The organism is Thermicanus aegyptius DSM 12793 (assembly GCF_000510645.1).
GTDB classification, from domain to species: Bacteria; Bacillota; Bacilli; order Thermicanales; family Thermicanaceae; genus Thermicanus; species Thermicanus aegyptius.
On record NZ_KI783301.1, the window covers coordinates 2,589,152 to 2,646,822 of the forward strand.

54 protein-coding genes (2 of these 54 running past the window's edge) are annotated in these 57,671 nt (G+C 47.0%); 23 read left to right on the top strand and 31 right to left on the bottom strand.

Annotated features, from left to right (window positions below; genetic code table 11):
- The 7 genes from THEAE_RS0113710 to THEAE_RS0113740 all read right to left on the bottom strand — a co-directional run.
- Positions 1-953 carry the 5' portion of an ABC transporter substrate-binding protein gene (locus tag THEAE_RS0113710; protein WP_028987865.1) on the bottom strand. The gene continues 274 nt to the left of window position 1, outside the view, so only the first 953 of its 1,227 coding nucleotides appear in the window; the start codon lies at positions 951-953; the stop codon falls past the left edge of the window.
- A gap of 327 nt (positions 954-1,280) precedes the next feature.
- A complete protein-coding gene (locus tag THEAE_RS0113715) occupies positions 1,281-3,338 on the bottom strand; it encodes a methyl-accepting chemotaxis protein (RefSeq protein WP_028987866.1) in 2,058 nt (685 codons plus the stop codon).
- A gap of 293 nt (positions 3,339-3,631) precedes the next feature.
- Entirely contained in the window at positions 3,632-4,318 is a 687-nt protein-coding gene (locus THEAE_RS22170; protein ID WP_051430863.1) for a hypothetical protein, read from the bottom strand.
- 192 nt (positions 4,319-4,510) lie between these two features.
- Positions 4,511-5,545, bottom strand: coding sequence for a hypothetical protein (locus tag THEAE_RS0113725; protein ID WP_005583595.1), 1,035 nt, complete (start codon positions 5,543-5,545; stop codon positions 4,511-4,513).
- 140 nt (positions 5,546-5,685) lie between these two features.
- On the bottom strand, positions 5,686-6,345 hold the full coding sequence (locus THEAE_RS22175) for a YiiX/YebB-like N1pC/P60 family cysteine hydrolase (RefSeq protein WP_052330020.1): 660 nt from the start codon (positions 6,343-6,345) through the stop codon (positions 5,686-5,688).
- 242 nt (positions 6,346-6,587) lie between these two features.
- Positions 6,588-7,481 (bottom strand): LuxR family transcriptional regulator, encoded by an 894-nt coding sequence (locus tag THEAE_RS0113735; protein ID WP_084213563.1) that lies wholly within the window; start codon positions 7,479-7,481, stop codon positions 6,588-6,590.
- A 391-nt stretch (positions 7,482-7,872) separates the two neighbouring features.
- A complete protein-coding gene (locus THEAE_RS0113740; RefSeq protein WP_028987869.1) occupies positions 7,873-8,082 on the bottom strand; it encodes a hypothetical protein in 210 nt (69 codons plus the stop codon).
- 584 nt (positions 8,083-8,666) lie between these two features.
- Here THEAE_RS0113740 and THEAE_RS0113745 point away from each other — a divergent pair.
- On the top strand, positions 8,667-9,041 hold the full coding sequence (locus THEAE_RS0113745; RefSeq protein WP_028987870.1) for a YmaF family protein: 375 nt from the start codon (positions 8,667-8,669) through the stop codon (positions 9,039-9,041).
- 130 nt (positions 9,042-9,171) lie between these two features.
- Here THEAE_RS0113745 and THEAE_RS22180 read toward each other — a convergent pair whose 3' ends face one another.
- The 3 genes from THEAE_RS22180 to THEAE_RS0113765 all read right to left on the bottom strand — a co-directional run bounded on the left by THEAE_RS22180 (position 9,172) and on the right by THEAE_RS0113765 (position 13,268).
- A complete protein-coding gene (locus tag THEAE_RS22180; protein WP_052330022.1) occupies positions 9,172-10,284 on the bottom strand; it encodes a M15 family metallopeptidase in 1,113 nt (370 codons plus the stop codon).
- Positions 10,285-10,389: 105 nt separating this feature from the next.
- Positions 10,390-11,625: an MFS transporter gene (locus THEAE_RS0113760; RefSeq protein WP_169729994.1), complete on the bottom strand. Its 1,236-nt coding sequence runs from the start codon at positions 11,623-11,625 to the stop codon at positions 10,390-10,392.
- A gap of 125 nt (positions 11,626-11,750) precedes the next feature.
- Complete coding sequence (locus THEAE_RS0113765; RefSeq protein WP_245605627.1) at positions 11,751-13,268, bottom strand: methyl-accepting chemotaxis protein; 1,518 nt, start codon at positions 13,266-13,268, stop codon at positions 11,751-11,753.
- Positions 13,269-13,457: 189 nt separating this feature from the next.
- On the opposite strand from THEAE_RS0113765, the gene THEAE_RS0113770 reads away from it, so the two are divergent.
- The gene (locus THEAE_RS0113770; RefSeq protein WP_028987873.1) at positions 13,458-14,435 is read left to right on the top strand and encodes an aldo/keto reductase; all 978 of its coding nucleotides are present in this window, start codon (positions 13,458-13,460) and stop codon (positions 14,433-14,435) included.
- Here THEAE_RS0113770 and THEAE_RS0113775 read toward each other — a convergent pair.
- The 5 genes from THEAE_RS0113775 to THEAE_RS0113800 all read right to left on the bottom strand — a co-directional run bounded on the left by THEAE_RS0113775 (position 14,402) and on the right by THEAE_RS0113800 (position 19,234).
- The gene (locus THEAE_RS0113775; protein WP_028987874.1) at positions 14,402-15,235 is read right to left on the bottom strand and encodes an arginase family protein; all 834 of its coding nucleotides are present in this window, start codon (positions 15,233-15,235) and stop codon (positions 14,402-14,404) included. The two genes, THEAE_RS0113770 and THEAE_RS0113775, sit on opposite strands and share 34 nt — an antisense overlap.
- A 390-nt stretch (positions 15,236-15,625) precedes the next feature.
- Entirely contained in the window at positions 15,626-16,636 is a 1,011-nt protein-coding gene (locus THEAE_RS21045; RefSeq protein WP_052330024.1) for a sugar phosphate nucleotidyltransferase, read from the bottom strand.
- Positions 16,633-17,631: a GDP-mannose 4,6-dehydratase gene (locus tag THEAE_RS21050; protein WP_039944469.1), complete on the bottom strand. Its 999-nt coding sequence runs from the start codon at positions 17,629-17,631 to the stop codon at positions 16,633-16,635. The genes THEAE_RS21045 and THEAE_RS21050 overlap by 4 nt, the downstream gene beginning before the upstream one ends.
- Before the next feature lie 45 nt (positions 17,632-17,676).
- Positions 17,677-18,462, bottom strand: coding sequence for a class I SAM-dependent methyltransferase (locus THEAE_RS0113795; RefSeq protein WP_028987875.1), 786 nt, complete (start codon positions 18,460-18,462; stop codon positions 17,677-17,679).
- Between the two features lie 13 nt (positions 18,463-18,475).
- The gene (locus THEAE_RS0113800) at positions 18,476-19,234 is read right to left on the bottom strand and encodes an FkbM family methyltransferase (RefSeq protein ID WP_028987876.1); all 759 of its coding nucleotides are present in this window, start codon (positions 19,232-19,234) and stop codon (positions 18,476-18,478) included.
- 176 nt (positions 19,235-19,410) lie between these two features.
- Here THEAE_RS0113800 and THEAE_RS0113805 point away from each other — a divergent pair, with 176 nt between their 5' ends.
- Together THEAE_RS0113805 and THEAE_RS0113810 are read left to right on the top strand one after the other, a co-directional pair.
- Positions 19,411-19,740, top strand: a complete 330-nt coding sequence (locus THEAE_RS0113805; protein ID WP_028987877.1) for an alpha-helical endospore appendage domain-containing protein — start codon at positions 19,411-19,413, stop codon at positions 19,738-19,740.
- Complete coding sequence (locus THEAE_RS0113810) at positions 19,710-20,240, top strand: hypothetical protein (protein ID WP_156920634.1); 531 nt, start codon at positions 19,710-19,712, stop codon at positions 20,238-20,240. Before THEAE_RS0113805 ends, THEAE_RS0113810 begins: the two co-directional genes overlap by 31 nt.
- 41 nt (positions 20,241-20,281) lie before the next feature.
- Here the strand turns inward: THEAE_RS0113810 and THEAE_RS0113815 are convergent, their stop codons facing one another.
- Together THEAE_RS0113815 and THEAE_RS0113820 are read right to left on the bottom strand one after the other, a co-directional pair.
- Entirely contained in the window at positions 20,282-20,623 is a 342-nt protein-coding gene (locus THEAE_RS0113815) for an alpha-helical endospore appendage domain-containing protein (protein ID WP_028987879.1), read from the bottom strand.
- A 107-nt stretch (positions 20,624-20,730) separates the two neighbouring features.
- Complete coding sequence (locus THEAE_RS0113820; RefSeq protein WP_028987880.1) at positions 20,731-21,852, bottom strand: glycosyltransferase; 1,122 nt, start codon at positions 21,850-21,852, stop codon at positions 20,731-20,733.
- Positions 21,853-21,990: 138 nt separating this feature from the next.
- On the opposite strand from THEAE_RS0113820, the gene THEAE_RS22670 reads away from it, so the two are divergent.
- The 11 genes from THEAE_RS22670 to THEAE_RS0113875 all read left to right on the top strand — a co-directional run bounded on the left by THEAE_RS22670 (position 21,991) and on the right by THEAE_RS0113875 (position 35,960).
- A complete protein-coding gene (locus THEAE_RS22670) occupies positions 21,991-25,266 on the top strand; it encodes a glycosyltransferase family 4 protein (RefSeq protein ID WP_084213566.1) in 3,276 nt (1,091 codons plus the stop codon).
- A gap of 10 nt (positions 25,267-25,276) precedes the next feature.
- Entirely contained in the window at positions 25,277-26,074 is a 798-nt protein-coding gene (locus THEAE_RS22185) for an FkbM family methyltransferase (protein ID WP_052330026.1), read from the top strand.
- Positions 26,075-26,338: 264 nt separating this feature from the next.
- Positions 26,339-28,063 carry a phosphomethylpyrimidine synthase ThiC gene (thiC, locus tag THEAE_RS0113835; RefSeq protein WP_245605562.1) on the top strand — a complete coding sequence of 575 codons (1,725 nt, stop codon included), beginning with the start codon at positions 26,339-26,341 and terminating at the stop codon, positions 28,061-28,063.
- A gap of 339 nt (positions 28,064-28,402) precedes the next feature.
- Positions 28,403-29,128: an HAD family hydrolase gene (locus THEAE_RS21060; protein ID WP_245605563.1), complete on the top strand. Its 726-nt coding sequence runs from the start codon at positions 28,403-28,405 to the stop codon at positions 29,126-29,128.
- Positions 29,118-29,975, top strand: coding sequence for a MurR/RpiR family transcriptional regulator (locus THEAE_RS0113845; RefSeq protein ID WP_028987883.1), 858 nt, complete (start codon positions 29,118-29,120; stop codon positions 29,973-29,975). Before THEAE_RS21060 ends, THEAE_RS0113845 begins: the two co-directional genes overlap by 11 nt.
- Positions 29,976-29,992: 17 nt before the next feature.
- Positions 29,993-31,567: an ABC transporter substrate-binding protein gene (locus tag THEAE_RS0113850; RefSeq protein WP_028987884.1), complete on the top strand. Its 1,575-nt coding sequence runs from the start codon at positions 29,993-29,995 to the stop codon at positions 31,565-31,567.
- A 39-nt stretch (positions 31,568-31,606) separates the two neighbouring features.
- A complete protein-coding gene (locus THEAE_RS0113855; RefSeq protein ID WP_052330029.1) occupies positions 31,607-32,572 on the top strand; it encodes an ABC transporter permease in 966 nt (321 codons plus the stop codon).
- On the top strand, positions 32,569-33,354 hold the full coding sequence (locus tag THEAE_RS0113860) for an ABC transporter permease (RefSeq protein WP_028987886.1): 786 nt from the start codon (positions 32,569-32,571) through the stop codon (positions 33,352-33,354). The genes THEAE_RS0113855 and THEAE_RS0113860 overlap by 4 nt, the downstream gene beginning before the upstream one ends.
- A gap of 11 nt (positions 33,355-33,365) precedes the next feature.
- Complete coding sequence (locus tag THEAE_RS21065; RefSeq protein WP_052330031.1) at positions 33,366-34,394, top strand: ABC transporter ATP-binding protein; 1,029 nt, start codon at positions 33,366-33,368, stop codon at positions 34,392-34,394.
- A 2-nt stretch (positions 34,395-34,396) separates the two neighbouring features.
- The gene (locus tag THEAE_RS21070; protein WP_039945242.1) at positions 34,397-35,209 is read left to right on the top strand and encodes an ABC transporter ATP-binding protein; all 813 of its coding nucleotides are present in this window, start codon (positions 34,397-34,399) and stop codon (positions 35,207-35,209) included.
- A 4-nt stretch (positions 35,210-35,213) separates the two neighbouring features.
- The gene (locus THEAE_RS0113875) at positions 35,214-35,960 is read left to right on the top strand and encodes an MBL fold metallo-hydrolase (protein ID WP_342665760.1); all 747 of its coding nucleotides are present in this window, start codon (positions 35,214-35,216) and stop codon (positions 35,958-35,960) included.
- Positions 35,961-36,120: 160 nt separating this feature from the next.
- Here THEAE_RS0113875 and THEAE_RS23715 read toward each other — a convergent pair whose 3' ends face one another.
- Positions 36,121-36,249, bottom strand: coding sequence for a hypothetical protein (locus THEAE_RS23715; protein WP_281169579.1), 129 nt, complete (start codon positions 36,247-36,249; stop codon positions 36,121-36,123).
- A 40-nt stretch (positions 36,250-36,289) separates the two neighbouring features.
- Positions 36,290-36,907, bottom strand: a complete 618-nt coding sequence (locus tag THEAE_RS0113885) for an NAD(P)/FAD-dependent oxidoreductase (protein WP_028987888.1) — start codon at positions 36,905-36,907, stop codon at positions 36,290-36,292.
- 341 nt (positions 36,908-37,248) lie between these two features.
- Between THEAE_RS0113885 and THEAE_RS0113890 the strand changes: the two genes are divergently transcribed.
- The 3 genes from THEAE_RS0113890 to THEAE_RS0113900 are packed head-to-tail and all read left to right on the top strand — an operon-like array spanning position 37,249 to position 39,826.
- Positions 37,249-37,866 (top strand): hypothetical protein, encoded by a 618-nt coding sequence (locus THEAE_RS0113890; protein WP_028987889.1) that lies wholly within the window; start codon positions 37,249-37,251, stop codon positions 37,864-37,866.
- A 47-nt stretch (positions 37,867-37,913) separates the two neighbouring features.
- A complete protein-coding gene (locus THEAE_RS0113895) occupies positions 37,914-38,609 on the top strand; it encodes a response regulator transcription factor (protein WP_028987890.1) in 696 nt (231 codons plus the stop codon).
- Positions 38,606-39,826 (top strand): sensor histidine kinase, encoded by a 1,221-nt coding sequence (locus THEAE_RS0113900; RefSeq protein ID WP_028987891.1) that lies wholly within the window; start codon positions 38,606-38,608, stop codon positions 39,824-39,826. Before THEAE_RS0113895 ends, THEAE_RS0113900 begins: the two co-directional genes overlap by 4 nt.
- On the opposite strand, the gene THEAE_RS0113905 is transcribed toward THEAE_RS0113900, so the two are convergent.
- From THEAE_RS0113905 to THEAE_RS0113930, 6 genes are all read right to left on the bottom strand, one after another.
- Positions 39,796-40,572, bottom strand: coding sequence for a prolipoprotein diacylglyceryl transferase (locus THEAE_RS0113905; RefSeq protein WP_028987892.1), 777 nt, complete (start codon positions 40,570-40,572; stop codon positions 39,796-39,798). The two genes, THEAE_RS0113900 and THEAE_RS0113905, sit on opposite strands and share 31 nt — an antisense overlap.
- Positions 40,573-40,584: 12 nt before the next feature.
- Positions 40,585-41,097: a TlpA family protein disulfide reductase gene (locus THEAE_RS21075; protein WP_039944470.1), complete on the bottom strand. Its 513-nt coding sequence runs from the start codon at positions 41,095-41,097 to the stop codon at positions 40,585-40,587.
- 15 nt (positions 41,098-41,112) lie between these two features.
- Positions 41,113-41,856, bottom strand: a complete 744-nt coding sequence (locus THEAE_RS0113915) for an urease accessory protein UreH domain-containing protein (RefSeq protein ID WP_028987893.1) — start codon at positions 41,854-41,856, stop codon at positions 41,113-41,115.
- A gap of 143 nt (positions 41,857-41,999) precedes the next feature.
- Positions 42,000-42,860: a M56 family metallopeptidase gene (locus THEAE_RS0113920; RefSeq protein WP_028987894.1), complete on the bottom strand. Its 861-nt coding sequence runs from the start codon at positions 42,858-42,860 to the stop codon at positions 42,000-42,002.
- Positions 42,857-43,288 carry a BlaI/MecI/CopY family transcriptional regulator gene (locus THEAE_RS0113925; protein ID WP_028987895.1) on the bottom strand — a complete coding sequence of 144 codons (432 nt, stop codon included), beginning with the start codon at positions 43,286-43,288 and terminating at the stop codon, positions 42,857-42,859. The genes THEAE_RS0113920 and THEAE_RS0113925 overlap by 4 nt, the downstream gene beginning before the upstream one ends.
- Positions 43,289-43,641: 353 nt before the next feature.
- Positions 43,642-46,365: an MBL fold metallo-hydrolase gene (locus THEAE_RS0113930; RefSeq protein WP_028987896.1), complete on the bottom strand. Its 2,724-nt coding sequence runs from the start codon at positions 46,363-46,365 to the stop codon at positions 43,642-43,644.
- Between the two features lie 211 nt (positions 46,366-46,576).
- Here THEAE_RS0113930 and THEAE_RS23580 point away from each other — a divergent pair, with 211 nt between their 5' ends.
- Positions 46,577-46,750, top strand: a complete 174-nt coding sequence (locus THEAE_RS23580) for a hypothetical protein (RefSeq protein WP_245605564.1) — start codon at positions 46,577-46,579, stop codon at positions 46,748-46,750.
- Between the two features lie 562 nt (positions 46,751-47,312).
- Here THEAE_RS23580 and THEAE_RS23585 read toward each other — a convergent pair.
- The 4 genes from THEAE_RS23585 to THEAE_RS23720 form a co-directional block, all read right to left on the bottom strand.
- Positions 47,313-47,567 carry a hypothetical protein gene (locus THEAE_RS23585; protein WP_028987898.1) on the bottom strand — a complete coding sequence of 85 codons (255 nt, stop codon included), beginning with the start codon at positions 47,565-47,567 and terminating at the stop codon, positions 47,313-47,315.
- A 460-nt stretch (positions 47,568-48,027) separates the two neighbouring features.
- Positions 48,028-48,180 (bottom strand): hypothetical protein, encoded by a 153-nt coding sequence (locus tag THEAE_RS23085; protein WP_156920636.1) that lies wholly within the window; start codon positions 48,178-48,180, stop codon positions 48,028-48,030.
- Complete coding sequence (locus tag THEAE_RS0113960; RefSeq protein ID WP_028987899.1) at positions 48,181-48,672, bottom strand: type II toxin-antitoxin system VapC family toxin; 492 nt, start codon at positions 48,670-48,672, stop codon at positions 48,181-48,183.
- A gap of 394 nt (positions 48,673-49,066) precedes the next feature.
- Positions 49,067-49,198, bottom strand: a complete 132-nt coding sequence (locus tag THEAE_RS23720; RefSeq protein ID WP_281169581.1) for a hypothetical protein — start codon at positions 49,196-49,198, stop codon at positions 49,067-49,069.
- 351 nt (positions 49,199-49,549) lie between these two features.
- On the opposite strand from THEAE_RS23720, the gene THEAE_RS0113970 reads away from it, so the two are divergent.
- Both THEAE_RS0113970 and THEAE_RS0113975 read left to right on the top strand, forming a co-directional pair.
- Positions 49,550-50,527: a tyrosine-type recombinase/integrase gene (locus tag THEAE_RS0113970; RefSeq protein WP_028987900.1), complete on the top strand. Its 978-nt coding sequence runs from the start codon at positions 49,550-49,552 to the stop codon at positions 50,525-50,527.
- Position 50,528: 1 nt separating this feature from the next.
- On the top strand, positions 50,529-51,518 hold the full coding sequence (locus tag THEAE_RS0113975) for a tyrosine-type recombinase/integrase (RefSeq protein ID WP_028987901.1): 990 nt from the start codon (positions 50,529-50,531) through the stop codon (positions 51,516-51,518).
- Positions 51,519-51,610: 92 nt separating this feature from the next.
- Here THEAE_RS0113975 and THEAE_RS0113980 read toward each other — a convergent pair whose 3' ends face one another.
- Together THEAE_RS0113980 and THEAE_RS0113985 are read right to left on the bottom strand one after the other, a co-directional pair.
- Positions 51,611-53,533 (bottom strand): UvrD-helicase domain-containing protein, encoded by a 1,923-nt coding sequence (locus THEAE_RS0113980; RefSeq protein ID WP_028987902.1) that lies wholly within the window; start codon positions 53,531-53,533, stop codon positions 51,611-51,613.
- 9 nt (positions 53,534-53,542) lie between these two features.
- Positions 53,543-55,528, bottom strand: coding sequence for an ATP-dependent nuclease (locus tag THEAE_RS0113985; RefSeq protein WP_028987903.1), 1,986 nt, complete (start codon positions 55,526-55,528; stop codon positions 53,543-53,545).
- 249 nt (positions 55,529-55,777) lie between these two features.
- On the opposite strand from THEAE_RS0113985, the gene istA reads away from it, so the two are divergent.
- The gene (gene istA, locus THEAE_RS0113990; protein WP_028987904.1) at positions 55,778-57,016 is read left to right on the top strand and encodes an IS21 family transposase; all 1,239 of its coding nucleotides are present in this window, start codon (positions 55,778-55,780) and stop codon (positions 57,014-57,016) included.
- A protein-coding gene (gene istB / locus THEAE_RS0113995; RefSeq protein WP_028987905.1) for an IS21-like element helper ATPase IstB crosses the window boundary here: on the top strand, positions 57,013-57,671 show its 5' portion. 127 nt of this gene lie beyond the right edge of the window; the window shows 659 of its 786 coding nt (coding positions 1-659); the start codon lies at positions 57,013-57,015; its stop codon lies off the right edge, out of view. The genes istA and istB overlap by 4 nt, the downstream gene beginning before the upstream one ends.

Consider the following 57,671-nt stretch of genomic DNA (forward strand, 5'->3'; position numbering starts at 1 on the left):
TTCTGAATCTCAGGATCGGGGTCTTTGGAGGAGTAGTGATTGGTCAGGAAGACGTTGTTTAAAGCATCTGCTCCCGCCAACTCAACCATCTTCGGCGAATCTAAGCCGTCACCGCCCATGATGGGTGCCATAAGGCCGAGCTCCCGAGCCTGTTTTACGATGAGACCCACTTCTTCATAATAGCCGGGGACGTAAACGAATTCAGGATTTGTTCCTTTAATCCGGGTTAAAGTGGAACGGAAATCCGTATCCTTGGCCACAAAGGCTTCTTCCGAGACGATCTGTCCTCCATTTTTGGTGAAGGTCTCTTTAAACGAAGCGGCTAGACCTTTCGAGTAATCGCTGGCACTGTCGATGTAGATCGCGGCGGTTTTTACCTTTAAATCATTTAATGCGAAACGGGCAGCCACATCCCCTTGGAAAGGATCGATGAAGCAGGTACGGAACATATACTCGTTCACGCTTCCGTCCTGATTCACCGTGACCGAATCGGCCGTTCCCGTCGGAGTGATGACCGGGATCTTGTTGTCGTTCGACAACTGGATCATCGCCTTGGTATTTCCGGAGGTAGCCGCTCCAATGATGGCCACCACTTTATCTTGGGACATTAATTTAATCGCTGCATTGGTGGATTCGGCCGCATCCGATTTATTGTCTACCTTAACCACCTCAAGCTGCTGGCCATTAATTCCTCCGGCCTTATTGATCTCCTCTACGGCCAAGTCAATTCCTTCGGCAATGGATTGTCCATAAGATGAAACCCCACCGGATAGCTCGAGATTGGCGCCGATCTTTATCGTGCCTGCCTGTGCTCCGCCGTTTCCTCCAGGTGCGGTGTTTCCTTCGGTCTGGTTCCCGCCATTTGTCGTCCCTGTGGTCGAAGTGCCGCAACCGGCCAGGACTCCAAAGGCGAGAATCGCTAGGAGTACCAAAATCGATACTTTTCTCATCATGACCCCCCCAAGTAAGTATTTTTAATCTTTCGATTAAAAGAAATTAACTAAGAGATATATTAAACTATTTTTTATTATTCGTCCAGTATTTTTTATTCACCTTTTTCAGAAAAGGAGGATTTAACAATTATCCCAATTTTATTCGTGATGATTTTTATTATTTTCTTTTCCAGCTTCCGATGTCATTGATTCTCTTTCAAAAAAAAAATGAGGAGACCTTGCCCTGGTCTCCCCAACTTCTCTTTCTCTCCTAAAAAATAATTTTTCTTTTATCATCCTTTATTTATGATCAAAATAAATGAATGGCTCAGTGAATTAGATCAAACGTCACACCCTAAAAAGGGAGAGATTCGATTGCATGTCGCGGGATAAGCTTTCCAGCTTTTCAGACATTTTCACCAAGGTTTCGCTTACCTCCCGCTGATTTTGACTGATGGAAGCCACCTCTTCCGAAGAGGCGGAAGACTCCTCGGAGAACGACCCCACATTCTCCATGGCGATGATGAGGGCCTTCTGTGATTCCTTCAAGCGATCCAACGAACCCGTCACCTCGGTCAATTGTCCGGTAAGCTGCTCCATCTTCTCCTTGACCCGCATGAAAAGGAGATCCGCTCCCTTCACGGTAGAGATCTGTTCTTGAAAAAGCGGCGCGGCTTTCCCCATAACGTCCATCGTTTCATGAATATCCTTCTCTATGGTCGAAGTGATCTCTCCCACCACATCGATGGATTGCCGTGATTGCTCGGCCAAACGCCGGATTTCATCCGCCACCACCGCGAAACCTTTGCCCGCTTCTCCGGCTCGAGCCGCTTCGATGGAAGCATTTAAGGATAAGATGTTGGTCTGTTTTGTGATGCCTTGCAAGATATCCAGGATTTCTCTGATCGAACCCATGCTCTGTCCAAGCTGGCCAATCTTTTCCACCATCTTCTTGGTCATCTCTTCGGTATGGGTGGTTTTTACCCTCAGTTCTTCCATAAAAGCGGTTCCTCTACGGCTCGCCTCTTCCACTTCACCAACCGCTGTGCCCATCATTTGATTCGCCTTTTCTACCTCCTCCATCTTTAACCGCATCTCTTGGGTGAGCCGGGTTCCCTGTTCCGCTTCCATGGCGAGCTGCATCGCCCCTTTGGCGATTTCCTCCGTGGCTCGCGCCATCTCCTGCGCCGATGCGGCGGTCGCCTTTGAAGTCTGTAATAACTCTTCCGCACTTTTCATCAGCGAAGAGGCACCGATATGGGATCCCTGGATCAAGCCCGAGATTTTTTCCATCATATGGTTAAAGCTTCGACCAACTTCCCCGATTTCATCCTTACCTCGTACTTTGATCCGTACGGTGAGATTCCCTTCCTCCGCCTCCCGCATCAATCCCTTCAATCGGTTTAGCGGATTCCCAACCATCCTCATAACCCACAATCCCAAGAGAATCGCAATAAGCATCGCGCCGAGCGCCATGAGGATCGTCATGTAGCGAATCTGTTCCGAATCCCGAACCAACTCCGCGAGGGGCACGGCCGTCGCCACCATCCATCCCGATTCTTCCATCGTTTTAAAGATGACCAATTTGCCTGAGCGGGAAAAACTTACGGATTGGGGAATCGCCTGTTCCCTCTCCTTTGCCGTGATGGGGATTTCAAAGGCCTGGCCAATCTGACTCTCCTCCTTAGCGCGGATCAAGCGATTCTCCCCATCGAGCACGACGACCGGCCGATCATTCCCCATGGAGAGACCGCCCAGCGTTTTGTCCAATACTTCTTTGTCAATTTCCAAGAGGAGGAGACCGGCTTTCTTTCCCGTCGTGATGTCCACCAGAAGGCGGCCAATGGCAAATGCAGGCTTATCGGAAGCATAGTAACCCTTCTCACGGGTGGGGAGGTAAACCGGCCTGCCGTTCGCCTCCACCACCTGTTGGAACCACTTTTCCTGTTCTGGATTTTCATTGAGCTTAATTCCCGTGTAGTTATTCCCTGTAAGCCCTTTCCCGGAAGTTAGAGGAAGAATGGAAATATTCCGGATCCCCGCTTTCAATATTGCCATGTTAGCAATTTTCTTTTCAATTTGATTTTGTAGCATATAGTGATCGTATCCGGTAATTTCCGGGTCATAAAAATCCCGCAACCATCGCATAAAGTTAGTATCGGAGAATAATTCCATGGTCACATCTTGGTAAGATTTGATCTCTGTTTCGACTTTATCGGCAGCCAACTGGATGGTTTGCTTGGCGGTTTCGGCCACTTTCCTCGCAATCGCTTCGGAGGATTGAATATAGGAGAAGTACCCGATCCCTCCTACCATGAGCGAGATCGAGATAAAGTAGATAAAAAAGAGCTTTCCTCCTACCGAATGTAAGGGGTTTCCTATTTTCCGCAGAGAAAACGTTCTCATACCACCACTCCTTTTCGTATCGTCCTTTCCCGTTACGGCAAATCCTTGCGACTCGCGATCATTTATTTCGAATCGCAAGCGATTTGGAAAGGCGTTCTTCATCCCTTTCACAAATTACATGATTCGACATCGATCTCGTAAATCCTTCTTGGGCCTCTTACTTTGAAATATAAGTTAATATTGAAATCTCTAATTAAACTAAATAAACTAAATAAATATCGAATACAAACCCCTATCCTGACGAACACGGATAGGGGTCACGGAAAATAGGTCATGCTTTTTGGAAGAAATGTCTAGTTTGTCCAGGCGGCAAAACAGATCCCGGTGACACGGTAAGCGGTACCGTCTCCGGTCTTATAGCCCCACCAATACCAGGGGTCTTCCCAAACCTCGAAATCATATAGATCTTTCCACGGATGCGCTTCGATCACTCCGATTTTCCCTGCCGGAATGGTAAGATCATAGCTTTCCGTAATCGATTCCGTCGCTGTCACATTAAAGCCCACCCCGGCGGAAACGACTCCGGCAGAGACCGATACGCTTGCGGTATATGAATTTGGCACCGTATTTGTGACGGACATATGAAGCGTACCCGGTCCGGAGGCGGAACTACGGCGAATCAATTCGCTTCCACAGATCGATCCCCCAAACGTTACATTTCGAATATCGGTAGATTGTATCGTCAACGGCGACTTGTTTAAAGGGATACTTCTCTTAATGACGATTTCTTTAATCTTCGCACCGGGAAACGGGGGTTCAAAATGAAGATCTTGGTTTAATTGAAAAAGTTGAATGGCTTTGGGGTCGCTAATTCGTATGACATCTTCCTGAACCGTATCCCCCAGTTCATTGCTCGGTTGACCCTCCGAAAGGATACTCAACTTTTCTCCCGGGGTCCTATCTTTTGTAGAAGCTTCCACCACAAGTCCGGAGAGAAGCACGATTACCGTTATCAATGTAATGAAAACCCCTTTTTTCAATGGAATCACCTCCTTCCTTCTTAATCTACAAAGCGGTTGGTTCATAAACGTGAATCTTGTTGTTAAGTCAAATATATCATATTTTCTGACGTTCCGATACGCATTTTTTGTTATATCCTCTAACTTTCTCATTTCCCACGCTCTTGGCGACTATACCGATTGTCTCCTTGATTCTTTCGATTGAACTTGGGGTTATTTCACAAACAGATCCACCACTTGATATTCCTTCTTCGGATTTAAATCATACGTTTTTATCTTTTTAAAATCATCCATTTCATATAAAGAAAATTGAAAATCGGAGATGCCATATAACTTGTTATCTTTCACCGTACACACCGGCAATTGATCTGTTACTGTGACGGTCTTTTGTTCCCTCGTTTTTTTGTCTATCATCGTGATCTTGCTCCCCGTAGGAATCCGATCATGAGTGATGAGGATTTGATCATCTGATTCAAAGATTCGGTGAGGGGAAGGAGTGTTGAGTGATTCCATGATCAGTTTGTCGAATTGATTCAATTTTACCTCTATCAGTTGGTTTGCAGGACCAGTGATACGCCACTCTAAAGGATCCCTCTTGGATCTGGTTATTAAATATAAAGTTCCATCGATAACCCTCATGTCTGTGGGAGCAGAATATTGTTTATTTATAATTTGACCCTTAAGCTCTAAATTTTTATTCAATTTATAAATAATCTGTCTTTTTTCAAATACTTGATCAACCGCGACAAAGACATCATCTTTGTCAACATAAATCCGCCCCCATCCAAACTGTCCTTCTAATTCAATTTTCTTCTCTATACGATTCTCTTTTATATTTATTTTGGTAAGGCTCCCCGTTTTCAGTTTTGAATTATGAAGAACATATACATATTGGTCATCTACCGCCAGACTTACCGGAAGGACATCGGTGTCCAGATAACGAATATGAAAAGTTTCCAGATCTACTTCCAGTACCTTATGATCTATTGCTTTGGGAACTCCTGTGACGGGTATGTACAGTTTATTTTGATAGACTTTACCCTCTTTCAATCCACCATGATTGATGGATATTTTTTTTACCAATGAGCCTTCTTCCGAATAGAATCGAATTTCACTCTCCTCTCTCAAATTGTGCGTAAATGTAACTCCAAAAGAGTATGTACCTGGAGTCAATGACTGATCCGATGCACATCCCAGAATGAGGGAAAATGTTAAAAAGAGGATGATCCAACCGTATGTTTTCTTCATTATTACCCATCAACCGCCCTTTAAAAGTAATTTAGATGACCGCAACTAATGATTCATAGCGGTAATCTACAATCTTAACATCAATAGAAGGGAGAGGGAAAATTCCTCTCCTTCCTTAACCTAAAGATAAACAAAAACTATTACTTGGAGTAAATCACATACGATTCATCCGTTTCGGACAAATCTACAGGCCATACTGCTCCTCCATCATTCAAATCAACATCTGCTGTATGGTAAAAAACATACCATACCAGTTGAGAACAGTAGAAGGAGTCGTCTTGATCAATGTCGAAAAAATTATAATTGTATGGCTTCCCAATATAAGAGTATGCTAATTCGGCTGCTTGTTCATCTTCGCTAACAGTGGTAGATCTAACAGTTCTAGCCTCCATATGTGTATATCTACTTGCCCAATTATTCGGCCATAAATGAACTCCATTGAGATCATCGCCTTTGTTTCCCCACGATTCTATTACATAATCTTCATTATAAACAATCCCCGCGTGACCCCCAGCCCAACTAATAAGACTACTACTTGAACTGTCAAATGTGACATAATAAACTCCTGGCCTAGATGAAACAGGATCATCTTGAAGTAAAGCCTTGGAAGAAATTACTTTAGGATCACCATAAAACTTGGGGTTATCGTAGCTTTGAAGCCTCTTCATTACTTGTTGAGTTTTTTGCTTTGCCATTTGCACATCTTTTAACTGTTCCGGAGTTAGAGTTGGAGAGGCAAAAGCACTAACACTCATCAGAAGGGTTAGAGCCACTGCAAATGATACAATTTTCTTAAACATAAATTTTCCTCCTTTCTAAAAATATGACCTTTTAGATAAGCAGTCGAGAACGGAATGGCATATACAGTACTTGCAACAAACTATTACCCTACTACCAAATCTTTTAAAAAGCTTTTCATCGATTCACCTCATCTTTCATCTATTGTTACTTAGTATTTATCCTAGACGTCATCTTGTTGCCGATTCAAATATATCACATTTTCAAACATCCGTAATCATACATTATGTAGTATTTTTCTACTTCATTTTGTAGTATTTTTTGATGCAAAGGCAGTGAGCAATTCCTGGATACTTCGAACTCTCGTCTTCTGATAGATGTTCTGGCGATGTTTCCGTATCGTGGAGACGCTTAGGTGAAGTTCCTCCGCGATCTCCTGGCTTGTCCATCGCTGAAGCAAAAAAGGGAGAATTTCCTGCTCCCGTTTTGTTAATACCTTGAGTAACCTTTTCTGATCCTCCTCTATTTCTCCTATTTGATCCATCAATGATGGAGCAAATTCTCTTCTATGCTTGTTTATTTTCGTCTTTGGATAAAGGGTGTCTCCTTCAACTCCTCTTATTTCCATGGCATCAATGAGCGTTTTTAAAAGACCGATGGCCGATTCGGACTTCATCCCATGGGGTAAAATGAGTCCGAGATAGCCTGCGATTCTTCTCTTTAAATCTCTGATAGGGCCTGCCACCGACCACCAATCATCAAATAGTTCGGCGTAGTGGTCCGATCCCCCCAGAACAATCATGTGGTTCGCCATTTTCGCCAACGAAAAGGCATTGGTGCCACAGCTTTCTTCCGTAAGTGAGATCCCTCTCTCCATCCCTACGAGCGTGCATTGACTGAAAAAATCCTGATCCGCATAGATGTTCAGGATGGTTAATTCCCGATCCGTTAATATGTAGAGATGTTCCCTGAGCTCACCTGAATAATAAAAGGGAGTGATGACCTGGGCCGCCTTTTCAAGCAGCGCTTTCTCCTTTTTTAAGAGATGAGGAAGATCACCGGAGGATAATCCCCTCTTTGGCCGCTTGATATCGGAACGAATGCCAAATGCCCGACTGCGAGCATGAGATGTGCTGAGCATCTCTTCGGAAGGGGTCACTCCCTTTACTCCACGACTCGATAAGCGGTCGCGTGTCATCGAGATATAACACCTCACTCCCACACTTCAAATCATGCAAAACGTTAAGGAAACAGTTGCATTATTCTATCAACAGTATACATTTCTTGCAGTCATGTGGCAATAGGTCTCAGGACCCATTGTGAGGCTAACCATCGTTAATCCACTTAGAGCATACAAAATTGGCAAAGAAAAACATTTCCTCAATATAATAGACGTTTGTTTTGAGGAAATGTTTCAATCAATGTTTCAATTATAGAATGTTTTCCCAAAAAAATTTTTTCCCATATCTTAATAAACCCCTATCCTCTTTTATGTAAGGATAGGGGTTTCTTGGTTTATAGGGACCATCTTTTCATGACGATTTCTTTCATCTTCGCTCCCGAAAAAGGAGAGCCAAAATCATTCACAATTACTTCTTCTTATGGTAAATCAATTTCAGAGCGATGGCGATGTTCACAATCAGGACAAGATAGAAGGATGGATTGAGATATTTCCCCCAAGATTCATTATAGGTTGAGGTTAATTCGTCTAGCTTTTGCGTGATTTGGGCTAGTTGCAGCATGAGGGCCAATCCGATCAAGCTGATGGAGAGTATAAATAGCCCCAAAAACTTTCTCATGTCTTTTTACCTCTTCATATGGATTAATTCTTAACTTCTTTCACCTTGATGTAGGTTCCGTCTTTATATTCATAGTACTCGATAGCAACTAGGTAATCCTGCCGGCTCAATCCCGATATCCTTCCACTTGAATTCCAATATTCCAATCTAAGCTGTGGTATGATCACCTTTTCATAATCTTTTCTTTAAAATAATTTTGGAAAAGATTCTCTCCATTGGCAATCCATCTTCACTTGGGAGTAAAGCTTCCTTTTTCTTTGTTGACTAGAAAATGGATGGTAGCGGTCATGACTACCAAAAAGCGGGTTCAACACCATGAAAAACTCCTTTTTTAATATTCACCCTCCTCTCATGTTATGGTTATGCGGAATTACTCTTAAACGTAACCTCGCCGTCAAACCAAAGATATCAAAAATGATTAAGATTGAAATCATACATTTTGTAGTATTTTTCTACTCCATTTTGTAGTATTTTTTATGCAAAGAAATTGGGGGTGTTGATGATACGGGGAGTAGGGATTTACCGAGACCGCTTCATCTCCTCCTGCATAGGATGAATCAACTGAACCTAAACGAGGTGATCTGATGGAAATACCTATCGCAGGATTTCTGTATGAACATGAGAATGAGGATGAACACCGGCATGAATTGATGATTACCTCATGGAACGGGAGACCTGTCCATCTTCATCCGTTTGCCGGAATCACGTCCTATGAAGTGGGGCATCGGCACAGGTACTCCGGTGTAACGGAACCGGCCCCGAGTGGTGTGCCCCACACCCATCGGTATGAAGCGGTTACCTCTTTTAATGATGGACATACCCATGTGATCCGGGGGGTAACCGGACCGGCCATCCCTGTGCCTGGAGGAGGCCATATCCATTATTTTGAAGGAGTAACCACAGTGAATGGACACATCCCTCATACGCACACCTACAGTGGTCGGACGGGGATCGCTTGATCCCATGAAAGCGGTTGGATACTCATTATATCCCCATCCGAAGAATCGAATGAAAAAACCCCAAGGCTTCTCCTGGAAGCCCTGGGGTTATCTCTTTTACAACATCCAACTTTACGCTTTATGAATTCACTTATTGAGTGGTTTCAAACGTATCTAAAGCGAAAAACTCATCCAGGGTGATCTTCCGCTTCGCGATTTCCTTCGCCACGTTAACCCCCACATAGCGGATATGCCAAGGTTCGTAGGAATAACCCGTAATCTCTTCTTTTCCTTTGGGGTAACGGATGATAAATCCAAAATCGGGGGCATGTTCCGCCAGCCACTTCCCTTCCTTTGTCTCCCCGAAGTTCTCCACCAACCGATTCCCTACGCTCGTGCTGGAAATGTCAATGGCTAACCCGGTCTGATGCTCGCTCTGCCCTGGGAAGGCACTGATCCGGCCCGCCGCCTCTTCCCCCATCGTCTTTATCTTATTCTCATAAATCGATTTCTGCATCGAATAGGAGCGGAACCCTGAAACACCTGTGAGATTCATATCTTCTTCCGCCGCCTTTTTAAATAAAGCTTCCAGCGCTTCGGCCGCTTCTTTCCTCAAACTCTTCTTCGGGCTCTCCTCTTGGAAGGAGAAGGGAATTTTTAAGGGCACCAAATCGGAGGGGATGTAGTCGTTGGGGAGATTCCTCTCCTTGTTCACCAAAATCACGGGGTCGTCCAAGTTGGTAACGACCGTTTTCCCCGTTTGATCTACTTTGATCGTATCTTCCAAGGAATACCGGACCATCAATTGTATCTCTGCGATTTTTCCTTTGTAAGCGGCCTTTACGGTGAGCACATCCCCCGTTTTGGCCTCAGGAGAGACCCGCACGATTCCACCTTTTCGTATGCTGCCCAAGTTGGGGTCCATCATCTCATAATTGATCCCTTCGCTGTCGATTTGCTCCTGCCGCTGATCCGCAAAGGTAGCGACTAAAGTTAACTTTTCTTCTCCCCCAGGCGGCAGGAATCCATGATCTGCACGAATCTCTAACCCTTCCACTTCGGCGGTTTTTGCCGGAGAGGAGGTATCCCCAAAGGACATATCCTGCTCAAGAGGTGCTTCTCCTTCTGGCTTCTCTCTATCGGGGGAGGCCCCCTTCCCTATAAAATGAACGCCCCAGCCATAAAACAATAGGAAAAAAAAAGCCCCGATCAGGAGAAAAAGAAGCATTTCAAAAAAACGATATCTCTTTCTCTTTTTTGACAAACCCTTTCCCTCTCTCCATCCCTTTTAGGTAGTTCACTTACAGCCTCTCCATTATACCATATCTTCCGAACTAAGATGGGGAAAAGGAGCTTTCTTCTTATTCTTCTATTCATTCGGGGCGTTGATTTCGACAGCCGCCTTTTGACCCTTTTCCTCGAGAAACTGAAGGGAAGAGGCAAACCAAGCGATTAGGGCTGAAAATAAGATGGCTATGCCGATCAGCACCAATACTCCCCTAAGCCCAATCCACTCCGCGACGGTTGCGCTTACCGCCATCCCTAAGGGTATGCTCCCCTGGGCGACTAACAACCGCACGCTTTGTACCCTCCCCCTTAAGGAATCCGGAACCCGTTGCTGATAAATGATCCCTGAAAAGGTATTCCAAATCGCTACGCCAAGTCCAAATCCGCCTACAAATCCAACGGCATACCATAAAGTGTTTGCAAAAAAGAGAGCGAGGATGGAGACCCCCGAAAAAGCATGAGCTCCAAGCATCACCGACTTTTTCGAAAACGGAGCCAGCAATGGGCCCACCAAACTGCCGATCAGCATTCCGATTCCCGCGGAGGATTGGACGATTCCCACTCCGTCGGCACTTACATGCAACAACTCCACGCAAAAAGGAACAAAAAGAGCGAGGATCATTCCTCCGCCAAAATTGCTGGTGGCGGCAAGCCCCAATAACCAGATGAGGCCCCTATTCTCCCGATAAAATGCGAATCCCTCAACCAACTCACGGAAAAGATGAACCCGAGATTCCCTTGGAATGGGACGGGAAGGTAACAGGAATAATGTGAGAGTAGAAACGGCAAAGGTGATCGCATCAACCAAGAGAGCATTCGGGGCACCAAAACTTGAGATAAAGATCCCGGCGAGGATGGGACCGAGAAGAGCCGATCCGTGGATGGAAGTATTCAGTAAACTATTGGCGTTTAACAATTCTTCTTTCCGAACCAATGAAGGAAGAAACGCAAAGGAGGCCGGTTGGAAGAAAGCTTCTGCGATACCCAGTATTATATTGACGATAAATAAATGCCATAGCTGCAACGTGCCTGACGCATACAGAAAAACGGGAGTCAGCAAGGCTGCGGTTCGAATCAGATCGGTAACCAACATCGTCGTACGCCTATCCCACCGATCCACCAGCACCCCTGCAAACAGGCGAAAAAGAACAAGGGGAATCGCCTCCGCCAATAATATCCCTCCCGTCGCCGCCTTTGATCCGGTCAGGGTGTAGACAAACCATGCCATCGCCAACATGGTGAAGGGAGTGCCGATCGCAGACACCGTTTGACCCAGCCATAAGATGACGAAATGCCGATTGTGAAGCAATCTGCCCATAGAGAGATTCTCCCCCATCTTCATGAGTGTTCTTTTTTCCTGCTTCGGTTACTAACCCTCATTATAACAGGGGAGTAGGGCGTTTCAGTGAAATTAAAGAAAAATTTATCTTCCGTTGGGATCATTTAAACGGAGAGATCAACGCCGAGTACCCCAATCCTCTCCCCTGCAGGATTTGAAATCGCTGCGGAGACGGTAATGCAGGGGAGTTTCGTAATGGCGGAGACGTAAACCCTTGAAACGAAAAATCCTTCCCTCATCGCCCCCTGCCACCATTCCCTCTGTTTCGCATTTAATAGCCCGGCCGCCGGCTCTGAGAATATAAAGGTGCCGTCCGCCCGGTTCGACCATATGGCGGAAAGATCCGGATGCTCTTTCAAAAAAGATTTTAACAGGCGAGCATGCAGATCCGGATCTAACGAAAGAATCTCCGGCTTTTTCGTCATCTCTAATAGGCTGCTCTTCATGTGTTCCAATTTCTCCGCGAAGGAATCTAAAAGAATTTCCTTTTTGTCCATATGGCTCGATATGGACTGTTTCAGTTCCTCAGATTCTTTCAACAGGTTGCTGTTTACATCTTTGAGCGCATTAATTTGCCCACGTTGTTCTTTCACTTGGGTTAAAGTAAGTCCCACCATTTTGATCGTCTCATTGATAATTTCCACTGCCGATTGAAGTTCCACCGCCGTTTTTTGAATCATCTCTTCTTGCTTGTAGACGGCACCCACCGCACGCTCCACCTTCTCATTAACCTGGATGACGCTGTTTAAAATAAGGCCGATTCTCCGTTTCACGTCGGCGATGACCGATAAGCCCCGTTTCACCCCTTCTTTCTCTTTTTCAACCGCTTCCGTCACTTCTTTAATACGCCCCGTCACCTCTTCGATTAAAGAGGAGGAGCGCTCCAATGCCTCTTTGCTCTGATTGGCCAACTGTTTCATCCGTGAAGCCACGACGGTAAAGCCTTTTCCATGTTCCCCGGTTCTCGCCGCTTCGATGGATGCGTTGATGGAAAGCATCGAAGTTTCCCCAACAATTTTGACCAAAAAATGATTTAATTCTTCGATGGAAGAAAGATGGCGAATCAGTTCATCGATCTTTTCCTGCACCAAATGATTGGATGTTGTCAGTGCCTCCATGACCCGATCCGTGGTATTTAGATATTCGGCAACTTCCGCCACCACGCCCTTTGTTTCGGTCATGCCCTCATCCATTTGATCCATTAGGCCATGCAGCTGGTGTGCCGTTTCCGTTACATGATTCATCTTCTCAAAAGCGGTCTCTATGCGTTCCTTGGCGAATCCACTTTTTTCCTGAAGAGAGATTTCCCGCTCTTGGGAGAGATCTGCAGATTGCTGCAATCCAAGAATATGGCGATTTACTTCCTCCATTACCCCGCTTAGACGGTCTGCAGCCACTTGAATATCGTAGATCATCTTTTGTTTGGTGCTTTCTAACGCTTCCAGTTGTAACTCGGTTTTTCTCATCTCCCGGTCTTTAATGACCACATAGCCTAAAATGATTAAATCAACGAATATCAATACGACTTTTTGCCACCAAACGAGATCAACCCATCCTATAAAAAAAAGAGAGAATGCTAGAATCAGGAATAATAGAAAGTTTATTCTCTTCACACGTTCCATTTCTTTCACATTCCCATCTCATAAAATGTAATGTTTTCTTACATTATATCAGTTTAGCGCGATAAATCAATAATAATTAGACTATTTTGGTTTCCGAAAGAAAAGAATGGCCTCTTCACCTATCCTCACAAGCATTCTTGGAGTATAATGATAGGTATCGGATAAAAGATACCAGCCGGGAGGGTTACCATGAAAAGGATGCCGTTAGCCGAACGGGGGATCTCCACCAGTCGGCTTGTTCTTGGGTGCATGTCGTTCGGAGGAGAATGGAGTCGAAATGAGATTACAGAAGAGGATATTCTTCAAGCGGAAAGGGCGGTTGATGCGGCGCTCTCAATCGGCATCTCTATGTTCGATCATGCCAATATTTATACGAGGGGGAAAGCGGAGGAGACCTTCGGCCGCGTGTTGAAAAGAAAACCCGGATTAAGGGAAAAAATCGTGATTCAATCAAAGTGCGGAATTCGTTTCGCCGAAGGGTCGGTTCCCGGACGGTACGACTTCTCTAAGGAACATATTTTAAAGGAAGTGGACGGAAGCTTGCAACGGCTTGGGATTGAGTATTTGGATGTCCTGCTTCTCCATCGCCCCGACCCGTTGATGGATCCGGAAGAGGTGGCGGAAGCGTTAGGAAAGCTAAAATCTTCAGGCAAAGTGCGTTATTTTGGCGTCTCCAACATGAACGCGGCCCAAATACGCTTCTTACAGCAGGCACTACCGGATCGCATAGCGGTTAACCAGCTTGAACTCAGCTTGGCTCGATTGGACTTTCTGGACGAAGGTGTCCACGTGAATCAAAAAGCCGGAACAGCGGTCCATTTTTCCGAAGGACTGTTGGAGCATTGTCAAATGGAAAAAATCCAGATTCAAGCTTGGGGGCCCCTCGCACAAGGGAGATTCTCCGGACGGCCGCTCACGGACGAACCGGAAAATATACGGAAAACAGCGCACCTCGTTCAGCAAATGGCTTCCGAAAAAGAAACAACCCCGGAAGCCATCGTCCTGGGCTGGTTGATGAAGCATCCTGCCATGATCCAGCCGGTGATTGGCACCGCCAATCCGGATCGCATAGTAGCCTGTAAAGATGCCGAAAGACAATCACAGCTCATGACCCGAGAGGAATGGTACACCCTTTATGTAAGTTCACGGGGGAAAGCTCTTCCGTAAGATGAACATACGGATTGTCCTGATGGAAGTGCCCCCTCACAGGAATTCATGATCGTATCCAAAATCAGGCGGTTGGCCAATTCATTTTTCCGAATGCATGGTTCGCTCTCCGCCTGAAGGATTTCCAGAGGAGAGAGCGGATATTCTCCGCAGATATCCACGCCGGAAACGGTATAATGAGACAAAATGGATCTCACCAGCCGAACAAGCTCATGAATTTTCATGTTTCCTTGGTCCCAATCGGTGACAACTTCAGTTCGATCTAACACATCCTTGTCGATGCTGATATAAACAGTTCTTGTTGGAATGTGAGAAACGATCCTGTGGCTTAGCGAATCGATGGTTCCTGAAGATTCGTTCAAAAACATCGAAACTTTTTCCCGCATATGCGGAGGAATCTGATTCTCTAATTCCTTCTCCGCACCTACGATGATCACTTTATGAAGCATCGGGAGACGGTCGAGCGCCTGTAAGACCCATGAACCACAAGAGATGATTGAGCAGGAAGGAGCTTCCATCATATCGGTATGATGGTCAAACAAGATTAACGTAAAAGGTTCGGCAATTTCAGATAAAAACAGCAGAGAGACATAATGGTAATTTCCACTCCCCAGGAAGGTAATGCCCCTGTTTTTCCGTTTTTTCACTCTTTGCTGGATTTTTGAAAGTGAATCCATTTCACAATACCGATTCGTGCTGCGAATATCGGAAAGATCAATCCACTCATAAATGGGGCGTTTAAACTGTCTTTGAAACTTATAGGTTTCATCAAAGTTCAAAACCGTGACTTGGAGATTCATTGGTTCACACTCCCCTCATTTGTTGAGCGTGTTGTTTTTCCCGGCAACTCTGCTCTACAACTTCGCGTTACGTCAGGAGCAATCATTTTTTCTCACAAGCCACCATTTCGTTCTTATTAAAAAACCCCCCCAATCCACGATCTGGACAGGAGGTTTAAGGCTTAGCAAAAGAGATACCGTTCTCCAACACGGAGAGAAAAGGGGCTCTTTCGCATAGGATCACCACAGCCATACCATCCTGTTCAGAGAGAACTTTCGCTCCGTACGGGCCCTTCAATCCGTATATGCTCAAGGAACGACTCTCTTGCGAACAGAAGGAATGGATCATTGGATGGGGATCACCCTTTCTTTTCTTGCTTAGCTTTACCATACTATAAAGCGATCGTGGAATCAAGGGAATCCGCCGTACTGGTGTTGTTCCAAGAGAGTTTTCACTTTGTCGGTTTTCGTTTTGTCCGCGATTAATATCCCCTGGTCGCTAACGGCTATCAAGAGGTTGGAGACGCCGATGACAATTAGAGGAAGACTCGACGTATTGACGACATATGATTCGCGGGTTTGATGACAGATCATCTTTGACCCGATGGAAGAGGGGTTCAACAATTGAATCATTTGTTCCCTGCTGCCGACATCAAACCATTGTCCACCGTATGTCATCACCTGAATGTTCTTTGTTTTTTCGAGAATCGCATAATCAAAACTGATTTTCGGGAGCCTATGATACTTCTCCCTTAATTCTCTATAATCCGTAGGAAAACCATACGCTTTCAGATGCTCGATGACAAAACCGAGGGGAAATACGAATACGCCGCTGTTCCATAAGGCATGCCGGGAGATGAGGTCGCGGGCAAGCTCCCTGTCCGGCTTCTCAATGAACCGCTCCACTGGATATATCTTCATGTTCGACTCCGGCTGGCCGGGTACAATATAGCCGTATTTATCCAGTGGACCCGTCGGTTCGACTCCCGCCAAAACGACAGAGGTTCGGGTCCAGTCGATCATTCGCTCCAGTTCCAGAATATCTTGATAAAACGTCTCTTCCACATAAAGATCCGCCGGAGAGAAACAAACGATTTCCTCCCATGTCATTCCTTTTTCTGTATACAAGTAAGCGCAGGCCAGAGCGATCGCCGGAAACGTATCCCTTCCGTACGGATCCAAAATGATGGAAATCTCTCTGGGGATTTGAGCGGTTAACAAATCATATTGGGAAGCCACCGAGGAGACGAAAATATGATCCGCTACCGTTACCGTCTGCAACAAACGTAGGTTTCGTTGAAGAATGGATTCGAGCTGCCCTTTTCCGTCATCAAAAAGTCGAATGAATTGCTTGGGGAAAGAGGGATGAGACAGAGGCCAGAGCCTTTTTCCCGTCCCTCCCGAAAGAACGATCATTCTCATGGCGCATGAGTTCCTTTCTTCGGACCGAATTGTTCCCTCACCCTTTTCAAATCTGCCTCCACCATCATTCGGATCGTCTCTTCGAAGCTTGTTTTTGCTTCCCACCCTAATATTTTTTTAGCTTTTGAGGGATCTCCAAGCAAGGTGTCCACCTCGGCAGGTCTGAACAATGTGGGATCCGTTTCAACGTAATCAGAATAATCCAGGCCAACGCAGTCAAAAGCCGTTTGACACATGTGCCGCACGGAAACGGCTCTTCCCGTGGCGATCACAAAATCGTCGGGTTTGTCTTGCTGCAGCATCAACCACATGGCTTCCACGTAATCGCCGGCAAATCCCCAATCCCGGGATGCGTCAAGATTTCCGAGCTTCACTTTGCTCTGAAGTCCATGAACGATCCTCGCGACGGCATGGGTTACCTTTCTGGTGACAAAATGCAAACTTCTTAGCGGAGATTCATGGTTGAACAAAATCCCGCTGCAGGCAAAAAAACCGTAGCTTTCCCGGTAATTCACGGTCATCCAATGGCCGAACAACTTGGCGACCCCGTAAGGACTCCGGGGATAAAATGGCGTTCTTTCATCCTGAACGGGTTGTTGAACAAAACCGAACATTTCACTCGAAGATGCTTGATAAATTTTACAGTCGCATTGAGATAGGCGCACCGCTTCCAACAAATTCAGAACACCCATACCCGTCACATTACAGGTTAATATCGGTTGTTGCCACGCACTTCCGACAAAACTTTGTGCCGCGAGATTATAGATTTCGCCCGGTTTGTATTGTTTTATTATTTTCAGCATAGAAGAAATATCCGTCACATCTCCCGGGACAAAGCGGATTTGTTCGGTGATCCCCAGATCGTCAAGTCTCCATAAGGAGGTAGAACTACGCTGAGGCAGCATACCCAAAACATGGTATCCTTTCTTGAGCAGAAATTCCGCCAGATATGCGCCGTCCTGTCCGGTAATTCCGGTAATCAATGCGGTTTTCATCAACAAATCTCCTTTTTGCCTATGCCTTAACATCCCATTTATCGTTTACGCATCTCTGGTTATGATGAGACCGATCGAGGTGGAGACATAGCCTCCGATCAACAACTTCAGATGATAATCCTCGTGATAAGGGGGAAAATCGATATATCTTTCCAAAGGGAGTGTTCCGACCGTAAAATCGACTTCCATGGAATAGCCCGATTTGTTCAATTCTTCTGCCATCGATTCGATGTCTTGCTTGCGGAATAGAACGACCGGGCCGGTCCCGATGGTTTTATCATTGGAAGAAAGGTTGAATTCCGTCGTATGCACAGCCGTTCCTCCGGGCTTTAAACATTTGGCCTGATTGATGATAAACCTCTTTCCCAGCTCGATGGATCCGCAATGCTCAAAAGCACATGAAGACCAGGTAAAATCATATTTTCCATAATAACTCTCGTCAATTTCGTTCATATCCAGAGGTTGGAAAAAGACGAGTCGGGCAAAATCATCGGGCGGACATAAACCTCTTTCATTCAAACCCTCTACATCGGAAGTATGCTGGTTGCTGCCAACCCATCCCTGTTCCACGGCTTTATGCACCGGCAAGTCGGTCGCCGTGATCTTACATCCATGGGAGGCAAAAAGCGCGGGCAACGGTTCACGCCCGACACCAAATCCCAGGCCGTGATTGCCTGGGATCAGCATGCCCCGTTCCAGGAGTGCCTGGTAAATAAAACAGAACTCCCATAATTTCCGATGGTATCGGAAAGGTTCCTTCATTCGTTCGGACGCATTGCGAAACCAATCTGAGTGAAAATCTGCCGCTTGGCATAATTTCGACTGCAACATCATGCCTCTTCCTTTACGCTTTTTTTATGAGCAGGTCAAGATGTTCGTTTCGATCGAAAGCAATCAACTGATCAAAGTCGATCGAAGTCCGGTTTCCGTTATGTTCCAAAACGTAAAAGGCATAACCAAAATGAATGAAGTTTTGTAGACGTTCCTTCGGATCGAAGCTCTGCATCCGCCAGAGAACGGGACAATACTCCATAAAAATGGTGGGATGGTCGGAGCGTTCGATCAGTTTATACAAAGAATTCAGGATCCGAGGTTCCGACCCGTCCACATCGATCTTGATCACATCCGCCTTACACTCCGGCAAGTAGTCGGATAAAATCACGGTATCGACCTGTTGATGTTCCGAAGCTTCCGTCGCAATCAGAGCGCCTCCCCCGGTTTCCGGAACAACAAGCCGTGCCGTCCCGGCCTGATCAGATAACGCCAAGGGATGCCAGTCTACCTGGCGAAAACCGTTTATCATGAGGCTCTTTTTCACGTTTTCAACCATTTTGGCATTCGGTTCAAACGCATGAACTTTTCCGCTCTTTCCGACCTTCATTGCCGCCAGCAAAGAATAATAACCGCAATGCGCGCCTATATCCAATACCGTCATGCCGGGTTTTAAACGATCGAGAAACGCATCGCTAACCCATTTTTCCCAAAAACCATAATACATGATGTTTGCTTGAATAATGTCCCTTGGATCCAAATAGATCTTCGGCCCGTAGTACAAAGCCGTGAGAACGGTGTGATCCTCCACATAATAAACGGGTCTAATCATGTTATCCCTTCTTACCTCATGTTTCGATAACGAGCAACAAAAAAAGGTTAGTATCGGGCCCATTTTCAGGCAAATCAACGGGCCATTGTTCAGGAACAGAATTGCCATACATGCATATACTATGATAACCATTTGTGACGATGGCCTATTTGAATGCGAAGGAGGTACAGGGGAGAATGAGTTTACCGGATCATCCGGTAGGGAAATCCATGCCCACGATGAAAGAAGTCATCATAGATTTGCTTCATTCCATCGCACTGGAAGAGATCGCGTTGTCACATCTGTTAAATGCGGAATCGGAGAAAATACAGGCTTTTGTGGGCAAAAAACTGGATTTCCCTACTTGCCCGACAAATGCGGAAATTGCCAAATTCAATCGTGAAACGAGCAAGTTTTTGGAAGTAATCGTTATGAAAGAGTGGTTGCTGCTTCGTAAATTGGAAAACATCATTTTTTTGAAAGAGGAGTCGCTGCCATGTCCGATCGAGATATGCGAGGAGGAATGAAGGTAGGTGGAATCGGGAAACCGGATGTCGTAAGTTTGAAAGCCTATGGAGATTCTCTGGATGAACTGGAGAAATCGTTGTTTGGCATGATCAAATCTTATATAGACTTTCATACGGCTTTGCAGAAAAGAATGCAATTAGACGGGGAATGGAACCGGACGGCGGCAGGATCGATTCGGTACAGCACCTTAAGCTGTCTAAACTCAATTCTCTCTCTGCAGACACAGTTATTAAAAAAGTTCGAGACGTTAAATGATTCGGGTTACATGATCGGTGATTCGTCGGATGGATCGGCGTACGGCCTCAATGAGGCCGACGCCTTGGAAACCATTCGCCCGCTATGGTCACGGCCGGAGGATTGGAGGAAAATACGGGAGATACTCTTGGAAATCAACCGGTACAAGGATAAAAAGAGAAATATTGTAAACAGGATCCTTACTACAGCGGTAAACACCAGACCTTGGATCAATCCTACTTTCGTTCGCAGAAGAAAATCGTGACGAAACAATCTTATTGATCCGATAACTTCCCCATTACCCTTTTATGTCCCTACGATCGGAAAGGTTGGCGAGACTTGAATCAAGTCCAGAATGTTGTCAAATTTGAATTGGAGCAGCATTTCCTTTTTAATGACGTCTTCCAAGGTTCTGCGGACACTTTGATCGACAAACAGCAAATTCGAAATGGTCACTTCTGCCGGAGTCAACGTAGAGGTCGTTGGGGTAAGTGTTCCCAATACGAATTGCAGTTTCTCCGCCTCCGCGTTCATAATATGCGCCAGAGCCAATTCTTCAAGGGCAATGGAAGATAATAACAAGGGGATCGTCTGACCAACGGTAATGCTGACACTGGGTGTAATATTCGGGATACTTGCTTGGGTCATCGGTTCACCTCTTTCATCCAATAGAATGTTGATGCATTAGGATATCAACCACTATATCCTATTCTTCCGTAAGGTTTGCGACTCGGCTCTTGTACGATGCCAACCGTCTAATTCGAGTCGCGTTTCAAACGGACCAAGGCCGCTTCGGCTTCCGAATGGTTTGGGGTTAACGCCAAGGCATTCCGGTAACATCTTTCCGCCGTTTCCAAATCGTTCAATTTTTCGTAGCATAACCCTTTGCAATACCAAGCCTGAAAGCTTCCTAACCCTTTCTGCGTCAAATGCTTCAGGTTTTGCTCTCCGATTTCCAGACAGCGATCCAGTGCGCCTATGGCTTCCAAGGGTTTGTCGAGATGAAGCAAAATGACGGCTTTATAAAAAATCAGGTCGACATAATCGGGATACAGCGCTATGGCTTTTTCAATCGCCGGGTATGCGCCCTCGAAGCTTCTCATGCTGAGCAAAATAGAATATTTCAATTTGTAGAGCAGCGAAGGCGGAGTCTGGTTGGCCAAAATAAACAAGATGATCGACCGGTTCACATGCTGGAACGATAAGTTAAATTTTTGAGCGCGGTAATATTCGGCCGCCAAATGATAATGAAGCCAAGGATCGTTTTCGTTTTTAGCCACTTCCTCTTTTAATAGAGAGAGATTCCGCTCCGCCTTCCCCTTCTTTTTCACGTAATCATCCAAATAGCCATAATGCCATATCGTAATGGGTGCGGACCCAATCCGCTCCTTCTGATCGGGTCCGGGCAAGACTTCCTCCACATTGAGCGTTTCATGGATTCGTTGGTGAAAGCGGAATCCGATCCGGTTCCGGAACAACCGCGGATGTGCGATCGTAATCACTTGGTTCCGATCCGCCCGGGCTCCGTAATAATTGTTTAACCGAAAGGAGTACAGATCATAGGCTTCGGACGCAGTCAGTTCCCGCAACTCATCCGGGCTTGCCTCGATCTCCTCGTCCGCGTCGAGCCATAAAATCCATTCTCCCTGCGCCAGGGAGAGGCTATAATTGCGCGCTTCGGAAAAATCGTCATTCCACCTGAAAGAAAATACTTTTGCCCCCAAAGACCGGCATATGGCATCGGTTCCATCGGTGGAACCCGTATCCACAACAATGATTTCATCGACGAGAGGTCCGGCGCTCTCCAGACACCTGGCGATGCAATCCGCCTCATTTTTGACAATCATGCAAAGGGATAATCGTACTGAGTCGCTCAAAAAGAACACTCCTTCCTCTCCTTTTTACATCAGAATATGTGTAATCAACGCGCAAAGTGAAGCCCATACTTGTGCAAGCCCCGTTACATATGATGATATATCCGTTTCATTCCAGTTCGTGTTCGAGGGTGAAGCTTGATGGCGGAACTATTCACGATCGCCTGGGAAGGGAAGTTTTTTGAAAACCAAAGCTTGGCCATGGTAAACCGGCAAATTGTTTCCCGCTTACAAAACGATACCCGTCTCACATGGCGGCTGATCACTCCGGAATTACAGCCGGTCTCCATGCTTGATCCGAATCATGCCCGACATTCCGAAAAACCCGCTGACATCTACGTGTCGCATCAATGGCCTCCAAGAATGGTACGGCCCGATTCGGCCGGCCGATGGATTTCCATGATCCCATGGGAATTCGGCGCCATCCCGGTCTCCTGGTACGTTCCTATGAAATATTGGATGGACGAGATCTGGGTATACAGCCGGTACAACAAAGATGGCTACGTCAAATCGGGCTTGCCTGAAGAAAAAATCCGCGTCATTCCGCTGGGCGTCGATGAACTGGTATTTCATCCCGACGTACAGCCCACATTCTTTGAAGGAGATGGCCGCTTTCGGTTTCTCTATGTCGGCGGGACGATTGCCCGAAAAGGTTTTGATCTGCTTCTTAAGGCCTACCTGGCGGAATTTAAAAAAGAAGAGCCCGTCTGTCTTATCGTCAAAGACCATGGAGTGGATACGCATTATCAAGGAATAACGATGGAACAACGCATTCGTGAAGCCGAAGCGAATCCCCTCTCCCCGGCCATCCAATATATCAACGAGCAGTTGACACCTGAACAATTGGCCTCTCTGTACCGCTCCTGCGATTGTTCGGTGTTTCCTTACAGAGGAGAAGGATTCGGCCTCCCGATGGTTGAATCGGCGGCTTGCGGAACGCCGGTCATCGTACCGGGGCTGGGACCGGCAGCGGAAATGTTCGGCGAGGAACATGCCCTGTTCATTCACGCCAAAGAACAGAGACAGGACGACAGAAAAGTCGGCGCGATGGAAACGGTTGACTTCCCATGGTGGATTGAGCCCGATTTGAATGACCTTCGACATCAAATGCGGTTCGCATACGAAAACAAAGACAAGTTGGCCGAAATGGGAAAACGCGCCAGCGTGTATGTTGGCTCCCGTTTTACCTGGAACAAAACGGCAGAAACCGTACGGAAAGCTTTGGAAACCATTCAAGCGCGGCAGAAGCCCCTCTCCTGGAACCCCGACGATATCCTTCGTACGGAGATCGAATGGGTGGAAAAGGACTTGGCCGACAATCAATCGGAACAGGCGCTCGGAAAATTGCAGGCACTCCTGCAGGTCTTCCCGAATGCCCTCCGGGTACGGTTACAAGCCGCGCATCTCTACATGCGGCAGGAAAAGTACTTGCCTGCCATCGGTCTCCTTGCCCCTTTATCCCGCGAGTTGGAAAAAGAGAAAGGCAAGGTCAACCATTTTTTGTACTCACAGGTCTGGGCTTTATTGGCCCTTTGTTACAGCGGGATTCAATCGTGGGCATTGGCCATCGACGCTTTTCGGAAAGCGGGTGAATCGAATCCCGAGATCCACGCGCTCAAAATTCCTTATCTTCATTCGGCGGTTCGATCTTCACATGTTCTCTTGGGATCGATCCATCAGGAGCTCGGGGACGCGTATTCGGCGTTAAACGATGACGTGAAAGCCAAAGAGATGTATAACAAGGCGTTAATCTATGACAGCCGGCTTCAGTCCGCCAAACTGCGTCTGGAGCATCTGAGGAAACGCCAACTTGCACTCAAAAACCAGATGAAACCCCTTCTTGACTTCAGCCGGCGCCTGTTGGAATCGACAGAACGGAATCAAGATGTCCGGTGGGTATCCGCCGGGGACGAGACCGTCTATCCGCACATCTTTGTTTTTCAAAGAAGAATTTGGAATTCGCTCTATATGCCCGGACAACTGGTGCGGATCATTTCTACAGCATCTTCAAGTCTTCCTGAACGGTCGGAAGCGCATGAGAACGAGGAAAGGAACGATTGGAACGGCGCCATCTTTTTCCTGGGAAAACAAAGCCCGCTTGACGGTTGCATCCAATGGTATCAATGGTGCATGCGCAACATAAGACCCGGCGGAAAGGTGATCCTTCACAGCAACGACCCGGCCAATCAGGCCTATCTTGCACTCCGTTCCTTGTTCGATTACGGCGGGTGGAATGAAAATGGAAAACATCCCATGAGGAGCATGGGAGGCCGGCAAGAGGGAGAATTTACGATCTTCCAATACGGGGGTTTTGGCGTTCTCTGGCAATCTCCTTTCTACAACGCTTCCGGCTACGCTTCGGAACAGAGACACTTTTTGAAAAGCTTGCAACCGTATCCGTTGCTCATTCAATTGAACGCTTGGGATGCGCCTACAGGCTCTCAGGAGGAGCAAAACGACGAGATATACGCCCACCGTGCCATACTGAAAGAAAGCCCGCTCATCCATTATCAGGCAGCTCCCGCCAACCTGTTCGCGCTCTCCCGGGCTCCGTTGTCCGTCGGACGCACGATGTTCGAGACCGACCGCTTGCCCATAGAATGGGTTCACAAACTGAATGAACTGACGGAGGTGTGGGTGCCCTCAACGTTTAACCAGGAGACGTTTGCAAACGCCGGTGTAATGGCAGAGAAAATTCACATTGTGCCCGGGACGATTGACGAAACCAAATACCATCCCCTGCAAGTTAAGCCCTATCCTCTTCCTGAAGCCCGCCGTTTCAAGCTGTTATCCGTTTTCGATTGGAGCATTCGGAAAGGATGGGATCTCCTCTTAAAAGCTTATTTAGAAAGTTTCACAAGTGAAGACGACGTCTCCCTGGTGCTGAAATTGAGCAAAATCAACGAACCTGCCGCTCAGGTGAATCAAGTGGTTGAACAAATGAAAAAGAAGAGCGGTTTAAAGCATCTTCCCCACATCATGGTGATCGATTCCCGCATGTCGGAAGAAGAAATGATCGGGCTGTACGCCGCCTGCGACGCCTTTGTACTGCCTACCCGGGGCGAGGGATGGGGAAGGCCTTTTATGGAAGCGATGGCTTTGGAAATTCCCGTCATCGGCACGAACTGGAGCGGGCATCTCGAGTTTATGAATGAGAAAAACAGTTATTTGATCGAGGTGGAACGTATGACACCGGTACCGGACAGCATGCCTCCACACTTTCACGGCCATATGTGGGCGGAACCGAGCGTGGAACATTTAAAAATGCTTCTGCTGGAAGTTTACCGGCACAGGGACCGGGCGAAAGAAAAGGCGAAAGAAGCGAGAAAGAGTCTCTTCCCTCGTTTTTCTTTGAAAGAAGTAGGCCGGATCATTTATAACCGGTTCGATCATCTGATCCGAAATTATTTGGAATGAGGGATGCTTTATGGATCGCGTCAGTGCATATTTGGGGAATTACACCTATTTGACACAGCTCAAGTACGGACCAAAAATATTTCTGGATACCCGGGAATTAAGCTTGACGGCCCATATCATTGCCGACGGATTGTGGGAGAGCTGGATTACGGAGGTGTTTGTGGCGAGTCTATCTCCAGGGGTGACCGTGCTGGATATCGGGGCCAATTGCGGCTACTATTCCTTGCTGGCAGCCCAGCTGACCGGTCCGTCAGGGCGCGTTCATGCGTTTGAGCCCAATCCTTTTCATCATGAAAACCTCATCAAAAGCAAATTGATTAACGGATTTAACCATCTGGAGATTCATCCCTTCGCTCTGAGCGATCGAAATGAGGAAATCATTCTGTACGCTCCCGCACACTTGACGGCTTCAGCCAGTATGTTCGAACATCTGCTTAAGCCGCTGCAGCATGTGGATACCATTCAGCCCGTACGCGTTCCCGCGGTCAAGCTGAGCGACAGACTCCCCGGTTTGAAAGCGGATGTGATCAAAATGGACATTGAAGGGGCGGAGCCGCTCATTTTGGACGAAGTGCTGGACATCATGGAACGGAGCGGAGAATCGAAACTTTTTATGGAATATAACCAGAAAGCCTGGCAAATGCAGGGACACGACTGCGAAGCGATTCTGAATCACATCACGGCGCGGAACTTTGAGCTTTACATCATTCGGCACGATCAAACGCTTCAAAGCGTTACTCCCGGCAGTTTAGTCGAAATGACGAGCGAAGCGACGCATTTTGACCTGCTGATTATCAAAGGGAATTGAAATCGAAACGGGAATTTCTATACAATGAATTGATTCCAAAAGATAAATATGCTACCATGAGGTCAACAACCGCATAAGAAAACGGGAGCTTGGAGGAAGCCAGGCTGAGAGGGCGGAGTTCTCTGCCGCCGACCGATAACCTGATCTGGATAATGCCAGCGTAGGGAATGGATCGCGTTCATCAACCGATCACAGAAAAGAAACCATGCGTCTTGGCGTATGGTTTTTTTTATTACCGAAGTTAAAAGAAGGAGGAAAGATAAGATGAAAAAAGTATATCTCCAAGGGTCACGCCCTGATCTATTGGTTCCCATGCGTAGGATCGAGCTATCCCCCACCCGTCATCTCAACGGAGAAACCCCCAACGAACCATTGCTCCTCTACGATACGAGCGGTCCGTACACGGATCCTGATGTGGCCATCGATGTGCGCAAGGGATTACCACAATTGCGTCAGAAGTGGATCTTGGAACGGGGAGATGTGGAGGAGTATCCCGGTCGTCCGGTAAATCCGGCGGATGATCGGTTTCATTCCGGGGAAAAAAATGAGCATATAAATCCGTTTCCCTTTCCAAGCCGTCATCCCCTGCGGGCCAAACCGGGAAAAACGGTGACCCAGATGCACTACGCCAAAAAAGGAATCATTACTCCGGAGATGGAGTTTATCGCGATACGAGAAAATGTGAGCCCTGAGTTTGTCCGCGAAGAAGTAGCCCGCGGGCGGGCCATCATCCCCGCCAACATCAACCACCCGGAATCGGAACCGATGATCATCGGCAAACATTTTTATACCAAGATTAATGCCAATATCGGCAACTCAGCCGTTACCTCTTCCATTGAAGAAGAAGTGGAAAAAATGACGTGGGCGATCCGATGGGGCGCCGATACGATCATGGATCTCTCCACCGGAAAAAACATTCACGCCACGCGGGAATGGATCCTTCGCAACTCTCCTGTACCGGTGGGAACGGTCCCGATCTATCAAGCGTTGGAAAAAGTAGGAGGAAAACCGGAAGAATTAACATGGGACATCTACCGCGACACCTTAATCGAACAAGCGGAACAGGGGGTCGATTATTTCACCATCCACGCCGGTCTCCTCTTGCGCTATATTCCATTGACCGCAAGACGGGTAACAGGCATTGTATCCCGAGGTGGCTCCATCATGGCTGCCTGGTGCCTTGCCCATCATGAAGAGAACTTCCTCTATACCCATTTCCGTGAAATCTGTGAGATTTTAAGAACCTATGATATTTCCCTCTCCCTAGGGGATGGGCTCAGGCCCGGCTCCATCGCCGATGCCAACGATGAAGCGCAGTTTGCCGAACTGACCACCTTGGGCGAACTGACCACCATCGCCTGGGAATATGATGTCCAAGTGATGATCGAAGGACCGGGGCATGTCCCGATGCACAAAATCAAAGAAAACGTGGAGATGCAGCAAAGAATTTGTCATGAAGCCCCGTTCTACACGTTAGGTCCCTTGACCACGGATATCGCTCCCGGTTATGACCACATCACTTCCGCCATTGGGGCAGCCATGATCGGCTGGTATGGCACGGCGATGCTCTGTTATGTGACGCCAAAGGAGCACTTGGGCCTTCCCAATAAAGAGGACGTGAAAGAAGGAGTGATCGCCTACAAGATCGCAGCCCACGCAGCCGACCTGGCCAAAGGCCATCCCGGGGCGCAAAAGTGGGATGATGCCCTCTCCAAAGCACGTTTTGAGTTCCGCTGGACAGATCAGTTTAATCTGTCCCTTGACCCCGAGCGGGCCAGGGAATACCATGATGAGACCCTCCCCGCCGAGGCGGCCAAAACCGCTCATTTCTGCTCCATGTGCGGCCCCAAATTCTGCAGTATGCGCATCACGCAGGATATTCGGGAATATGCGGAGAAAAAAGGGCTTAATCCGGAAGAAGCGGTTAAGAAGGGCATGGAAGAAAAGGCGGACGAATTTGTCCAAAAAGGTTCTTCGATCTACCAATAAGATGAAGAGATGTCGCTTAAGTCATTTGACTTTTATGTCCCACTTCTTCTTAAAAACTTACACAAAAAATAACATCCCGTTCCACACTATAGTGGTTCGGGTTTTTTTGTTTGAAACAGCCCACCGAAGTTATCATGCGAAATGATCGATGAGTAAAAACCCTTTTTTTCGAAAAATTTATGCTGCCTTTAACCATTCCTTAACTTCATCTTAACAAAACTTTACGTTCTCTTCATCCTGACGATACATAACTCGGTTAAGATGTCATTGAAGGATTTCCTACAGAATATTCCCGTCTGAATGATTTCCTTCAATACAAGACGAGAAAGGAGAGTCTGTTTGAATTTACAACGTCTCAAAGTGATCGGCTTTGATCTTGGTTACACCTTGGTCCGCAATAGGCGTGAACGCATCTATCAAGGATTCTTGAAAGAAAACGGAATTGAGCTTTCGATTCAGTCGATCGAAAAAGCCTTCCACCTGGCAGATAAAACATTTATGCGTCTTTTCCCCGGTGCTCTGGGAAAACCGGCTAAAACCTTCTATCCATGGTGGCTGGGAATCGTGAACTATCACTTAGAGCTCCAGTTTGATTTGGTAAAACAAACGCAATATTTCTTTGCCCATCAGGACCGGGAGTCATTTTGGGAGCTATTCCCTTGGACGGAATCTGTCCTGAAAGAACTAAAAAAGGCGGGCTATCGGCTGATCTTGCTATCCAACTGGGATAACGGCGCCCGCTCCCTGATCGAGCGCCTGGGCCTTGCCCCCTATTTCGATGACCTGTTGATCTCCGCCGAACTGGGGATACAAAAACCGGATCCCAAGATTTTCAACGAGATGGTAAAGCGGGCACAGTGCAGTCCGGAAGAGGTTCTATACGTGGGTGATAATTATTACGACGATGTGGCGGGCGCAAAAAAAGCAGGGATCGATACGGTTTTGATTAACCGTTTTGGACGCCTTGGCATCGAGGAGATCGATCATCATCCCGTTATCGCAGATATCAGGGAGTTGATCCAACTTTTACAACTGAATGGAGAGCGGTTGGAACATGCCATCTAATTCTCCTGAGACTCCATTTCAAACGGTTCGACATCGAATCGATCATGTGTATGAACGCTTAAGCCCTTCACAAAAGAAAGCGGCGGCCTGGATTCGGAGCCATTCAAACTTGGCGGCTATTCTGACGGCGAAAGAGATTGGCATTGAAGCGGGCGTGAGCGAAGCGACGGTACATCGACTCGTCGCATCCATGGGGTACAAAAGCTTCTTTCAATTGAGAGAGACATTACAACAGGAATTACTCGTAGATCGGACACTGGTCCGGCTGAACCAGCGTAAGTCCATGGAGCCGAAATCTTATATCGAACAAACGATGAGACTAGAATGTCAAAACATCCAAGAAACGCTCTCTCATATTGAGGACGCCATACGTGCCGCGGCAGAACGGATCACGGGAGCGGAACGGGTTTATGTCGCAGGATGGCGTTCAGGGCTTGCGGTCTCGGCCCCGCTTAGTTATCAGTTGAATTTGATTTTAGGGAATACAATGCTGCTCCCTGCGGGAGGTGAGTTGAGCGAGCGAGTTGCTTTTTTGACCGGCAGCGATGTCTTAATTGCCGTTGCATTCCCGCGCTATTGCAAGACGACCTACCGTTTGGTTCAAGAAGCGAAATCCATGAATACACAAACGATTATCTTTACAGATGCACCCATTTCCCCTTTTTATGCGTTCGCTGATGTTGCTCTATTCGCTAAAACCGATAGCTTCGGTTTTCTCGATTCTTATGCCGCACCGTTGATCCTCGCCCAATTATTGGTGCAAGAAGTTGCGAATCAGGCACCCGAGCGGGTGAAACGAAATTTGCAGAAACAAGAACAGCTCTTTCGCGATTGGAAATTGATTTAATAAGGAGGGACCCTCAAATGAAATCCAAGTATCTATCCATTTTTCTCATGGTTGCCATGTTGTTTGTCCTTGCAGCTTGCGGGCAAAAGAACACAACGGGTACGGCGGAATCGAACCGACCCTCTTACGGCACAGAAAACGGCGGACAAGCGACAACTGAGGAAAAAAACAAATACGGCGGGAAATTGGTCTATGCCCTAAGCAATGATGTGGATGGCCTTGATCCTCATCGAACGGTCTCTGCCTCTACCTTTCAGGTGACGAATAACATCTTCGACACATTAATCGGCGTCACCCCAAAGGGTGAATTGGTTCCGCGGCTGGCCAAAGAGTGGCACTCCTCCGAAGACGGATTGACCTGGACATTTTCGTTGCAAGAGAATGTAAAGTTCCATAACGGCAGGATGTTGACCGCAGACGATGTGGTCTACTCCTTTCATCGCTTAAAAGAGAAAGGGAGCCCACGGGCTAAGGATTATGCGAACATCATCGAAGTAAAAGCAGACGGAGAGAATAAAGTGATCTTCTCCCTTGGACAAGCCGATGCCACTTTCCTTTCTTCTTTAGCTATGCCTTGGACTGCCATCGTTGCCAAAGAGGCGGATGCAGATATGAAAAATCATCCGATTGGCACCGGACCGTACAAGTTGGTGGAGTGGGTGCCGCAACAGAGCATTACCCTACAGAAGAATGAAAATTATTTTGTCAAAGGAAAGCCTTATTTGGATGAGGTAACCTTTCAAATCATTCCTGAAGCGACCACCTTGCTGGCCAACCTTCAATCCGGAGCCATCGATATCGCGGGAATTTCCGGAGAACAGGTTGACCAGATCAAGAATGACCCGACTTTAAAAGTCATTGAAAGTCCGATGAATAACGTCCAGGTGCTTGCTTTAAACAATAAGCGCAAACCTTTAGACGATGTGCGCGTCCGACAGGCGATCTCCATGGCCATCAATAAACAACAGGTGATAGACGGCGCAAACTGGGGATACGGGCAGGTAATAGGCAGCCATATGGCACCGACTAGCCCATATTATGTAGATACCACCCAGATCCTCCCTTACGACCTGGATAAAGCAAAGTCACTGTTAAAAGAAGCCGGGTATGAAAAAGGCTTTTCGATGAAACTTTCTTTGCCGGAACCGTACAAGATCCATGTTGACAGCGGACAGATCATTGCAGACCAGTTAAAGAAGATCGGCATCAACCTGAAAATCGAAATGGTTGAATGGGGCAAGTGGGTTCAAGATGTATACACCGGGCGCAATTATGACATGACCATCATCAGCCATACCGGCCGTCTTGATCCTGATGCCATGCTGTCCCGCTATCAGATCGATTCGGGAGAAAATTACTTGAACTATGAAAATCAGGAAGTAGATAATGCGATCAAAGAGGCAAAGATCACGCTGGATGATAAGAAGCGCAGGCAATTATATGAATTTGTCCAAAAAACATTGGCGAAGGAAGTTCCCGCCGTCTATATCCAAGCTCCCTATGCGCTGATTGGCATGAAGAAATTAGTTCAAGGGTATGAGGTTTATCCGATCGATATGATTGAGCTTTCGAACATTTATTTAGAAAAATAGGTTTGTAGGAATGACTATTCGGAGAAAGGAAGTCCGATTGTGGGAATCTTTTGGTTTCACCGTGTCCGCTCGGCACTGCTCTTAATCGTTCTGGTCTCTTTTTTCTCCTTTCTCGTCCTGATGATGCTGCCCGGTGATCCCGTGCAACTGATGTTGGGCATAGAAGCTCCTCCAGAAGTAGCGGAAGAGCTTCGTGCTCAACTCGGTTTTGACAAGCCCTGGTATGTACGGTATGGTGCGTGGATCTGGAACTTGATACACGGAGACTTAGGGGTATCGATCCTTTATGGTCAACCGGTTTCCGCGCTCATATTGGAGCGCATCCCTTTAACCTTGTCCATCACCTTGTTATCACTCGCACTTTCGTTATTGCTCGCATTGCCGTTAGGGATGATTTCCGCTGTGAAAAAGGGATCTTGGGCCGATAAGATGATTCAATGGTTGGTTCAGATTGGACTGGCCGCGCCCAATTTCTGGGTTGGTATTCTATTCATTTTGTTCTTTGCCGTCCATTTGAAGATCCTTCCTCCGAGCGGATACACTCCCATTACCGAAGGCCTGATTCCTCATTTGACCAGCATCCTTTTGCCCTGCTCTTCCTTAGCGCTCGCGGAAGCCGCCGTTCTGATCCGCATGATCCGTGCTTCTCTCCTGGAAGTTTTGGATCGCGATTATATGACCTTTGCCCGGACGAAAGGATTGTCACGGTTTCGCCGTTATACCCACTATGCCTTGCGAAACGGTCTGATCGGCCCCATCACCTTGCTTGGCTTTCAGGTGATGAATCTGCTCGGCGGAGTGATCGTGATTGAAAATATATTCGCCCTGCCCGGCCTTGGCCGCCTTCTGCTCATTGCGGTCCGGCAACGCGATCTCATTCTGGTTCAGGGGTTGGTGATCGTCCTTACCTTTACCGTGATTCTGATCAACCTTTTGCTTGATTTACTCTACACGCTGATCGATCCGCGCATTAAACTTCAAGCAGAAAGGAATGGATCCCGATGAAATCGATCGTAACCGGCGGGACGCTGATCGCATTGATCATTCTTATGGCGTTGATCGGTTGGATCCATCCACCTTACGGTCCCACAGAGATGAATATTGCGGAAAAGTTCCAGCCCCCCTCCCTATCTCACTGGTTGGGCACGGACCAATACGGGCGCGATATCTTAAGCCGCCTCATTGTCGCATCACACTACGCATTGATGGTAAGCATCGGAGCGGTGGGATTGGGCGTGCTTGTTGGAGCATCGCTTGGGGCTATTGCCGGCTATACCCGCAATGGGATCAGTAGGATCATAATGCTGATAATGGATGGACTGTTCGCCTTTCCCAATCTCCTTCTTGCCCTGATGATCGTGAGCACATTGGGAGTAGGAGAGACGAACGCTTTACTGGCCATCGCCATCTTCAATGTGCCGTTGTTTGCCCGGTTGATGTATAGCTTTATCCTGGAGGCACACGCCTATGGCTATGTGAAAGCGGCGTATACCTATGGCGCTGGCCCGGCAAGAGTGTTATTCATTCATATGATCCCGGCTGCCCTTCCCCGCCTTGGCGTCCAGGTGACCACGAGCATGGGCGGCGCGATTCTGGCTGAATCGGCGTTATCCTTCCTCGGGCTTGGCGTTCAACCCCCTTTTCCCAGTTGGGGAGGGATGCTCGACGAAGCGCAACACTATTTATCCGTTGCTCCCTGGTATCCGGTCTTTCCGGGAGTGATGATTCTGATCGCCGTTATGGGCTTTAATCTCCTTGGCGACGGATTAAGGGATTTGCAGCAATAGGAGGAAGATGCATGTTAACCGTAAAGCAACTGAATATAGAAGTGCTGCAGGGAAAACGATGGCATTCGGCGGTCGAACAGATCGGCTTCACCTTGGAACAAGGCGAAATTCTTGGAATCATCGGGGAATCGGGTTCGGGAAAAAGCTTAACGGCGAAGGCCATAGCCAACATTCTCCCCCGTCAGGCAAGAATCGCCTCCGGCGAAATCTATTTCCTTGGCCACAACCTGGTCCACACTCCCCGAACAACCTGGTCCAGGCTTTATGGCCAAGAATTGAGCGTGATCTTTCAAAATCCGATGACCGCTTTAAATCCGGTGATGCGGATCGGAAAACAGCTGACAGACGCGTACCGTACCCATCATCGTTGTTCGGAACAAGAGGCGAAACGGGTCGCGATGAATACCTTAAGCCTGGTGGGAATTCATGATCCGGATCGGGTATACCGGAGCTATCCCCACGAACTAAGCGGCGGGATGAAACAGCGGGTGATGATCGCGATTGCCGTGATCAACAAGCCCCGCCTACTGATTGCCGATGAACCAACCACCGCTCTCGACGCTACCATACGAAAACAGATTCTTGACCTCTTCCTTAAGCTAAGGAAGGAGATGAACCTCTCCATTCTATTGATCAGCCATGATCTCGGCACCATCGGATATCTCTGTGATCAGGTACTGGTTCTCTATGGAGGGCGTCTCCTAGAAAAAGGAAGTCGGCAAAATCTGTTAACCCACCCTCTGCATCCGTATACCAAGGCGCTTCTGGATGCCGTGCCACGCATGCACGGTCCCCTTCAGCTTGTAGGGATCCCTGGGTCCGTACCCAACATCACCGAAGCGAAAAAAGGGTGTATCTTTGCGGCACGGTGCAACTACGCGCGTTCCATTTGTGCCGAAATCGAACCCGAGCTTACGGCAACGACCCTTCCACAAGGCGAAAAACAAGCATTCTATGCTTGCCACTTCCCTCTGAAATGGGAAGTACGGCGCGAAACCGGCCCGCAACCGGAAGAGAGAAACCTTTTGGTGGGGGTGTAAGCATGAACGCACGTCCAGGGCGAACAAATAAGGAGAAATTAATCGAAGTAAAGCACCTGCATAAAAGCTTTCCTCTTCCCGGAAGCCTGTTATTCAGGCGGAAAAAACATTTTCAGGTGTTAAAAGATTTGAACCTAACGATCTATACGGGAGAAACGATCGGTCTGGTCGGCGAAAGCGGGAGCGGAAAGTCCACCCTTGCCGAGTGCATCGGCGGATTACAGTCCATCCCGGCCAATAGCGTCTATTATAAAGGCGTCCCGTTGGAGAAGTTATCCGGAGATGCGTATAAAGCTTATCGGAGGAACGTGCAATTTGTTTTTCAAAGTCCTTATGATACCCTCAATCCGCGAATGACCGTAGCACAGATCATCAGGGAACCGATGCGCATCCAAAAGATGTTTCGGACAAAGAATGAAGAAGATGCGGCCATCAATGATCTGCTCCATGATGTGGGCCTTGATCCCAGTTTTACGCATGCTTTCCCGGGGCAATTGAGCGGTGGACAGTGCCAAAGAGTCGCCATCGCCCGGGCTCTTTCGTTAAAACCTGAACTGATCATTTGTGATGAGGCCGTATCGGCCCTGGATGTATCGGTCCAAGCCACCATATTGAATCTGCTTCAGGACCTGAAGCAGAAATACGATGTTTCTTACCTGTTTATTTCTCATGATCTGGGAGTAGTGCGCAGCATAGCAGACCGGGTCATCGTAGTAAAAAATGGGGAGATCGTGGAAGAAGGAAGGATGGAAGAGGTATTTCATCATCCAAAAGAATCTTATACGAAGGAATTGCTTGCAGCAATACCCGAATAGGAAGGTGAATCGAACATTGAAATGGACCATCCTCGGATTCTGGGGAGCCTACCCGGAAGCCGACTCAGCTACATCCACTTACTTATTGGAAGCGGAAGGTTACCGCTTGCTTGTCGATTGCGGCAGCGGGGCGGTGAGCCGGCTGCAGCGACATCGCTCGATCCAAGATTTGGATGCCTTGATCCTGTCTCATTATCATCACGACCATATCGCCGATGTGGGAGTACTGCAGTACGCCATGCTTATCCAAAACCAGTTAGGAAATCGTAAAAAGCCGCTCCCGATTTACGGACACCGGCACGACATCCGGCACTTTAACGCCTTAACCTTTGCAGAGTACACCACGGGCGTAAGTATTACGGAAGATCAGACGATCAGGATCGGCCCATTTGAAGTCAGCTTTTGCCCGACCACTCACCCCGTCTACTGCCTGGCGATGAGATTCAACCATAACGGCAAAAGCCTGGTCTATACCGCCGATACCGAATGGAGCGAACCGTTGGTGGAATTCGCAAGGGATGCCGACCTCCTTGTTTGCGAAGCCAATCTCTATAATCACCAATGGGGTAAGGTAGGCGGCCACCTGACCGCCGGTCAAGCAGGTGAATTGGCTGCCAAAGCCAGGGTCAAATCCCTCCTGCTTACCCATTTCCCCCACTACGGAGATCTGGAAACCCTGGCCACCCAGGCGAAAGAAACGTATGGCGGGCCGGTTGCTTTGGCCAGGCAAGACATGGTCCTCTCCCTCTAACTTTTGAAACAAGAAACCTAACCCGCTTCCCTTCTTCCCTTGGGGAGCGGGCTTTTTTTCTCCCCATTATGCTGGCCGTGAGGTATCGCTCTCTGGCCTGCGATCCCCTCGTGATCTATGGGATGGTTGACGAAGTCTATGATCCTTATCGGGTAGAGCATCAGGAATTTGGGGGGATTAAGCCCATGGGTCCATGCTCTATCCCAACATTCGCCAACTGCATGACCGTCATTCTTTTACGGGCTTGGAGCAGCATAAAGACGGCAAGGATATTGCCCGCCTTAGCCATCGTATTCCCTCACTCTTTTTTCCGTTTTGACTGCTTCATGTTAATTCACAGCCTCCCTTAATTTCTCCAGGGTCATGCGCTCAACAAATTTGGAGAATTTTTCTTTCTTTTTCCCGTTTTGCTGAAACAACTCGATGAGTTTGCGCACGACAGGAATCAACTGTTGCTCCGTTAACCCCGAAAGGAATAATACTCCCAGCGTCGGTTTCAACGATTTGCCGTCACCACCTACATAAATATCATAAGTGTCTCTCATCTTGACGATCCCAATATCTTTTAACAAAGGCTCGCTCGTGCCGAGTGCGCAGCCGGCAAACCCGATTTTCAGAGGACTTGGCACTTCATGTCCGGAAATCGCTTCATCCAGCGCTCGCGCTACATCCAAACCGGCTTCTTCTGCACCACGGCAGAAATTACAAGAAATAAGGCTCTTTGTTACAAAACCTGCGGGGTGAATTTGCAAACCCGCATTCTTTAGCTTTTCCTTGATTTCCTCCACTCTTACTTCATCCACCTCAACATATAGCTGCTTGAATGGGGTTAATTCGATTTTGGCATTTTCCCCCACCGTGGTTCCTAGAACAGCTAAGTGTTCCGGTTTAAATAAGGTTCCACCCACTTCAAATCCGGGAGTAACTGCGAACTTCACAAAGCCCATTTTTCTCAACCTCCCCAGTCATAACAGGATCTTCACGGACACGTCTACTCGTTGTAACAGAAAGTATCTCTTACATATACCTCCATAGGGTATAAAAGCAATTAAAACGTACGGTTTACCGCAAAGATCAAACCGCTTGACTCATCTGAGCCGAACAGTCTGCCGCATCATGAATGGTTTTCCATACGATTCGGCTTTCTTGTTTTTATGATAGTATACCCCTGTATTGTATTTGTCAAGGTTCAAATCCTTGCTTAAACTTAACAAAAATTTAATCGGTAACCTTCTAAAATGGTACTCGGTAGTCGGGGGCAAATTTTTTGATGAAGGAGTGGAACATCATGAAAGGAAAACATGTTTGGCTGACATCGGTTCTGGTTGTTGCCATGCTCTCCATTGCAGCCGTTACTTCGACATTTGCAGCGCCGAAATTGACGGTTGAAAAAACGAATGATCCGATTTCCAAATCGGTGGATATTAGCCAACAGTCATCCGGTGCCGTGACCGTTATGAAGAAACCTGTCCAACCGGTCATCGACGATACAGCGGAAACGTCAAGCCGTGTAACCGTCGATGGGAAACCCGTACATGCCCTTCAACTGTCAAAGGAAAGCATCAAAGAGATCAAATTGTCGGAAGCGGATGAGGCCGGTGTTCTGGCAACCTACCACGTCGACATCACACTGCCCGGTCAAACCCTTGCCCGAATCAGCGACAGCAATGGCAATCCGTGGCATCTGACAAGGGGAGAAGAGGTCACCCTCACTCTCTCATGGCTTCCGAGAGATGCGGCGCTTCGTGTCGGACTCATTGACTCCGACAACACGTTCCATTATGTTCACTTTACAGGCGGTGCGGACGCGGTCACTTTCACGGTGAATGTGGCGGACGACTACCGCGTTGGCATTTACAATACCGACACACACGAAGCGGAAATCTCGGGAGATATCACGATTTAATCCAATGAAGTGAAATGCCCCCGACTACGTTTTGAGGTGACGAAAAAATGAGATTATTAATTGTGGAAGACGAAGAGGATCTGGCAAACGCCATAAAAAAAGGCCTGCAAAAAGAAGGGTTCGCCGTGGATGTTGCATTTGACGGCCTGGAAGGGGACCGGCTTACCGAGATTTATTCCTACGATCTCGTGCTGCTGGATTTAAACCTGCCGGAAATAAACGGTCTTAAGCTGTTGCAACACATTCGCAAACGTTCCTCGCAAACCAGGGTGTTGATTCTCACCGCCCGTACGGAGATTGAGGATCGGATTCATGGGTTGAATATGGGAGCGGACGACTATTTGGGCAAGCCGTTTCATTTTGGAGAACTGAAGGCAAGAATCCGTGCTTTGTTACGGCGCGACATTTCCATCGGCACCCCCGTTTTAAGCTACGGTCCGGTTGAATTGAATACCGTCACCATGACCGTTACATGCGGTGGTCATCTCCTGTCGTTGACCCGAAAAGAGCTGGCGATCCTCCATTATTTTTTGTCCCATCCCGATCGCGTCATTAGCTCCGAGGAATTATTGGAGCATGTGTGGGATCAAAACGCCGATCTCTTTTCAAACGCCGTAAGGGTTCATATCACTTCGCTGCGAAACAAGGTGAAACCGTTTCTGCCGGAAGTCAATCTTTTGGAAACCGTTCCGGGAATCGGATATCGGCTGAACCGGCAATTGAAGGAGTATGCGGCGCCATGAGGAACCAATTTCAACTCACTTTGAAGAAACGGATGGTTCTCTGGAACGCCCTTTTATTGATCCTGGCAGGTTTATTCCTGGTCATTGCCATGAATGTGTTCATCCATATGATGCTGCCCAAAGTATATGTGACGGCCACGGAATCACAAGTGGAATCGGATCCGGACCCGCATTTTCCCACCATTGAAAAGGTGGACATCGGAAACAGTACAGGTATTCAGCAGGAAGTGCTAGCGTCGGATATTGGCTATTCCTCTTCGATTCTCACGTTTAAAAAACGCATCCAGATGTTTTCCATCGTTTGTTTGCTCGCGGTGATGGCGCTGGGCAGTGCAGGAGCTTATTATATCTCCAAAAAGTCGCTCTTTCCCGTGCGCCAATTGGCCGACCGCATCAAAAAAATAAACGCCAATCAGTTGTCGGTTCAACTTCCTGTGGCTGGACCGGACGATGAATTGAAGGATTTGTCGGAAGCGTTCAATACGATGCTGCAAACGTTGGACCGTTCGTTTCAGCAGCAAAAGCATTTCATTTCCAATGCCGCCCATGAGTTTCGTACGCCCATAACCGTTTTGCAAACCAATCTGGAAGTGGTCAAACACGACAGCGCGGCCACAGCAGAGGATTATCATCGGCTGATGGACGTATTCGACAAGACGTTAAGCCGAATGATCCGAATGATCAACGATTTGCTCGTCCTTGCGAAAGACGACCTAATCAAAAAAGAACCCATAGAAATCGTCGCGATCATGGATAAAACGATTGCCGATCTCAAGAATTTGGCCGACAAACACGGCGTTTCCGTCGAAGTTTCGAATGAATGCCGCTCCGTTCTGCTCGGCAACGAAGTTTTATTGCAGCGCGCCCTGAGCAATTTGGTTGAAAATGCCATTCTGTACAATCGCCCGAACGGCAACGTGATCATTTCTTGTCAGCTGCAGGAAGATGAACTATGGATATCGATCTCAAATACGGGGGCCGGGATTGAACCAGAGCACATGCCGTATATCTTCGAGCCCTTTTATAGAACCGACCGGAGCCGAACAAAGAACAAAATGGGCGCAGGGCTTGGATTGTCGATTGCCTCCTCGGTTGTTCACAAGCATGGCGGGAGGATCGATGTTCATCAAAAACAAGGAGTAACTTGTTTTACGGTCCGTTTTCCCCTATCTGAGATGCTTTCAGATCAATCTCTCCCCGTTTCAGGTTCAACTTGATTTGAATCCACTGCAGGCGTTCCCTTGCGACGGTTCGTTCTCTCAAAAAAAACAGATAGAATCCATCCTGTTGTGATCATCAATAAGTATAGAATTTGCTCTCGGGATAACCCGTAGAAAGCAGACGTTTTGGTTTTAAAGATGGAAACCAGCATAAGGCCCATGCCGTAATAGATGAGTACATTTAGAATCATGTTCCCGGTGCCCAACAACACCGAACTCTTTCTCCATAACCAAATCCACATGGGCAGCGTGACCAGAAAAATGTAGATGTTAACGGGGTGGTACCGAAAGTCAGGGTTTTCGAGGGAGATCCCCCAGGGGAGATGGGTCGTCGTACCATACTGTTTGTCCAACAGGCTGTACACCAGCATGGCTGTGACCCATCCCAGAGCCATCAAATCCGCAAAAAAGAGTCTGGGAATCTTCATCGTCCACAAAGCTCTGTCCATATACAGCAAAGCTGCCCCCGCTCCCAACCAAACTCCCGCGGTATGACCGGGCATGATCAAAACCCCGAGTGGAAAGGTCCACAGCAGGGAGGGTGCATAGAGCAGAGGGCTGAGCTTCCAAACCAGAAAAGCGATGATGAAAGCGTTAAGTAATTTGTCCGGAAGAGGGCGTTCCGCAAAAGCGGATTTCTTCAATGCATGCTTCAGTGCACCGTAACCGGCAATGCCGGATACTCCCATCAGTAACCAGTCCAATCGAATCATCAATGAGCCGAATTGCAAAACGTCCAGCATGGAGATGCCCTCCTAAGGAATAAGCTGCCTAAACTTATCTTCCATCGTTTTCGGATCCACCACACCGATCACTTTATCTACAATCATTCCGTCACCCTTCACAAAAAACGATGTGGGTATCGATCTTACTTGATAAATGTCCGAAACCTTCCCTTTTTCATCTAGTAACACAGGAAAGAGGAACCCGAACGTTTCTGCGAATTCTTTCGCTCCCTCCACACTGTCGCTAGACGTCAAGTTTACCGCATAGATTTCAATTTGATCGCGATATTTCTCATAAAGCCGAACGAACTCGGGCGCCTCAATTCTGCACGGTCCGCACCAGGAAGCCCAAAAATTGATGACGACCGGTTTACCCTTCAAGCCTTCAAGCGAATACGTTTTTCCGTCCAAAGCCTTCAGTTCAAACGGCGGAGCCTGATAGCCGATCTTCGGCAACGCTTCGAGATTTTTTGAAGTCGACTGATACATGGCCAGAACAACCAAAAAGACAATGACCACTAAAATCATCCATTGCTTTTTCAACGCTTTTCCTCCACTTCAGAATAGAGTCCAATAGGTTAACGTATCGCTGCTTCCAAGGAGAATAAAGAAGACACCCGATGCTTTTTGAATCCAACCGCCCCAACGTTTCATTCGCTTTACGAGTACTCGGTCCAATCCGAAACCTACGGTCAGGCCGGCAATAAACAACAAAGGCATCGCCGTCCCCACCGCAAATACCGACGGCAACAGAACACCGTAGGAAGATTGGAGAGCGAGAGGCATAAGGGAACCGAAAAATAAGACAAACATGGTCGGACAGAATCCGATTGAAAACGCAACACCCAGGAAAAAGGCCCCGCTTTTGCCCCCTTTCCGTTCCGACCATCTTTGGATCGCAGAAGAAAAACGCGCGACAAATTGAAACGGTAATCGGATCCAACCGAGCAGAAATAGGCCGATCACGACAAGCAGCGGACCGAGGAGTTTCCTCGACCACGAAAACAACGGAATAAAATCGGTAGAAATCTGCCGTCCAAACGCCCAAAACAGCGCTCCAAATAAACTGAAAACCGCCATTTTCCCCAGGAGATACATCACGGTCTCCAGCCAAGACAACTTCGCCTGCACCTGTCGATTCCCAAAGTATGCGATCGCCGCCGCGTTGGCTGAAATCTGACAGGGAGCGACCGATCCCACGATCCCCAAAAACAAGGCAGCCAAAAAAGCAATATCCGTATGAGCTGCATTTGCAAACGGGCCACTCAAAAAATTGCTGATTTTGGTGAAAAATTCGTACATGTCCTCCCCCCTAAAATCCCGCCATTCCGCCAAAGAGTTCAAACAGGAAGATCGCTATTAAGAGCATCCGTTAAATTAGAAGCGCTCGGGACTCTGCCATTGTGACTACGCTTCGTAGTGATCCAGGTGCAGAAAAAGGTGGTTTATGAAGAACACCCACCCATCCCCATGCTTAACATGGCGAATAAGATCCACACGGACAGGATCACCGTATTCCAGCGAAAAAAAGAAATGGAAATTGGCTTGTTGGGTTCAAGAACCTGCAAGATGCGAAAGTTCATCGCCGCGTCGGCAAAAGAAACGCCCACAATCACTTTGTGACGATTTCCCCAATTCGCCATACGCAGCAGCACTTGCCCCAGGTAATATTCGGTTCCCATCTGACGCATGGCATAGCGGTCGGCCAAAAGCTCTTTCCATGTTTTATAATGCAGCGCCGCGGCTTTTATAATGGGAATATACCCGAAGCCGTCTGAAATGACGGCGAATAAAAAAGCCTTAAGCGGATCGTAATGGCGGCAATGATACATTTCATGCAGGAGAATCGCTTCCGCCTCCCGTTTGGAAAACAGTCGGAAAAGTCCGGTCGAAACGATGATTCGAGGCTTTAACAGCCCCATGGTTAAAGCGATAAACCCATCGTCTTCAACCACCACAAACCGTATCCTCCCATTCCGGTACCTGTCATTCAGCCGTTTGGTTAGCCTGGGGTCCGTTTTTTCCCGGAACCAATGAGTCCATTTACGGGTCAAGTACCATTGCTTGATGAGGCGCCAAAAGATCCGAACGGAGGAGTATGCGATCAAAAGATTTAACAATACCTGGATGAAATTGTACCCTACGCTTGCCTCTTGAATAATGGTGAGACAATATTGAAACAAATCCCATTTGATCGGTACGCCCCATACTTGATGAGCTACAAATAAGCCCATCTGAAACAATACCAATAAACTGAAAAGTATGACGAAACCAAAGGATAAGTTGAGTTTCAAAGCGGGTTTCATGGCTGTTTCCTGCTTTTCATCCGATTTAATTTTTCCTGAAGTTTGGCGATCAAATCAGGATCAGCCTCATCCAGCGCGTCGATCATATGATTAATAACGAGATCGCCGTATTCATGGATAAGCCCGTAGGTCACCGCTTTGGTCTGTTCGTTTAAAAACTGTTCTTTGGTCTGCACCGGTTCGTAATAAGAAGAGCGTGCTCTTCCCCTTCCTACGATTTTCTTTTGCAGATGTCCTTTTTCCAGCAATCGATTCATCACCGTCATCACCGCGTTAAACGAAATCGGGGCTTCCTTATTCAAAATTTCCTGAACTTCCTTGATACTCAACCCTTTTGCGGACCAGAGAATATCCATTATTCGGGCTTCGAGGGGACCGAAAAACCGATTGAGTCCTTCTTCGTTCATATTCAATCTCTTCACTTTCATCATCTCTTTCCACCCCCTTACACTACTAATTGTAGTATAGATGACATGAGCGAGTCAACAACAATCCAGGGTCTATCATCTGTACGCCTGAAATCAAAAAAGCGATCGCATAAAATCGATTTTATGCTTCGCTCAGCAAGCCGACCGCATCCAACGCAGATTTTAGCGGAATGGACAGCAGTGCGAGGTATGACCGGTTACTTCATCACGCCCATGTATTTCCCCTGCGGAGAGAGAGCGACCGAATGAAAGGAATGAAAGAAGGGAGAGCTTAGTCTTTTGCATAGGGGAGTTGACGAATTCAATCGAACAAAAATGTCCATTTTCAAATGGCCATTGACATTGCCTTAAGCTTATTTGAATGAAACCTCCAATTCATATCCCGTCAGTGCTTTGATTTTTTCACGGATCCGTGTTACTTCCTCTACCTCAGGAACGGAATCCAACTTGACGGAGACAACGGCCTTGTCCGTAAAAATGGAAGGGTTTTTCTTCACTTGCCAATGAGGAGGAAGGGACTCCATGGTCAACCGTATAATCTCATTCTGCTTCGGGGTTTTGGCGAAGGTAACCGGCATACCGATCAGGTAAGAAAGTTCCTCCATATCGGCTTCATGCCGTATCGCGATCTCCGGTGAGATGAAGTGAAGCTCCATGATCGTAACGTCTGCGGTATGCCTTAAACTTGTTTTATAAAGTGTAATACCCCGCTTGTCCGCCCACTTTTTCGCTTCTTCCATCGCCTGATTATTTTCAAGCCGCTTTGAAGGCGTTTTGGCCTGGTACAAATGCGCTTCCTGCTCCAATGATCGATTGGTCGGCATCTTTTCTTTAAAAAATAATTCAAATCCGGTAATTTTTTTCCACTCGGCCTCGATCATCGCGGCGTTTTCCGGCCTGTCCATCGGCAGGACCACTTTCCGTTCCTGAATATGGATGGAAGGAGGTTGCGTTAAACCGCCCAGTAATTTCGAAAGTTCATGTTGCATGAGATCTTGACGAACAGATGGGGAGAAGTCAACGTTCCAACCTGTTTCCGAATGAATCAATTGTGCAATCTCTTTTCTCTCTTCATCATGAACCGCATGTGGAAAGTCAAAATAAATCGTTATCCTCTCTTGCGGCGTACCCGGATCATCAATCCCACAGCGAAGATAACGGGGATGCCCCTCCAAAAGCAGTCTAACCCGCTCCATCGCTTGGGTGGGATTAATTTTCAGTCCTTGAATTGATAAATCGAAATGAATGAGCCTCTTTTTGCTCTCTTCATCGATTAGGTAGAGCGCTTTCCCCTCTCCATCATTTGCCTTTTTCTCCCGCGGAAGAGCTTGCAAGGCGAGTGCCGCGGCTATTCTCTCCTGTAAATTTTCCAGTTGAAGTTTTTCGATCACCTCATTCAGCGTCACATATTGATTGGGCAATAAACTCCAATCCAAATCCTTAAGGTATGGCAGACTAAAGGATAGAACGGGCTCCGCCCATTCTTTCAATTCATCCATCGAACGATTCCAGGGGCCTAGTGTCTCGATCACCTGATCGATGCGTAATTTCAGTTGCTTCCCTCTCAAGGTTTGGCAGATGAAGGTTTTGGTTCGTTCATGGACACCCGTACAGATCGCCAGCCCAACGCTGCCTTCACTATGTTCATAGAGCAACAGTTGTCCTACCTTCTCCTGCAGAGAGGGATCCCTTTGTGAGGTGTATCGTTTTCCGACAATCCCCTTTCCAGATCTGCGCCGCTCAAATGGGTAAGATTCTCCATTCTCCGCCAAGATGGGATGATGCTTAGGGTCGACAAGTCCTTGCAGCTTAGTTCTTGCTTCGTCGTCGCCATGAACCAGCAATGTATAGGTGGGATTGACCACCTGAATAAAACGCGTTAATTCTTGGGCGTCGGCATGGGCGGAAAGACCATACTTCGCAACACGGCATTTCACCTCATAACTTATCCCACCCAGTTCAAGATGATCTTCGATCCCTTCGGCAATATGGAGAAGTTTTCTCCCGGGGCTCTCCTCATCCTGATAACCCGTGATGAAAATCGCATTCTTTTCATCGTGAAGGAGCCTTTCGGCATACCAGGAACTTGCCCCGCCGATCAGCATCCCGGATGAAGCAACGATGCATGCCGGTTTGCCTTTGAGTACCTCTTCCCGTTCCTTCGGATTGACCGCTTTACAGCGCCCTTCTGTCAAAAATACATCGCCATGATTTTTGATTCGATAGGCAACAGGCCCTTTAAGATAGTGGGGGTATTGGTTATAGATGTGGCTTACGGGGGTGACGAGTCCATCTACATAGATGGGAAATTCCGGAATAAGCCCCTTTTCCATGTAGTCCTGCAAAATGAGCAGCACCTCCTGCGCCCTTCCCAAGGCAAAGGCAGGAATGAGGGCAAAACCGCCGCTCGCAACAACATCCGCCACATCTTTTGCCAGGCGGCTTTCCTCCGTATGGCGATCCAAATGGGCGCGATTCCCATACGTTGCTTCAATGATGAGTACATCTGGGTTTATTTGATGAGGGACCTTAGCGCCTGGGATCGTCCGCCCTGCTTTAAAGCTTATATCACCGGTGATGAGGAGCTTCTCCCCTTCTCCCTCAATGAGGAACATGACGGCTCCTAAGATGTGTCCTGCGCGGAAGCTGGTGATGTTCAGATTGCCCACCTTCAACACTCCGCTTGCAGGGAAAAAGAGGAGTGCGTTCAACAGCGTCGACACTTGCTCCTCCGTATAGGGAGGGAGCGTATTCGTCTCTCTGCTGCGCTGTTCTAAGATTTTATACGAATCTTTCATCATGATTTTCATTAAATCGATCGTCGGCGGCGTGGCATAGATGGGGACATTGGGATATAGGGTATGGACGATTGGCAGAGCACCAATGTGGTCTGCATGCGCATGGGTAACAAGAATCGCCTCCGGCTCATTAAAATCAGCCAGCATGCCTAATGCCGGGAGCAAATCATCCCCATGCACCCTCATCCCCGCATCAATGATGAGACTCGTGCCCGCGATCTCTACATGGACGCAGGATGCTCCTACCTCGTTCCCTCCGCCTAAAATACTTACCTTCATCGTGCGATTCACCCTTTATTCACTTACTTACTACCCCATTGTCTGCGAAGATACGTGATCCTCATCAAAGTATACCATAAACGCATCTCCCTTGCCCGGGCCGTGGAGGCCGCTGGTTCGTAGAACGAAATCGCGGACGGACACGGCTTTGTGTAAATCGACCGGAGAACCTGTTTTTCTTACCAAAAACGGCGAAGGAGATCTTGTCGTCATGGATATAGAGGCGTTTACCCGCCGTGAAAAAATGCTGAAGTTGCGGGAAGAACTATTAGCCGTCGAGGAAGATCGATTGGCAGGGCGTGCCGGAGTTACGCCGGACGAACTGAACAGCTATCTGGAAAGCATCATTGATGAGGTGGAGCATGGAAAAGAAACCTCAATATAGGGTGATGGTTTCCGACCGTGCCCGTCAGATGCTGGCGGGCCATGTCCCTTTTCTGGCGCAGAAAAGTCCCCCGCCATCCGCAAGGTAAAAAACGACCTGATGGATGCTATCCGTTCTCTGCACCAAATGCCGGAGCGTTTTCCATTTCTGGAGGCGGAATTTATCCCACCGAATAAATATCATAAGATGTTTGTAGAGAAATGGTATTTGATTTTGTATCAGACCAAAGATCTGATAGTGTACGTTGATGATATCGTTGATTGCAGACAGGATTATCGTTGGCTGGTGCGGTAGATTTTTACTAGATTATGATCTCTCAGCGATCAGCACACCTCACACAGTTTCCTCGATGTCATATCCATTTAAAAAATAAAAAACGGTTCGGGCACTTCCCCATCGATCGGATCCGTACCCTCCGAACTTAGACCCGACCCCGACAGCCACATCAGTTCCCGTGCACGTACTCAACCGCACCGTTGCTTGTTCTTCCGCGCCATATTGCATCCACGATCATCTTCATAGAGCAACTCTCTCTTCCCGTTCATCATCGTCGACATCTTCCTCAAAGCCGATCCCCATGCGGCCGAACCATCGCTTCTCCCGACATCCAGGGGTGGTGGATGAGATTTGCCGACAAAACCGGCGCAAGTTGCGGAAGCTCGTCCAGATTAAACAAAGCGACCGCCCGATCAACGTCGCCGGGATGGCGATCCCCGACTACCATCGACCCGCACTGAACAACTTCCTGGACCGAGGCCAGATTTTTCGCTTTATTGACAAAACTCCTATGCCGCTTGAGTAAACCGAATATAGTCATTCATGCAAGCTTCATTCCCTTTACGAGAATTCCAAATCGCAAGGCTCGTTTCAACAAACTTTATCGATTTCATAATCAACAGAATCGTCAGCTTCGCCCGTCAAACAAGTAACGCATGAATGCCATCCTGCAACAGCGGTTCCAATCGCCCAAATCGGTTGACCGCATTGGCTGCAGCAAGCTCCATGTTCTTTCGCGGAACCGGATGCATTCAGGGCTCTCAATGAGATTCTTCTTGTTCTCTTTTGGATTGTTCTTCATATACAACGCTACGAACTTTGGCTCTCACCGAGTTTCGCAATGACATCCGCGACCTACGCCCTAACCGTGTACATCTTTTTTTGCAAAAGTTGTACGCGCCGACAAAGGAGGATTCTATCATACCATCCCGTCAGACAAAACCACATGTTGAAAACATCACGGTATCTACCTGCTTTCACAATGCAGTTCGATCCATCGCTCAGGATTCGAAGTATTCCACAACCCGATCCCGACGCTTTTCTTCACCGGCTTTCAGCAGCCTGAACAGGGTTTCCAAATCCCCTGCTTCTTCCATCAATTCTTCCCTGGCTTCCCGGACTTCTTTGACAATCGGATCTTCCCACTCCTTCATTTATTCATCCCTCCCCATTAATTCGTCTGGTGTGACGATTGTCGGCAAAAACAATCGATGCTTCAAGTTGTATTCGTTCAGCTTTTTGATGACGGAGCCATGCGCTAAGTGCTTACAGTTCCAAGTCAGCATAAAATCCATTTTATGCTTCACGCAGCAGGCCAGATGGACCGCATCCAACGCAGATTTTAGCGGAATGGACAGCAGCTCGAGGTATTGCTTAGCCAATGCCATAATCTCGTCGGTAATCGGCAACAAAGGGATGTCGGCAATATACCTCATTCTCCGTTCAGCTACTTCCGGGTCGCCTTTTGCCGCTTCCTGGACAACCGCCTCAGAAATGAACAAATCAAACCGTTTTTTATGAAGTTGCCACCAATCGTGCGTTATCTGCTGATGTCCGGCCACAACAATGTCCCTGCTTGCCCGTACCGCCAAATAACTCGGAATCGTAGTTTCAATGTACACCGTCTCTCTTTTGGTACGGACCATCCCGTCACCTCATTTCTTGTTTTTAGTATACCACAAGGCGGCCGGTCTTAAAGCAGGCAAAACGCATCCACGATCGCACTGCACCAAAATGGTTTCGTTCTTTGAAACCGGTACATTCATGGTTACTACTTCCTTTCATGAACCATAGAAAAACAAGGGTGACATGAGTTCACCCTTGCATTCAATTCTCGTTTTTTTCCTCGTTCGCTTTCCGCACAAAAGCCAATGCTGCTTCTTCGTTCGCCAATCATGCAATCGCAATATTGGTGTCCAATAAATAACCATTCTCGCCCACTTTACGAGTCCCATTCCTTACGTATACGACTTACTTCTTCTTGTAATTCTTTGGCCCGTTCATGGGTCAGAAGCCCTGCAGATTCAAGAATATCATCAATCAATCATCGTCTTCCAACTCGATGGTTTCGTTATCCAGATCAATGGTTACTTTACGATCCGTTATGTTTAACTTGGCTAGCAAAAATTTGAATTGTTCAACCGTTTCCTTGTCCAGCTTTTTCGGGATCATGCCCGATCACCTCCGTTACGCAACAAAAGCCCCAAGGACAAGTTATCCTTAAGAGCTTCGTTTCGTATTTGGTGCCGGTGAAAGGGGTCGAACCTTCACGGGGGGTTGCCCCACACGATTTTGAGTTTGAGGAGGCGCAAGGAGGTGAACGCACGTTCGCAAAAATCCGAGAAGCCTTGTGACATAAGGAATTTCAGGGGTTGTAAATTTTTCCATTCAAAAAATACGTCCCGCGATTTTGCGAAGGGTTTTGTGCGCTCGTACTTCCCCGGGTTGTACGAAGCCAAGCCCCCTCAACCTCGCACAACTTTGACCGCGCCAAACTCCCAATAAACGGGAGGTTGACGAAAAGTGTCGAAGGACAAAGCCGATGCCAGTGTAAAACTTTCCTTGCCCGCCGACGTTTCCTCACGGGCCCAATTCAGCGAAGCCGTCCGCCTGTTTCTGATGGACTGCCGGTTCCGAAATCTTTCTCCGATGACCATCGAAGGTTATCATACGTATTTGCGGTTCCTGCAGCGCGATCTCGACCAATGGGGGCTTTCCCTGAATACCCTCACCCCAAAAGATCTCGCTGTACGGATGGTCAACGAAATGCTGGAACAGGGATTCAAACCGAATACGATCAACGGAAAAATTCGGACTTGCCAGCAATTTTTCAAATTTCTACATCTTGAAGGCATCTTGGACGCAAACCTTGCGGAAGGTCTGAAACCCATTAAAAATGATCGCAAAATGGTCCAAACTTTCACCGAAGAGCAAGTCCAGGCTATCTTGCGTCAACCGGATCGCACAACGTTTACCGGACTGCGCGATTATACCATGATGCTGGTTTTGCTGGATACGGGCATGCGGGTCAATGAATTAACGCAAATGAAAATTTCCCATATCGACTTTGAGGAGAAGACCGTTCGCATTCCCATGGGCAAAGGCCGGAAATTCCGCGTCGTCCCCATTCAGCAAACGTGTGTGAACGCGCTAAGGGAATATCTGGAGGAACGGGGGGAACACGAATTTGATGACCTCTGGGTCACCGTCTTCCATCAACCCTTCCGACGGTACGGGGTCATTCAAATGATCAGCGGCCACTGCAAAAAGGCCGGGATCAAAGGGGTGCAAGGTTCCGCCCATACGTTCCGCCACACTTTTGCGAAATTCTTTTTAATAAACGGCGGCGACATCTTTACCCTGCAATATCTGTTGGGGCATACGACATTGGAAATGACCCGTTACTACGTGGAACTGTTCAGCAAGGACCTTCACAAACAGCACGAAAAATGCAGCCCGGTCGAACACCTTGCCGGGGATTTGGAAGAAGAGGTGCAATAACATGGACAGGCCCGTAACGCGCCGGAAAAACATCGTCAAAGCGGCCGCTGTAAACACCGCCATCCCGAAACGCCCCGCCGATTTTGCGGATCTGGTAAAGTCCTTTCTTACGGAATGCCGGGCGAAAAATCTGTCCGGACGCACTCTTCAGTTTTACGAAGAGAACCTGGTCCGGATGAAAAAAATGTTTGATGAACAGGGGATCCCCTTGAACGTGACCATGCTCACGGCCCGGGAGATCAAGCACCATTATGTGGGCCGGATGATTGAAAACGGCCTGGCCAGCAATACGATCAACGGCCGGATCAAAAGCTGCAAAGCGTTCTTCAAGTATTTGTTTGAAGAAGGGATCGTCCCTCATAACCTGGCGGAAGAAATCAAACTGGTGAAAGCGGAAAAGAAAATGATTCAAACGTTTACGAAAGAACAGGTGGTTGCCTTGCTCCAGCAACCCGACAAAAAAACGTTTACCGGGTTACGGGATTACACGATGATGGTGGTCATGCTGGAAACCGGAATAAGAATTGGCGAACTCCTCCATTTAAAGGTGGATGACGTTTTTCTCAAAGAGCTTGAACTTCGCATCCAAAAAGGCAAAGGAGGGAAAGCGCGGCGGGTCCCCATTCAAAAAACATGCGCCAAAATCCTGAAGCAGTATCTTGGGGAAAGGGGCGATGCGGCAACGGATGCCTTGTTCATCAGCATTAACGAGGCACCGCTAAATATCCGGACCTTTCAGGAAAATGTCCAGGAGTACGGCAGGAAGGCCGGGATTACAGGAGTCCGCGTTTCCCCGCACACTTTCCGGCATACCATGGCCAAGTTCTATATACTAAATGGCGGCGACGTCTTCACCCTGCAACAAATTCTGGGGCACAGCACCCTGGACATGGTCCGGTATTACGTGGAATTGTTCAGCAAAGATATCAAAGAGCAGCATCAAAAATACAGTCCCGTTGAACATATGGCCCGGTACCGAAACGTGATATAAAATGGCTCCCCTCGGAGAAGGGCATCTGCTTCCGGGTGCCCTTCTTAAATACCCGCTGGTACTCGACTGAAATTCATTGAAAGGAAGTAGTCCTAAATCCCATGGCTTAAAACCTCGACATTTGCTTGTTCTAACATTTGATAAAGTGAGGATATTTCAATTTTATATTGATTAACTGCTCTCAATTGACCATTCCTCAATACTTCTCTTGAAGCACTAAATGTAAAGATTACTTGCCGTTTGGCTCTAGAGAATGCAACGAAAAAGGCACATAGATCTGCATCCGTTTGATTTTTGAAATTCCAGAACGCATCATCTTCTAACCCCAAAAAAATTACTGTATCGTATTCCAACCCTTTACTCTTATGTATTGTCATAATAGGTATACTATTGTTACCTAAAAAATCTTCAATTGCCTCGATCCAATTACCGCATATTACAAAGGACTCAGCTATTTTATTACTTACTGTTTCAACCAGACCTGCAAGATATCTGCCCCTCGAATATTTTGGAAAGGCACCAAGTATTTTTTCTATCCCTAAATACTCTAATATACTCCTAAAAAGTCTAATGATTTTTTCATTACAATTATCTTTTGTAACCTGATTTACCTTGCCTTTTAAACATTCAATAAAATCATTGAGCTCGTATTCCTGTCTTAACAAAAGTTCTTGTACCTTTTCATCATCCGTGTCATATCCATTAAGGTCAACTAGAAAGTTAATCAATCTCTGCCAAGACTCAGGTGAATGTGTATGTGTAGCCAGTGTTAAAAAATCGATAAAGAGTTGTGTTAACTCTTCCGCTAGCAAATCTTGATATTCCCTTTCAAATCTCGCCTGAATCCCCCGTTGCTTAAGTTCCATTAATAAAGCATTTGCGTATATATGCTCTTGTTGCTTTACCAAAATACATATTTCTCGTGGTGGTATTTTTTCGATATGTGTTAATTTTTGTAGGGCAGATGCAACATAAACAGCCTCTTGTAAATGATCACTAAATGTCCAAACTTGGCATATTCCGTCCTCTCTGCGCCATCTTTCAGAACTGCTTACCTTAACCGAGTTTGATCTTATCGCTTTAGCAAGTATATTTTGAATTTCTACTAACCTTGGAGCAGACCTATTATTCTTTATTAAACGAATCTCTGAAGCATGAAAATCATGAATAAATTGAGAGAAAGCATTTGGTAATGCTCCTGCCCATCCCATAATACGTTGTTTGTCGTCCCCAACAGCAGTCAAAATTGCATGCGAATCATGGAAAGCAGTCCTTAATAAATCATACTGAATATAAGTAGTATCTTGAAATTCATCTAAAAATATATGACTGTAAGTAGCTCTAAGTGCAGAAATGATATACGGATTTGATCTCAACAAAAAATCCGCAAGCCTAGAAATCATTGGAAATGTAAGAGTGCTTTGAAGTGTATTTTTTCCATGTATTAATACTTCCCAAAGTTTTCTGACTATCCAATCGTATAAGCTATCACCTTCTTCTTGCAGAGGAAGAGGAGAACTTGTTAATTTTTTAAATAATTTATCAAAATTTATTTCATATTGCCAGTTCGGATGGTAAGGATGTCTTTCTGTTATATATCCTAGTGCGATTTCCTTTATCTCCCTTGCAGTTAAAGCAATATTATAATCTTTGATAGGTCTGTATTCCTCTGGTAAGGCTAGTCGAAATTGATCAAGCAAATGCTTAGCAAAAGAATCAAATGTCCTGGATTCGAAGCGACGAGCCAGTTCTTTACCGCATCTTTTTTCTACTCTACTTAAAAGATTTTCTGCTGCATCCACTTTAAAACTTATTGCCAATATTTTTTGAGAAGGAATACTCTTTCCTGTTTGTAACAAATAGCAAGCTCTTTGAGCTAGAAGTTCTGTTTTTCCTGCACCAGGCCCTGCTATAACTACTATATTTGTATCACATTTAACTGCAATTTCAGCTGCTGGCTCCAGAATCAGTCCATCTGCTGGAAACCATTTATCTGAGGGGACAAAAATTGACATTCCAACCACCTAAAGTTGTAAGAGTTCCTTTACCTTGAGAACTAATTTTTTCAACACCTCAGGACAGCTTGTACGCAGGGTTTTCTTATCAAGTGTAAGCATGGCTTCTATATGTGTACTTGGTTTGCTTCGTCCTAGAAATAGAGTATTGTACCAAACCATTAATTCATGCTGCTCTTCAGAGTACGTTTCTCCTGTACTATTTTCATTTTTTAGAGTAGCTTTTATCCCGTGTTGTAATTTTTGATAATATTCCTCAGGTTGAGTCATTTTATCAGGTAGATTGGGACCACGTAGAACCGTTTGTTTATAGGGTTTCTGAAAAGCTTCTAACATGAGAAAATCAAAATCCAACGGAGCCGAAAAAAATACATTGTATTTTTCCAGCCTGCTTATCCAGACTTTTTCCATTATCTCGATGGATTTTTCTGTTAACGGACGCTCGTGAAACTGTTCAAGTTCATCTTCTGTTATCGTATGGGACTTACCATTCCTTGTGACTCCCAACAATTGATCCCGATCATGTCCGTTTGCAAGCAATTGCTGAAGAACATATTTTATTCTACCCCATCCACCGCCTACACGTTCTCTGTCTAAGTCGAGTAAAGTAATATGAGGTATGTTTAATTGATGTAAAAGTTTCCATATATGATTAACATGCCTGCCACCTAACGGAACTATAGTAAGTCCTTCGTTATCTGTTGATATCCCATGTGCCTCCAATATTTTGGGTAAGACGACTTCTTCACTGTCCCCTTCTCCTAAAATAACCAATTTTGCAAAATATATTTCTGGATGAGCTTTAACAGCTTCTCTAATAAACTTATACGCCTCATCGGCTTTAGGTGGAAGTGCAATCCTTCTCACAACTGTCGTGTTAGCCTTATTATCAATTCGCAAATGACATATGTTTTCAGGCTCGATTCTTTTTATTATTGCTGTGCTATGTGAAGATAATAATACCTGAGCATTATCTTGAGACGAAATTTTTTTTAGATTATCTGTAACCCTACCTAAAAGATGTGGTGATATATGATTTTCTGGTTCTTCTACTGCCAAAATTGTAAACGCCGGGACTAAATTATTGTTTAATTGCTGCTCAAGTTTCAGCAATGAGGATACAAGGGATAAATAAAAAAGTGAACGTAGTCCTTCTCCAAGTTTATCTATGGTATATATACTCGAATCCTGTGCTGGAGAAAATTGGACCTCTATTTTTTTAAGTATAGTCGATAATGTTGTACTGTTAAATTCTATATTTGTATTTTGATATTTAATATCACGGTGGTACTTATTCCATTCTTCTTGTATTACATCTTTTATCTGGGCGATATCTTCAATTCCATCAAATAGGTCATTTACAGGTTTCATATTGTTTCTTATCAATTCGTCCATGTTTTCTGGCCATTTTATTTTTTTTAGTATACGATACAAAATTGTACCTGAAGCATTTTTTAACTGTGTCAATGGTTCTCTGATAGCTGGAACATAAATCATTTGGATTGCGCTGCGTTGATGGGGAGAGACTCTAGTCAGGGCATTGGTCTCATCCTCTCCTTCAGGGACAGTAACAAAATTTAAATTCTGTTCAACTTCCCCCTCTGGAGTATTACTTGGAGACCACTTCCCCGTTAATCTAATACGTAAGTGGGGCACTTCACCAGGCCTGTCTATAACTAATTGGTTAAAAAAGGGAGGTACACTCTTTTTAGCTATTAATTGATCAGTTGAGAGTAGCTCAGGAAAGTCAATTCTTACTTCAATTGTACATTCCAATTCCTGTTCAGCTTGAACTGAGAAATGAGGAACGTGAAAATCATCTCTAACTAATTCCCTATCACTGGGCCTTGTACCAAATAACTTTAATAACGCATGTATTAGTGCCGTTTTTCCTGAACTGTTCGCCCCAATCAAGGTAGTTAGTCTAGATAAATAAATAGTCGTTTCCTCTCCAAAACACCTAAAGTTTCTTATTTTGATTTTGGTGATTTGCATTTCCCACTGTTCCCCCACACATAATACCTATAACAGACGTATCCTTTGTGCGATACTCCATAGAAAAAATTGTGTATTGCTTTATTCGTTATAATTCAACAATTTTCCTGCTATTTAACACTTGGAACTGCTTCTATTGCAATTATTGACCTTTTGCGATGTGAAAAACGGTGATAAAATCCCCAAAAGAAACGGTTGAAAATTCCCCACCCTTATCACAGACTCTCTCCCTGGAGGGAGAGAGACATCATGATCCGAAATGGGGAGTTCTATATGATCCACGAGATGAAAAAACGGGGAATGAGCATCTCTCAGATCGCCAACGAGTTGGGCAGAGACCGAAAAACAATCCGCAAATGGCTTCAGCAATCCGAGCCAGCCTATTACCAGCGTCACGTCAAGCGACCGAGCAAGCTGGATCCTTTCAAAGATTACATCCGTCGACGCATGGAAGAGGGCTGCCTAAACGCCAACGTCATCTTCGATGAGATCAAGGCCCAAGGATATACCGGCCGCAAAACCATTCTGCGCTCCTTCATGCAGCCTCTCCGTCCATCCGTCCTATCGAAAGCGACCGTGCGTTTCGAAACCTCTCCCGGCTATCAAGCCCAAGTCGACTGGGGCCGGTTCCGGGTGGATTGGAACGGGGAGCCGAAGCGGCTGTATGCGTTCGTCATGGTGTTAGGCTACTCCCGCATGATGTACGTCGAATTCACGGAGGACGAAAAACTCGAAACGCTCATGGGCTGTCATCTGCGGGCGTTCGAATACTTCGGCGGTCGTCCGGAAGTCGTTCTGTACGACAATATGAAAACCGTGGTCGCGGACTTTGACGAACGCGGACACGCCGTCTGGAATGAACGGTTTGCCCGTTTCGCGGCACATCACGGGTTTCTGTTGCAGAGCTGCCGTCCCTACCGGGCCAGAACGAAAGGCAAAGTGGAAAACGGCATCGGCTATGTCCGCAAAAACTTCTGGCCACGTGTCCGAACCTTCACCGGTCTGGACGATCTGAACCGGCAAGTTCGCGATTGGCTGGACACGGTCGCCAATGTTCGGGTGCACGGGACGACGCACGAGACGCCTCGTGAACGCTTGATTCGGGAAGGGCTCAAACCGTTCAACCCGATGCCTTTCGAGGAAGTGGATCGGCATGCGCGGAAAGTGTCGCCCGACGCATGCGTCTCGTATGAAAACAACCGGTATTCGGTACCGTTCGAATGGGTCGGCCAAATCGTCCACATTCAAGATCTCAAGAACGGACGGATTCGGATTTATCATGGGGAACAGCTTGTGGCCGAGCACCCCAAGGCGACGGGAAAACATCAACGCATCGTCAATGAAAAACACTTCGAGGGACTGCAAACCACCAGCCGGCATAAGATTCCCCAACCGATGCCCAGGCTGGTTCCGCAAGCGATCCCCGAAGTGTTGGAACGCGACTTATCCGTCTACGAGCAGTTTACCGATGAGGCGGTGAACGTATGACGACGCTATTGTATGAGCGCCTGCAAGACGCCTTTCAAGCGTTCGGATGGACGCGGATTCCCGAGGTAGTGGATCATCATGCCGAGGAAGCCGCCAAGCACAATATATCGTATTTGGAGTTTCTGGACAAGCTGCTGCAGGAAGAGCTTCTGGCCAAACGGGAACGGTTTATCCGCATGAAGACGCGGATGGCCCGCTTGCCGTTTCACAAAACGTTGGATCAATTCGATTTCAGCTTTCAACCGTCCATCGACGAACGGCGGATCCGGGAGTTGGCCACGCTTCGGTTTCTTGCGCACCGGGAGAACCTGATCTTTCTGGGACCTCCCGGCGTCGGTAAGACCCATCTGGCCGTGGCGATCGCGCTCGAAGCCATCAAGCAGCGGTACACGGTCTATTTTACGACTGCTCACGATCTGGTGGAGACACTCCAGCAAGCTCATCAGAACAACACGATCCGGCAGAAGATCAAAATGTTCACCAAGCCGAATTTGCTCATCATTGACGAAATTGGGTATCGAAGGATGGAGGACACGGCCGCCCACTTCTTCTTCCAGATCGTATCCGAACGATACGAGACCGGATCGATCATCTTAACGTCCAACAAAACGTATGGCGCATGGGGCGAGATCTTTGGCGATTCGGTCTTGGCGAC

Excerpts from the sequence above, each read along its gene's own strand:
- THEAE_RS22670 (WP_084213566.1), top strand. The coding sequence starts at position 21,991 with ATGGCGGAACTATTCACGATCGCCTGGGAAGGGAAGTTTTTTGAAAAC.
- THEAE_RS0113775 (WP_028987874.1), bottom strand. The coding sequence starts at position 15,235 with ATGAATCTCCAAGTCACGGTTTTGAACTTTGATGAAACCTATAAGTTT.
- THEAE_RS23715 (WP_281169579.1), bottom strand. The coding sequence starts at position 36,249 with ATGGCTAAGGCGGGCAATATCCTTGCCGTCTTTATGCTGCTCCAAGCC.
- THEAE_RS23720 (WP_281169581.1), bottom strand. The coding sequence starts at position 49,198 with ATGATCCCGAAAAAGCTGGACAAGGAAACGGTTGAACAATTCAAATTT.
- THEAE_RS0113745 (WP_028987870.1), top strand. The coding sequence starts at position 8,667 with ATGGAAATACCTATCGCAGGATTTCTGTATGAACATGAGAATGAGGAT.
- THEAE_RS23580 (WP_245605564.1), top strand. The coding sequence starts at position 46,577 with ATGGATATAGAGGCGTTTACCCGCCGTGAAAAAATGCTGAAGTTGCGG.
- THEAE_RS23085 (WP_156920636.1), bottom strand. The coding sequence starts at position 48,180 with ATGAAGGAGTGGGAAGATCCGATTGTCAAAGAAGTCCGGGAAGCCAGG.
- THEAE_RS0113740 (WP_028987869.1), bottom strand. The coding sequence starts at position 8,082 with ATGAGAAAGTTTTTGGGGCTATTTATACTCTCCATCAGCTTGATCGGA.
- THEAE_RS21050 (WP_039944469.1), bottom strand. The coding sequence starts at position 17,631 with ATGAAAACCGCATTGATTACCGGAATTACCGGACAGGACGGCGCATAT.
- THEAE_RS0113715 (WP_028987866.1), bottom strand. The coding sequence starts at position 3,338 with ATGAGAACGTTTTCTCTGCGGAAAATAGGAAACCCCTTACATTCGGTA.
- THEAE_RS0113860 (WP_028987886.1), top strand. The coding sequence starts at position 32,569 with ATGAAATCGATCGTAACCGGCGGGACGCTGATCGCATTGATCATTCTT.
- THEAE_RS0113770 (WP_028987873.1), top strand. The coding sequence starts at position 13,458 with ATGAAAAGGATGCCGTTAGCCGAACGGGGGATCTCCACCAGTCGGCTT.
- THEAE_RS0113845 (WP_028987883.1), top strand. The coding sequence starts at position 29,118 with ATGCCATCTAATTCTCCTGAGACTCCATTTCAAACGGTTCGACATCGA.
- THEAE_RS21070 (WP_039945242.1), top strand. The coding sequence starts at position 34,397 with ATGAACGCACGTCCAGGGCGAACAAATAAGGAGAAATTAATCGAAGTA.
- THEAE_RS0113920 (WP_028987894.1), bottom strand. The coding sequence starts at position 42,860 with ATGAAACCCGCTTTGAAACTCAACTTATCCTTTGGTTTCGTCATACTT.
- THEAE_RS0113800 (WP_028987876.1), bottom strand. The coding sequence starts at position 19,234 with ATGATTAGACCCGTTTATTATGTGGAGGATCACACCGTTCTCACGGCT.
- THEAE_RS0113760 (WP_169729994.1), bottom strand. The coding sequence starts at position 11,625 with ATGGGCAGATTGCTTCACAATCGGCATTTCGTCATCTTATGGCTGGGT.
- THEAE_RS0113890 (WP_028987889.1), top strand. The coding sequence starts at position 37,249 with ATGAAAGGAAAACATGTTTGGCTGACATCGGTTCTGGTTGTTGCCATG.
- THEAE_RS0113815 (WP_028987879.1), bottom strand. The coding sequence starts at position 20,623 with ATGACCCAAGCAAGTATCCCGAATATTACACCCAGTGTCAGCATTACC.
- THEAE_RS0113985 (WP_028987903.1), bottom strand. The coding sequence starts at position 55,528 with ATGCAAATCACCAAAATCAAAATAAGAAACTTTAGGTGTTTTGGAGAG.
- THEAE_RS0113975 (WP_028987901.1), top strand. The coding sequence starts at position 50,529 with ATGGACAGGCCCGTAACGCGCCGGAAAAACATCGTCAAAGCGGCCGCT.
- THEAE_RS0113960 (WP_028987899.1), bottom strand. The coding sequence starts at position 48,672 with ATGGTCCGTACCAAAAGAGAGACGGTGTACATTGAAACTACGATTCCG.
- THEAE_RS0113980 (WP_028987902.1), bottom strand. The coding sequence starts at position 53,533 with ATGTCAATTTTTGTCCCCTCAGATAAATGGTTTCCAGCAGATGGACTG.
- THEAE_RS22185 (WP_052330026.1), top strand. The coding sequence starts at position 25,277 with ATGGATCGCGTCAGTGCATATTTGGGGAATTACACCTATTTGACACAG.
- THEAE_RS0113895 (WP_028987890.1), top strand. The coding sequence starts at position 37,914 with ATGAGATTATTAATTGTGGAAGACGAAGAGGATCTGGCAAACGCCATA.
- THEAE_RS0113735 (WP_084213563.1), bottom strand. The coding sequence starts at position 7,481 with ATGACACGCGACCGCTTATCGAGTCGTGGAGTAAAGGGAGTGACCCCT.
- THEAE_RS0113885 (WP_028987888.1), bottom strand. The coding sequence starts at position 36,907 with ATGGGCTTTGTGAAGTTCGCAGTTACTCCCGGATTTGAAGTGGGTGGA.
- THEAE_RS0113725 (WP_005583595.1), bottom strand. The coding sequence starts at position 5,545 with ATGAAGAAAACATACGGTTGGATCATCCTCTTTTTAACATTTTCCCTC.
- THEAE_RS0113850 (WP_028987884.1), top strand. The coding sequence starts at position 29,993 with ATGAAATCCAAGTATCTATCCATTTTTCTCATGGTTGCCATGTTGTTT.
- THEAE_RS0113915 (WP_028987893.1), bottom strand. The coding sequence starts at position 41,856 with ATGTACGAATTTTTCACCAAAATCAGCAATTTTTTGAGTGGCCCGTTT.
- THEAE_RS0113900 (WP_028987891.1), top strand. The coding sequence starts at position 38,606 with ATGAGGAACCAATTTCAACTCACTTTGAAGAAACGGATGGTTCTCTGG.
- THEAE_RS22175 (WP_052330020.1), bottom strand. The coding sequence starts at position 6,345 with ATGTTTAAGAAAATTGTATCATTTGCAGTGGCTCTAACCCTTCTGATG.
- THEAE_RS21045 (WP_052330024.1), bottom strand. The coding sequence starts at position 16,636 with ATGAGAATGATCGTTCTTTCGGGAGGGACGGGAAAAAGGCTCTGGCCT.
- THEAE_RS0113905 (WP_028987892.1), bottom strand. The coding sequence starts at position 40,572 with ATGCTGGACGTTTTGCAATTCGGCTCATTGATGATTCGATTGGACTGG.
- THEAE_RS0113925 (WP_028987895.1), bottom strand. The coding sequence starts at position 43,288 with ATGAAAGTGAAGAGATTGAATATGAACGAAGAAGGACTCAATCGGTTT.
- THEAE_RS0113765 (WP_245605627.1), bottom strand. The coding sequence starts at position 13,268 with ATGGAACGTGTGAAGAGAATAAACTTTCTATTATTCCTGATTCTAGCA.
- thiC (WP_245605562.1), top strand. The coding sequence starts at position 26,339 with ATGAAAAAAGTATATCTCCAAGGGTCACGCCCTGATCTATTGGTTCCC.
- THEAE_RS0113795 (WP_028987875.1), bottom strand. The coding sequence starts at position 18,462 with ATGTTGCAGTCGAAATTATGCCAAGCGGCAGATTTTCACTCAGATTGG.
- istA (WP_028987904.1), top strand. The coding sequence starts at position 55,778 with ATGATCCGAAATGGGGAGTTCTATATGATCCACGAGATGAAAAAACGG.
- THEAE_RS23585 (WP_028987898.1), bottom strand. The coding sequence starts at position 47,567 with ATGACTATATTCGGTTTACTCAAGCGGCATAGGAGTTTTGTCAATAAA.
- THEAE_RS0113930 (WP_028987896.1), bottom strand. The coding sequence starts at position 46,365 with ATGAAGGTAAGTATTTTAGGCGGAGGGAACGAGGTAGGAGCATCCTGC.
- THEAE_RS0113805 (WP_028987877.1), top strand. The coding sequence starts at position 19,411 with ATGAGTTTACCGGATCATCCGGTAGGGAAATCCATGCCCACGATGAAA.
- THEAE_RS21065 (WP_052330031.1), top strand. The coding sequence starts at position 33,366 with ATGTTAACCGTAAAGCAACTGAATATAGAAGTGCTGCAGGGAAAACGA.
- THEAE_RS0113810 (WP_156920634.1), top strand. The coding sequence starts at position 19,710 with ATGTCCGATCGAGATATGCGAGGAGGAATGAAGGTAGGTGGAATCGGG.